This is a genomic window from Methanobrevibacter sp. (assembly GCF_017409525.1).
Taxonomy (GTDB): domain Archaea; phylum Methanobacteriota; class Methanobacteria; order Methanobacteriales; family Methanobacteriaceae; genus Methanocatella.
Window position 1 is genome coordinate 115,343 of the sequence record NZ_JAFQSO010000007.1, and the last position, 45,557, is coordinate 160,899.

The following is a 45,557-nucleotide window of genomic DNA, read 5'->3' on the forward strand; positions in this document are numbered from 1 at the left end:
GACCATTTGGATTTGAAAGAAAGCGTGGTGGCATGGTCAATGAGATATGCAATGGACATGTTTAAAAAGGAGAGGGAATTGATCTGACAAAATCAGATATGGAGATGATGATGCTTCCGCTTTTTTGATGAAAATGACCTTCTTTGAAATGAATCTTTCCCCATGAAATATTCAAAACAAAAAAAAAATGGAAATGGAAAAAATTAATCCATGCTTTTAACTGATTCGACCATGCGACTTTGTGTAAAAGCGCAGAAGTTTAATTGAATGATTACACATAAAATTTTCAAAACGTAATAACTCATAAAAACTAAATCCATTAATTGCACTCACAAAACAAAATAATTATATATTTGCTTTGATAAACGTTCAATTATCTCAGCAAGGGGGATTTTTAATGGGATTATTTAGAAAAAGTCCAGAAGAAAAAGAAGCTAAAAGAAAAAAAAATTTGAAAAAAATTCAATGGCTTTAGAAAATGAGATTGAGAAGTATTTTAAAAGAGATTATCGTCTAGGAAGTGAGGAGTGGTCTGGTTTTTTTACATTTGATAAAGAAACAAAAAGATTTTATCGTATCATGAAAAATAGGTCCGGGACTAAAGACCATTGGTCATATAAAACTGCAGGAATTAACTATACATATATTTCCACCAGATTATTTTATTCTATTGAATTAGCGGCCCATAATGAAGAATACGAATATCTTGAAAAATTAATGGACCAGACTTTATCACAGCTAAATGATGAATGGCTTAGATTTATGGATTTAAGTTTAGATATAGGCAGGTTCGGTTTACTATCTACTTACATGTTATCTAAACTGGGATACATTGTAAACTTATATTTATTTTTATTAATTGTTATGGAAAAATATGATAAGGTTATTGAAGTGATTTTGGATCTAAACATATCTAAAGGTGTTTTTCAAGGGATTCTAATGGGAGATTATGTTGAAATACTTGAAGAGAATAACCTTTGTTTGGTTGATGATGGAGCGGATGCTAATTACGTTGCTCTCCATTTAAGATACTTTTTAGGATTTGCATTATATAAAAAGGGACGTGTTGATGAAAATATATTTTTAAATGATTATAATGGTGATTTCCAACCAAAAGAAACATCAGTTCCTACACGAAACGATAGGTTTACAGATTACTATTTTCCTAAGGGTAAAGTTGAATTGATAAAACTTGAAGAAATGAAATCTGATGATGTGTCCAGCCTAGCGAATATAATATATTCCATTAATAATTCGAATTAATGTTTATTTAAACCAATTATTAGTTTATGATGTGTTAACTCTATCAAACTGCAGTTTGTAGAGTTTATTCAAAATGCCAGTGGTTATATTGCTACTGTTGAAAGTTTTAGTAAATGTTTTTAATGCTATTATTCCGGACATGATAAAACAGTACCCAACAAATTAAAATAAATATAATCCAATTTCAACAATCAAACAACCCTTATTTACAATATCAACAAAATAATTTAGGAATTCATAAATATAAAGCATCACCGATATGAAAAATCAATGATTAATGGAATTTACCTTTTAGTTACTTTCAGTAAATTTAATCGAAACCTTTAAATAGAAACAAAAAGTAAATAAAATATACTTATCAGAAAAATTCATCAAAGGAGTGTGAAAACTATGGTAGACACAGATGAAATCGAAACTAAAATTTCAGAAAAAAAAGAAAAATTTGATGAAAAGAAGGAAATATTTGATGAAATAAAAGATGAAAAGAAAGAAAAATATGAAGACAAATACGAGGAAACCAAGGAAAAAGGTAAAAACATTGCAGACAATGTAATGAGCGATTTGTCAAGAACCATTGATGAGATCAAGGAAAACCTTAAAAACATGCAGAAAAACGCTGATCAAAAATATCAAGATTACAAAAAATCCACTGTACAATCTCTAGACATTGACTTAATCGAAACCAAGGATTATTACCACATAAGAGCTGCAGTGCCTGGTTCCAGCAAAAAAGAAATTTTGATTGAAGCCGGCGACAATGACATTACCATTGAAACTACCTTCAAGCCTTTCATCGAATCCTTCGATGAAGAAGATGAAGCTGAAGTAATCGTTTCAGGCATCAAAGCCGGAAGATGCGTAAAAACCGTCAGGTTTGAAAACAGCATTGACATTGAAAACATTACTGCAAAATTCCAAAAAGGAATCGTTACAATAAAACTTCCAAAACTAATAATTCCTAGACATAAAGTAACAGTAGAATAGGTTTATAATTTAAAAAACTTATTCTTTTCTCTCTTTTTTTAAAAATAGCTTATTTTAATAAATAATTGAAAAGAGTTTAAAAAAACTCTTAATACCTGACTTTTCCTATGTGCCTTGTTGCGCCAGGGTCTTCCCCGTTGAAGTGTGCAAGATAGTAGACGAACCATTCAAGCGGAATCACAAAGATGAATGGGGACAGCAACTTGTCCACATCAGCATAGTCCTCAAGTGAGTAGATGATTGACTTTGCTTCAAGGTTTTCACAAAAATCAATGGCCTTTTGGGTTATCTCATCGGATTCAAGACCAGACCTTATGATTATGACTGGAACGTCCTTTTCTGCCCTTTCAATGAGACCATGCCTGAATTCGGCTGAATATTCAGGGCAGGCATGCTTGATTGCCCCTTCCATAAGCATTGTCATTGCGAGCTTGTATGCAAGGCCGAAGTTCGGACCACTGCCGAGACAGTAGAAAATGTCCTCATCCTTGTATTTCTCGGCCAGCTGCCTGTTCTCGTCTTCTGTTGTAAGCAATAGCTTTTCAAGCATTTCAGGCATCTCATCCAATTGGGCCAGTAAAACTGACTTGTTCTCATAATCGGATGCCTGGAATAGGATCTTATACAAGCAGCCCATTTGGGTAATGTAGGTCTTTGTGCCTAAAATTGCGGTTTCAGTTTCGCATCTTGTTATTATAGGAGTTTTGGCTTCGGCTATCATTGAGCTTTCAGGCTCGTTTGAGATTGAAACTGTGTGAATCCCGAACTCATTGGCTCTTCTAAGTGAAGCCAATGTATCTGCGGTTTCGCCGGATTGGGATGTGAATATAGCTATAGAGTTTTCTTTTTCCACTAATTTCTTGTTATAGTAAAATTCATAACCTGTGTAGACTTCAATATTGATGTTTGTAGAGGACATTCTTATTGCATCACGGACACTGTAGCATGTGGAAATTGAGCTTCCGCAGCCAATCAAGTAAACCTTGTCAGCGTCAAGCACCAATTGTGAAACCTCATCCAACTTTTTAGCTTCACTTTCAAACGTCTTTTGAAGTGATTCCGGCTGTTCCATCATCTCATCATACATTTTATATTTCATGGCTTAAACTCCTTAAAATTAAATAACTAATATTAATATGTTGTAATTCAATATATAAAAATGTTTATTAAAAAAAATGAATAATGATACCTATGCAAATCGATTTATCTTTAATTGGAATGGAAAAAGGCAGGCAATACGAAACAATAATCACCACCCAAAACAGTGAAGGTGTCAAGAATGCTGCGCCTATGGGGGTGTTGTGTTCAGGTGAGGGCATCATTTTAAACAGGATATTCAAGGGAAGCCATACTCTGGACAATATTCTCAGCGAAAAGGAGTTTGTGGTTAACATCACCCATTCTCCGGAGCTTTTTACCTCTTCTCTTCTGGAAAGTCTGGATGAAAGCCTTTTCAATGATGACTTGTCACTTAAAGATTGCGATGCCTATTTCAGATGCGAGGCAATCAGCTTCACCGAAGCGATAAAGAAAAGCGATCCCATCAAAAGCAGCGGCGAGGCCCTCATCATCAAATCGAAAGTGGTCGAGCTTGTCATAAACCGGGAAACTAAAGCATTCAATCGTGGATTCGGCTATGTCATCGAATCCCTGACCAATTTTCAACGCTTTGATTTGGTTGAAGGTGAGCTCAAGGAGTTTTACATAAAACGCTTCAAGGAAGCCTATAGGGTCGTGAATAAAGTCGGGACCAAAGAAGACATAAAAGCCATGCACAAGATAAAAAGAGAACTTAAAGCCAAAGGCCATGACCTTTAGCTTCTGATTACATCAATGAATTCGAAACTGTCTCCGTCGAACAGCCCCTTGTCGGATATCTTCAAGGATGGAATCACTAAAAGCGCCATGAACGCCATTGTCATGAACGGAGATGCGAGCTTGCATCCTAAAGCTTTAGTCATGTTATGCAGAATGCCTAATTTTCGAGCGACATCATACACATCCTCATTGCTCATGAGTCCGGCAATCGGAAGAGGCAATGAATCGCTGAAGTCCTCACTGACAACGGCTATACCTCCATTATCGTCAATGACCTTGTTGACCGCCTGCGCCATCATCTCTGAGCTGTAGCCGACGACTATAATATTATGAGAGTCATGAGCAACGGATGAAGCGATAGCTCCTTTCTTAAGGCCGAAGCCTTTGATGAATGCATTGGAAACCGTGTTGCCTCCATAACGTTCAACGACCGCTATTTTCAATACGTCCTGGAATATGTCCGGCTGGACAATGCCGTCCTTAACCTGCAATCTTGCATGTGTCTTTCTGGTTAACAGGTCACCGTCGAAACACTCTATCACATTGACTTCGCATTCGTCGCCGTCATAATGTATGTCAAAATCGCCGGAGGTCTTTTTGGATGCATTTATTGAATTGTACGATTCTATTTCGGGAACATCAAAGAGGACATTTTCCCCATCGAAAACGCATTCGCCGCCGATGTATGTCTCAAGGACATTGCAATCTGTCAAGCTGTCGACTACTATGAAGTCTGCCTTTGCCCCTTCCACTATGGCTCCGCAATTGAGATTGTAGTGATATGCAGGATTGAATGTTACCATTTCAATGGCTTTGAGAATATCTATTCCCAAATCAGCTGCCTTTTTGATAGACAGGTTCAGATGCCCTTTAATCAAATCGTTCGGATGCTTATCATCGCTTACGATAAAGTCAAACAGCGGAGAGTGTATTCCATGTTCGAAAATTTCCCTGAAAAGAAAAAGCAATGATTCATGATATTTGATTTGGGACTTGCCTTCCTCTATATTGAAAAGGCCTTCCATATCCTTAGCGGATGACCCGTCACGAACCATTATTTTCATGCCTTTAAGCTTTTTTTCAATAGCTTCATGAATATTGCTGCATTCATGGTCAGTGCTTATACCCTGCGCAAGGTATTTATCCAAATCTTCGCCGGAAAGCAGTGGCGCATGACCGTCAATCGGCTTTTGATATTTTCTTGAAAATTCCAGTTTTCTTAAAACTTCCTCATCGCCGTTTATGACACCAGGGAAATTCATCATTTCACCTAATGCAACAACCTCATCTTTTTTAAGCAACTCTTCAATGTCATCTGAATCTATGATGGCACCTGAAGTCTCAAATGGAGTTGCCGGCACGCAGGACGGCGCTGAAAAATAAAAATTAAAAGGGACCTTGCTTGCATTGTCAATCATCAGTTCAATGCCATCCATTCCCAAAACGTTAGCGATTTCATGAGGGTCGCAGACAACGGCAGTGGTACCGTGGCGAACTGCAATCTTGGCGAACTGCGCTGGAGTGACCATGCTGCTTTCAATATGAATATGGGAATCGATGAATCCCGGAAGCAAAAGCCCCTTGACATCAACTGATGTTTTCTCATCGACTGTGATTGGAGTTATCTTTGAAAAGATTCCTTTTTCCACCGAAATTCTTACAGGACGTACAGTGTTTGTTATAACATCATAAATGTAAGCGGTGAAACTCATGCCCTACACCTCTTGTAAAGCATTGTAAAGAAGCGGTAGAAATGTGCCTATATCGGTTACAATGCCTACAACCTGAGCGCTGCCCCTATCGGACAATTTAGTAACGGTAGACGGATTGATGTCTACACAAATACTTTTGACCCTTGAAGGAAGGAGATTTCCTGTTGCAATGGAATGGAGCATTGTGGCTATCATTATAACCATGTCCACCTCTTGAGCGTATTTCCTCATCAGCTTTTGGGACTCGGCAGTGTCTGTTATGACATCAGGAAGAGGCCCGTCGTCACGGATGGAGCCTGCAAGAACGTATGGGACGTCATTTTTTATGCATTCATACATGATCCCGCCAGTCAAAGTTCCGTCCTCAACAGCCTCTCGAATGGAGCCTGAACGGTTTATCTTATTGATGGCTCGCATATGGTGAGTGTGGCCATGGGCAACAATCTTTCCTGTCTCGACTTCAATTCCTAGTGATGTTCCGAAAAGATCGGATTCGATATCGTGAGTTGCAAGCGCATTGCCCGCCATGATGACATCAATGTACCCTTCCCTGATTAATGAAGCCAGGAATTTGCCGGAACCAGTGTGCACAATGGCCGGACCTCCAACTATTCCTATCTTTCCGCCTTTGGCCTTGATTTCCTTCATTTCCTTAGCTATTCCGTTAATCAGGTTCATCAATGGCTTTTCAGAAGACACTTCACTGTTCATGAACTCGAAAACCTGCTGCTCGTCCCTTGACCTGTGAGGCGGAGTCACCCTGACTCCGTCAAGTCCAACGACAATCATGTCTCCTGCCTTAACCTCAGCAATCGGCTTGACGTAAGCCCTTGGAACATCCTCATCAACAACGACCAGACAGTCCATCTCAATCTCTTCGACCAGAATCCAGTTTCCCTTGTAATAAATGTGAGTTGTGTGATTAGATGATGAATAAAAGCCTTCAGGAGCAACCTTGTCTTTGGTTGATGCAACCAGTTTAACTTCCTTAATCTCGTCTATGGAAGCACCAAGAACAGACAGTTCATCTAAAATGGAATTCAATAACTCGGGAGAATCTGCAGAAACTTCAATCTTAGCTCTGCTGACATCTGATTTCTTACGTCCAACATCAATTTCCAGTATATCAAATTCTCCGCCCTTGTCCATGATTATGCCCATTGTTTTTGTCAATGTCAATGAGTCGATAATATGGCCGGAAAGCTCTATATTCCTTTTATTCATAATATTTGCTCCTTTTCGTTAATATTATAAATATGGTTTTAGGTGATATTTAATGGTATTGTTAGGGTTGAAAAAGTTAAAAAAAAAGTGTTAAAAAAAATAAAACTAAAACCAAGCGGCGAACTTGGTGACAACATCCCGAATATATGGTTTCAGAGCGATATTCGAACCATAACCCATAATCGCTCCCAAAATAATCAGGAGCAAAATCTGTCCGCCGAAATACCAGTCATAAAAACCTGCGACAAATGAGCCGTACCAGAATTCAACCAAAGGACTTTCTAGAAATCCCAAAATCACTCCTACAAGTATCCCTGATATGAGGGCATTGGCTTCATTATCAATCACACCTGCAAAAAATCCAACGCTTAAAAGAATAGCTATGATAAATGAATTCCGAGACAATCCTATCAATAATCCGATTGATGACAATACGATAGCAACGATTATTGCTAAAATCGTTGGTTTCATAATTTTATTCAAATTGATTTTATCGGCAAATCCCTTATTTGCAGGTTCGGTTTCGCTAGGAGGTGAAGGATTTGGCTTTCCTTTAATAACATTTGCTCCGCAATTCTGACAAAAAACATCACCGTCATCTATTTTCATGCCGCAATTGCTGCAAGTTTTGATTGGTTTAATCTGATTTACTTTTTCACCACAGGTTGGGCAAAATAAAAGATTTGGAGGGATTTCACCCCCGCAATGCACACATCTGTTTTCATCTTCGATTTCGACCTTGCTTCCGCATCTAGAACAAAATGTTGAATCTGGTTCCAATTCCTCACCGCAATTACTGCAGATAATATTCTCGTTTGATTCTTTGATATCTTCATTAGAACTTACTTCAGAAAAATCGTTTCCGCAATTGGGACATGTTTCAAATGAGTCATCAACATCAACGCCACATTTACTACATTTAACCATACTTGACACCTAGTTGAATAGTAGATCTTTCTTAAGATGGTCAAACTCTTCTTGCGTAATTGCTCCACTATTAAGCAATTCCTGGAATTCCTTTAATTGCTGTGCTTTTGAAGGTTCTTGAGTCTGGTTTTCAATAACAACAGTTTGTGGCCTATTCTTTAATGATTCGAATAAATCTATTAAATTTTGACCGAATTCATAGCTTGGAAGCCTGATTTCATATGAAGTGTTATCTACTAATTTTATTAAAAGCCTATCAAACATGTCCGCACTATCATTATTTGCAACCAAATCCTTGAATCTTGTTGCTTTTAGAGATTGGATATCATTTTGAATAATTCTTTTAATATCATGAGGTGATGTCCAATGCCTTTTTGTAATATCCTCATATCTACTTTCATCACCAAGTCTTTTAGTAACCCTCATAGATACGATTTTGTCGAAATAGAAATTGTTTATTCCAGCATTTACTTTTTGCCAGTCCCTGTTATCGATTTCCATAAAAACAAATTTATCCTCTTTGATTATGAAAAATCCATCAATCATCGTTTCATTTCCAATAAATGAATTTGGATTAAATCCTGTAAGAGCATTTAATGTTTTATGTTTTGATGTTGTTTTTTCTAACATATTGAATCTGCGAACGCTTGTCAAGAAGTAATCTTCATCCTTAATTCCAAACTCTTCTGCAAGTTTATCGTATCTTGCTAAGACTTCATCACGTCTTGCATTCCATTCTTGTTGCTTTCGAGAAACTGAAGCACCATTATCCAATTTATGACCACATGAAACGCAAAAATTTGTATTTTTAGAGTTTTTTGCACCACATTTCGGACAAACATCGGAATCGCTTTCAAATTTCTCTACCTTTTCACCGCAGTTAAAACAAAAATCAGATCCTACAACCTCTGCACCGCATTTACTGCATTTTACCATAAAATCACCTACTGTTGATTAATCGTTTTTCTAATTCTATTTCCCCAATCCTTTTCTTCAATATTGTTAACTGTAGATTGTAGATTATTTGAAACATCAGCAATAGAACTATTAAGTGCACTGATTTTATTTTCCATGATGTCAATTTCCAATTTTATGAACCCTTTTTCAATGTCTGCATAAACTTTTGAAGTTTCCTCTGAGATTATCTCAATGTCCACGCCATCATTTAACATGTCCATCAATCTTAAAAAGACATGTTCTTGGTGCTGTTTTTCATATTCTTTGATATCTGCAACTGAATAAATTTTATCCAATAACATCTTGATTACATTAATGAAATCTTGCCTATCCTTATGCTCATTAATATTGTTTGGAAGAATATCTGTTTTCAATAAGAAAATGGAGTCTATATTATCATTCTGTTTTAAAACTAATGAATATCCTTTTCCATCAATATAAACTAAAGCTATTGATTTAGAATCATAAATATCAACTTCCACTTTAGTAAATTCTTTTGGTATTGACAAAAAGTCCAAATTACGTACTAACATTTTACCACCTATATTGTTTTCCGCAGTTGTCGCAGAATTTAGCGCCGTCTTTTAATCTTGAACCACAATTTCCGCAATAAACATTTTCGCCAAAATTATTTGTTATTTTCGTATTTATTTTATTCTTTATAGGTTTTTTAGCAATTCTTCCAACAAAATAAACTATAATGACCAATGCAACAATTAAAGCTACAAAAAACAATAAATGGAAAATAGCATTCAACATCATAGGAATACTTGGAACAACCACTGTTGATACAAAAAATACTACAAATACTATGGCCAATACCACAATAAGAATAACAAAACCTACTGCGAAACTTTCAATTGTGTCAAAAAGACTTTTTAAATCCAACTAACCACCATAACATATTTTATAATCCATCAAAAGGTTATCCGTCAACATAAATTCATTTCATTATGAACAACACTTCAAGACATGTTAAACATCCTGAAGATGTAAATGAATTTAAAATTTTGTACTGGAGTCACCTTGTTTGTATTAATATTTATTCTAAGCACAACATATAAACATTGCTATTAGCATGCTAATATCGTATAGATATCTACTATATAGCTAAAATTCATATTAAAAATCATGAGCAAAAAAGACGACATGAGCATCATATCTTTACTAGCAAGGTCCAAAAGGAGAATAAACGTCTTAAAATCCCTTGAAAAAGAAGACAAGATACCCTCAAAAATCAGTAAGGATATCAATGACAACAGCAATCATGTCTCAAAATACTTAAAAACTCTAAAGGATGCTGAGCTTGTGGAATGCCTTAACGAAGAGGACAAGCGCTATAGATTCTACAGCATCACCGATAAAGGAAAATATTACCTTGACAAGGTTGAAAAAGAGTATAACGATAAATAGCTTATTTTAAATTCAGATTTTAAAAATCAAAAAAAGAGTTAAAGACTGGCTTTTAACTCTTTGATTTTATCCATGGCCAATCCAGTGATTTCATGGACATACTTTTCATCCTGATTGGTGCGCAAAAGATTACGTGCAAAATCTTCAGTGAGTTCCTCAGTGACCTTTTCTGTGACTCTTTCAGTTACTTTTCTTGCTTCATCCTCGCGTGCTAGTCTCAATTGCCTATCCAATTCGTTTTCGCAATATTTCAACACATTAATCGCCTCCAATAATTTTTCCTGTTCGAATTCATCTTCAATGTAATGCGCGATATTCAAATACATTGCAGGAATTATGACATATCTCTCATCTTCAGGAATGTTCTTGAATTCCTTAATATTCTCACAAATTTCGCGGATATACTCCTCGGGAGAAACATCCAGCTTGAATAGGGGCAGATGAACCAGTATTCCGCAATCCTTGTGATCGAGTTCCACTTGATTGTTAAATTTTTCCCTTAACCTATTTAAATATTTGTTTCCATCTATTTTTTTAAGCTCAACAACTATAGGAAAATAACAGATATTCTGTTCAACCATCGCCTTTTTTAAGTTGACCTCTGCAGAAAAACATGCAATAATCGATATGATTTCCTTAGAGAACCTGCAATAGCTATCCCTATGATAGCCGTAGTATCTCTCCAAGTGATGCCTGCTTAATTTACCGGCATGCCCTTCGATTAGAACGACCTTGCCCGACTGCGTCAATCCCCTGATGTCGGTGAATTTGTTTTCAAGATTCAAATTGATGATTTCAGTCGGAAGTATCCTTTCAATATGCTCATTTATGCCTATGACATCGAGAAACGTGTTACCGTAATTGATTTCGCAAATCTTTACGTACTCATCACGATTTTTAATTTCCTTCAGATTTTTAAAACTTTTGATAATAATCATCCCCAATTCTTTTGCCTGCTAAAGACTATTGAAAACAGATTATTATTTAATCTTATTGTATTTAAAGTTTTTAAGGAAAAAAAGCATTATTGACTTTCATTTAGAAAAATAATGAGTGTGAATAATTTTTTTGCAAAAACAGGTGAATATTGTCAGGACTATTCAATCAAAGTCAAGAAGTCATATATTATTTTTGCCGCAACGACTGCAGTGTTATCGCCCAGCCTGTCGCTTGCAGTTTCGACAACGTCCAATCCGACAATGTTCTTGCGGGATAGCGTTTCGAGGATGTTTTCTATTTCGGATGCAAGCAATCCTCCAGGAGTCGGATTTCCGACATTCGGCGCTATTGCCGGGTCGACCACATCCATGTCTATTGAAATGTAGATTGGCCCATCGATGTTTGTCAGGTAATACTCCAAGGCGTCCATGTGCTTTTGGGCATCCCTGTTTCTGAATGTCTGGATATTGTATGTGGATTTCACGAATTCCTCTTCTTCTTGTGATGATGACCTTATTCCGATTTGAACCAGATTTGCGCCCATCTCATGAGCCCTTCTCATCACAGTTGCATGTGAGCATTTCTCGCCTATGAACTCGAAAGCGAGGTCCCTGTGCGCATCAAGATGTATCACGGTCAGCTTCTCATGCCTTTCTTTTAATGCCTTGATGGCTCCGATGGATGCTGAGTGCTCTCCTCCAATGATGATTGGCTTCAATTTCATGTCAAGAATTTCTGTGACGGTTTCTTCTATAATCTTGCAGGTTTTCCTGCAGTTTCCAGGAACGACGTTGACGTCTCCGAAATCATAGAATGTGGCGGTGAGTTCCTTGTTAAAATTAGAGTTGTACTTTTCAAAACCGAATGATGCTTCCCTTACAACAATCGGGCCCAGGCGTGATCCTGAGTGATATGAAGTGGTGCTGTCAAACGGAACCCCAATTAGGGCAAACGAATTTTCCTTGATGTCATCATTTTCAGCTGAAAATGCGAATTTCCATGGCTCGTATGTATTGAAAAGCATAATTTCCTAAAAAGGAAAATAATAGGGAGAATCTAGTTAGATCCTCTAGTTCTCATTATTTTCATGTTTCCTAAAGCGACAATGTATTCCACTTCAATGCCTTCAACGATTGAGTCTTTTAGCTCTTCCGGCATTGGCAAGTCGATGGTGTCATAGTTTTCCATGTCCATGATTTGAACATTGTCCCCTTGGATTGAGATAACTTGTCCTAATCTTTTATCGATGATAGGAGTGTCTACTTTACTGTCCACTGGTTTAACAAGGCTTCTTTTTTGGCCGTCGAATACGCCGATAGCTTCGATTCTTGCTTTTGCAGCACCGTGTTTACCAGGAGATGAAGTAGAGTAACTGCTAATTTTACATGCTTCATTGTCTAAAACAATGTATTTTCCAACTTTTAATGTTTTAATTTCTACAACTTTTGTTGACATTAATTTTCCTCCAAATATAATAAAAACCGGTTTTTAATCTATATAATAAGGATTATTATTAGATTAATATAAAATATCTTCTCTATTTTATATAAACTATTCGATTATTTGAAAGATTTTTGCGTGAAAATGGAAATTTCAAAAAAAGTTTTTAGACTATGCCCTTATTGACCAGATAAAGCACCATTGAAATGGCCGCAAGAAGCAATATAACCAGTATCCAGACCACGATGAATTTCTTTTTGGTGTCGCTTTCGCCTTTGGTGAGGTATTTTTCACCCTTCCTGTCGCTTGAATGCTTTCTTGTATTTCTGTAATAGCCGTCGTTTCTAAGGTATCTGTAAAATGCCCTTGAAGCGAAATAAAAAGCAACGATCAATATCACGCCGACAAAGGGAAGGTGTCCTCCCGGCAGAAACATCATTATCGCCGATGCAGTAATCAGAAGCAGCAGGACAAACAGGCATGCTGACAATATTAATGATATGGTTTTATTGAAAATCATTAGGTACACCTAAATTTAATATGAAACTCCTATTATATAAATATGTTTAACCAAATATTACTATTAAGTGATATAATGAGAATAGCTATCGTCAGTGGAAAGGATGAAGGACCGACAAAACTGAATGCATTCGACAATGCATTGAGCGATGCGGGAATCGGAGATGTCAACCTGATAAAGGTGTCAAGCATGCTTGCAGAAAAAACCAAGATAACACACCTGCCAGCCCTTAAGGCAGGCTCCATGGTGAACTGCGTTCTCTCAGAGGTCACATCAGACACCCCTGGAGAGCAGATAACCGCAGTGATTGCAGTGGCTATCGGCGATGAGCTGGGCTGCGTGGTGGAGACAAGCGGAAGGGATGAAAACCCTGACGACTTGGTAAATGAAGCCAGATTCATGGTCGAGTACATGATGGAAAAGCGCAGCGTTGAGATAAAGAACCTCATCGTTGAAGAGTCGACCGCAACGGTGGAAAAAACCGCTTCGGTGGTAAGCGCAGTGGTTTACGTAACTGACGACATTTGTGACAATTGATAATTAATAACTCATAGAGGCGAAAAACATGGATGCTCAAGACAAAAAGATTGCAACGGACCTGTGCTATGAAATAATAAAGGAAGTGAGCAGAGCGACCAGACCATACTTCGGAACGCCTGCGGCAGGCGAGAAAGTGAAGATGGGCGCTGACGGCACTCCAACCTCATACATCGATGTCGTTGCAGAGGAAATAGTTATCCGCATTTTAAAAGAGGCGAAAGTTTATTCCTACATCATCAGCGAAGAAATCGGCGAGCTGAGATTAGGCAAGGGAACCAAAAGAAGCATCTCCCTAACCCAGGAGCTTAGGCGTGATGACATTGAAGAGGACGAGAAGCCAAAATTCATCTTTCTGGTGGACCCGATTGACGGAACCAGCAATGCAATCAAGGAGATTCCGGCATTCGGAATTTCAATAGCTGTAGCCAGCGTTCCTGAAGGCAGAATCGCAACATTGAACGACGTTGAACTTGCATTCATAAGCAACTTCGCCAACGGTAACTTCTTTGAAGCCGAAAAGGGAAGAGGATGCTGGCTCAATAACGAGGAGGTTCATCCAAGCGACATCGTCACCATAAGCGACATGACACTAGGAGGATTCACAAAATCCGGAACCTCAGAAGCGTCAAAGCTCGTTGACAACGCAAGAAGAATGAGAGTGCTTGGAAGCGTGGTTCTGGAGCTTTCCTATGTGGCAAGTGGAAGATACGATGCATTCCTTGACCTCAGGGGTTCAAGAATCATCGACATTGCAGGCTCAAAGCTGATTCTCGAAGAGGCCGGAGGAATCATAACCGACAAATACGGCGACAAGCTGAACAACAAGCTAAGCATCCATGAAAGGGCAGTGGTCGTTGCCGCAAACACGAAGATACTCCACAAGCAGATGATCGACATCTTAAACGACAACCAGGCAGACTTCATCGGCAAGATAGGAATCATGAGCAGAATCGACCAGGACAGGACAATACTCTTTTCAGCGAAAATCATCGATTACCTCCTGACAAACGGAAGGGAAGTGATTGTCGAAAAAAGGCTGGCCACCAAGCTCAACGCCCTTAAGGAAAATCCGAAACTGGACAAGGTCATCGAAAAAACCAAGGCCAGCTATCCTGAAATGGCCCACCTTCTTGATGACATCAACCTCAACATTGACTTTGACCAGCTTGCAAGAAACATCTATGACTTTGACTGCGACATGGCAATAATACTTGGAGGAGACGGCACGCTGCTTAGAGCTGCAGCAAAGATGAAACCAGAAATACCGGTTTTCGGAATCAACATGGGAACAGTCGGATTTCTAACCGACACTGAAGTGCAGGACACCTTCACCTCACTTGACGAAGTCCTGAAAGGCGAATACTACAAGGAAAAAAGGGCAAGGCTCGTGGTTTCCCACGAAAACAACCACTATACAGCCATCAATGAAGTGGTCATAATGACAAACAAGCCTGCAAAAATGCTTTTCTTTGAAATAAAGGTTGACGGAGAAATCATCGACCAGGTAAGGGCAGACGGACTGATCATATCAACACCGAGCGGTTCGACTGCATATGCGATGTCTGCAGGAGGCCCTATTGTCGACCCGAAAGTGGGAGGGTTCATCATCATACCGATTTGCCCATACAAGCTTGGGGCAAGGCCATTTGTCGTATCCGACAATAGTGAAATCACCGTCAAATTGCTCAAGAAAGGTAAAAGCGCAGTGTTCGTGATGGACGGTCAGAGAAACGAAGAGGCGGAATATGAAGAGGAAATCAAGTTCAAGAAATCAGACAAGAGCATCTACTTCATCAGAACTTCCACCAAATACTTCTACAAGAAAGTCAAGGACAAGTTGAGAGAAGGCGGAATAAACGAAACCCCTCGGTGCAATAATGAATAATCTCGTAATCGATTTAACACACGGCGGAGTCAAGATTGCCATCAGCCTGGCCAAGGCCGGAAAGAGCGTCCTTGCCTACGACATATACGGTACCCTGGATGACATCGACAGGCGGATGCTTGAAATCTATTCTGTGGAGCTGATTGGCCTGGACCAGCTCAAGGAGTTCAAAGGGAAGATGAAGGTCATATCCCCAATTCACCTGCCATTAAGCCACAGTGAGATTGAAAGCTACAATCCTGATTTGGACTACACGTTCATCACACATCACGAGGCGGTCCTTGAAATCCTTGAAGGATGGGGCGAGGACATACCAAAGGTTGAAATCACTGGAGTCAAGGGAAAGACCAGCTGCGCATTCATGCTTAAGGAAATACTGCTTGGCGAAAATCCGTTGATCCTATCAAGTCTAGGCGCCCTTCTATATGAGGATTCAAGGGAACTAATTTTAAAGAAAAACATTTCAATAACGCCTGCAAACATAAAGGAGACAATTGATCTTGCCTACAAGGTTGCAAATCCAATCTGCAAGATAGCTGAAGGCGAAGTGGAAAGCGAAAACCTGCGCAAGTACTCATCAGCCATCTTCGAATCATCGCTTGGAGTGACCGGAATAGGGGATGTGGGGCTTTTGACAAACATCTCTGAAAACTACCCAATCGCAAAAAATCGGCTCACTGCCGCTGAAGCCAAAAGGCAGGTCTTCAGGTGCGGATGCGTGGCGATAAACAAGGAAAGCCTTGATGAATACTACAAAGATGTGGAACATCCAAAGGTCAACACCTTCTCACTGGATGACTCTAAAGCCAATCTGTATGCTGAAAACGTCAGCTACTCTCTTGACGAAAGCGTGATTGACATTGTTTACAGGGATGTTAAAACTATTGATGATTCCTCTTTAAATGGCAAGATTCGCATTAAGACTTTCGCTCCGGGACCTCACCACTTATCCAACGTTCTTGGAGTGGTCCTGACCAGCTTATCACTGAATATTGATGAGGATAGAATCGTCAGGGGACTTGCCAACTACAAGGGCATCAGCGGAAGGACAAACAAGCGAAGCGAGGATGGAATCTGGATTATAGAGGAGATCAATCCTGGAATAAACACCGATGCGATAAAGCAGTCCATCAACATGATTCCGGATTTGGAAAACTGCTACGTATCACTCGGAGGGGACTATGGAATAACCTGTGAGGAAATCGATGAAGACAAGGTTGTGAAATATTTAAACACACTTGACTGTAAAATTATCCTTACAGGAGAGGTCGGCCGTTCGATTTCGCAAAAAATGAGTGAAAATATAGAATATATTGAAAATCCTTCTGACGTTTACAAAAAAGCAAAGACCGATGAAAAAAATCTTCTGTTCATCTATCGCTCCGATTACAGCAAGATTTCACTCAGATGATTTTAACTATTTTTTTGGCGAAAAATTGAAACATTTAATAATAAATAGCTATAAAAATTAACAATGTAGAACTAGTTATAAGTTAAAACTTATTTCTAGTAAAAATTGATTTTTCTAGAAAGAAAAATTTCGGAGATTTAAATTATGATTGTTGGAACTCGCGGAAGCAAACTGGCCCTCGCACAGACAAATCAGGTCTGTCAGGATTTAACCAGATTAACCGGCGAAGCTATTGATGTGGAAATAATCAAAACCAAAGGAGACAAGATTACCACTTCCCAGCTGTACAATATGGACTCCAAAGGCCTTTTTACCAAGGAACTGGACATAGCCCTTCTGGAAGAGGAAGTCGACTTTACGGTGCACAGCTTCAAGGATCTTCCAAGCGAACTTGATGAAGACTTAGAAATCGTTGCGGTTCCAAAAAGAGAATCTCCAAATGAAGTCCTCATATCCAACAAAAAATGGGATGAGCTGGAGCCTGAATCCAAGCTTGGAACCAGCAGCCTTAGAAGGGAAGCGTTCTGCAATCTCCATGAAAAGGACTTTGACCTGCAGCCGATTCGAGGAAACATCGAAACCAGAATCGACAAGGCCCTCAACAGCGATTTGGATGCTACAATAATGGCTGAAGCGGGACTTAAAAGATTGAATCTGACAGGATACATCAAGGAAGTGTTTCCATTGGATTACATCACACCCCCAGCAGGCCAAGGGGCTCTTGCAATCATTACCCGTAAGGATTGTGATAAAAAGGACAAAATTGCTAAATTGAATGATTATGTATCTATGCAGGAAGTACTTGCAGAGAAAAAGGTGCTTGAGGAACTTGGCGTAGGTTGCCAATGGCCAATCGGTTCGATAGCACAGATGAAAGACACAGAACTTAATGTTTATTCAATATTACTGACTCAAAAAGGAGAAATCCTTAAGGAGCAAACTGAAAAAGGTTCTATTAAAGATGCGCTTGAACTTGGCAGGCGCATTGGAGGAATTTTTGCAGATTATGTTTAAACGGAGGAATTGAAATTGAAAACTGTTAACGTAGGAGTTATTGGAGTAGGAGCGATGGGTGAAAACCATGTCCGTGTATACCACAAGCTAGCAGAAGCAAACCTTCTGGCCGTTTCTGATGTTAGCGAAAGAGCGCTTAAGAAAATAGAGAAAAAATATGGCGCCAAGGGATACACCGACTACGGCGAACTACTCAAGAATCCAGAAATCGAAGCTGTAAGCGTATGCGTGCCGACTACTTTCCACCATTCGGTAGTTATGGAAGCGATAAAGTACGGCAAGCATGTTTTAGTCGAAAAGCCAATCGCATTCACATTAGAGGAAGCCGAAGAGATGATTGCCGCTGCCAAAGAGGCGGGAGTGATTCTTTCAACAGGACATGTCGAACGGTTCAACCCAGCAGTCCAAAAGACAAAGGAACTTGTTGATGACGGAGTCATCGGGGATGTCGTGTCTGCCTTTGCAAAAAGGGTGGGGCCATTGCCTCCTAGAATCAAGGATGTGGGGGTTTCCATAGACCTGGCAATTCACGATTTGGACATCATGAATTACCTCTTTGATGAGGACATCCTTCAGGTCTACGGGTCAATGAGCAGCAGTTTCGACGGCTCAGAATTTGAAGACCACGCAGAAATCATGGTTAACTTTGATAACGAATCCACAGGAATAATCGAGGTGAACTGGCTGACCCCATACAAAAGAAGGGAGCTGGAGCTTACCGGAACAGCCGGAATCATTTCTGTAGACTACATCAAGCAAAGCATTGAAGTTTACGGCAAATTTGCAAAAGACATTCACATCAAGCATGAGGAACCTCTCAAAGGGGAACTGGAATCCTTCCTGAATGCTGTGGCAAATGATGAAGAACCAGAAATCACTGGTGAAGATGGACTTAAAGCTCTCAAGATGGTTATTGCAGCTAACAGGTCATCTAAAGAACACAAACCAATTAGTTTTGAGGAACTCTAAAAACGTGATATCATGAAACAGAAATTAATCGACAAGGCTCAGGAATTAAGGCAGCACGGTTTCACCACCGGTGAAATCGCAGATGAACTTAATGTCAGCATGGACACCGCAAGATGGCTGACCCTTCAGAAGCAATCAGAAGTCAAGGCCGAAGCGCCGGTTGACTTTGCAATCAACTGGAAAAGCATCGGAGGAAACTCCACCCGTTTAAGCTACGTTTCAGGAGCATTGAGCGACATGGCACTAATCCATGGCGAAGCAGATGTCGTTTGCGGAATCGCAGTAAGCGGAGTTCCATTTGCAACAGTCATGGCCGAGTTTCTAGAGGACATGACCGGAATGGATACCTCAATTGCCATTTTCCACCCGAACAAGCACAGGAAAGACAATGATGAAAACGACGGGGAAGGGGCAATCAGTACCAACTTCGGAACTGTCGAAGGCAAGAAGGTCATAATCGTCGATGACGTCATAACCAGCGGAAAAACCGCAAAAGAAGTCATCCACACAGTAAAGGACCTCGGCGGAGAACCAACCTGCGTCACCGTATTGATTGACAAAGCTGGCCTTTCCGAAATTGAAGGCGTGCCTGTCGAATCCTTGATTAAAGTAAGCAGACTGTAATCTGCTTTCATTTTCTTCTTTTTTTACTTATTTTTGAATCGCCATTTCTAGGAAAACTTTAAATATAAGTTAGCACAAAATATACACAAGGTGATAATATGTATATTACAATAATCGCTTTTGAAAACATGCATGGAACCAAACCATTGAAAATTGACGCCACAGTAAAGCTGGTGAAGGAACCAGATAACCATCACGACATGGAATCCATAGCCTGCGAGATGAGATATTTCGGGAAAATCGGCTATGTGGCAAACAGTACCAGAACCGTTGTTAAAGGATGCATGAGCGCAGGAAGACTGTACGATAAGATAAATGACGTGTACTTCGCAAGAATACAATTCATCACCGGCTCAATCGCAATAGCCAAGGTGTTGAGCTCAGACGAATACATAGCGGAAGTCGAAAATCCCGAAAGCGACGTGCACTACCTGTGCGAAAATCCTGCAGAGATTGACATTGACTACATCAAAAAACATTTCTAGAGGTGATTTGATGATAAGCACACTTTCAGATGAAATTGAGCTGTTGGACGCTCAAGTTCACAAGAACATGGCAATAATACCTATAAAAACACCAAAAAACTATAAATTTGACATACTGACCCTCGAGAAGGGCTTCGAGTTGGGCCTTGCAAAGGTAAAGGAATGCGAACACTCAACAGTGAACACATTGATCGTTGAAAACAAATCTGTCGTTCCGCTTCTTTTGGTGGACGGCGAAGAGATTGTCGGAGGAGACCAGAACCGTATAGTGAATGCCACAATCCTGATTGCCCCTCAAAGCGAGATGAAGATACCTGTGAACTGCACCGAACATGGCCGCTGGGGATACAAGCATGAGTTCGTGCATTCCGAATACATTGCGGATTCAAGAACACGAGGCAGGAAAGCCCTTGCAATACATGAAGGCCGGGATGCCCAGCAGGCAGTATGGAACTCCATTGATGATCTTGAAAACGATCACCAGTTCTCATCCAAAACCCAGGCAATGGCCGAAAGCTATGATAACGTTAAGGCGGACTTGAATGAATTCATTGAATCCTTTGAGGTTGCAGATGGTCAGAATGGTGTTTTAATCATTATCGATGGTGAAATAAAAGGCTTTGAAATATTTTTCAGCTCTGAAATCTATAAGGAATACCACGAAAAGATCCTTAAAAGCTATCTGATTAATATGGAAGTCAAAGAAGAAGCGTTCACAATAAATGCAGATGAAGCTAGAGAGCTGATAATGAGTGTAATTGACAGCGACTTCAGCGAAAAGCCAAACATCGGGCTGGAAAAGCCATTTGAGTTCAAAAACGATGAAGGCATAAGTGAAATCTACACCTACAAGGATGAGATGATTCACTTTTCATACTTCACAATCGATGAAGATGATGATTTGAAAAAAGCAAGTAGTCATTTAAGAGGCGGCATTGTCATTTAAAGTCAATGCCCAACTCTCGCATCATCTTTTCTATTTTTAGGGACAGCTCCCTGTTTTCTTGATCCAACCTCTTTTTTTCACAAGCCAGATCCTTCAGATCAATGAACTCGCCCTCAAATGTGTCCACATACCTTGAAATCGACAGGTTGAAATCATTTGCCTTGATTTCAGAAATTCCAACGACATTTGAAAACTTATCGATTGTCTTTCTTGACCTGTAAACGTCCAAGACCTTTCTGATTGTATCCTCATCCAGGACGAGATTTCTCCTGAAGAGTCCTGGAACTGAATACGGTGCTTTTTTTGTCTTGAAATCTGTTGACATGTCTATGAATACGATGCGGTCTGTTCTTCTGTTTTTCCTGAACACCATGATGATTTCAGATATTGAATGCCTTGAAAGCTCGCCGGGAACGCTCATTATGGCATCTATGCAGTTCATCTCATAAGTCAGGTACTTTCTTAAAAGCCCCAGGGAATTCTTAAACAAGAAGCTTTGAGACATTGACACGACCATCAGCCCATCATCCTTTAGATTATCTATCATGTTGATTAGGAATAGATATTCGCTGTCCTTGAGCGGTGCGTACTCGCCTGAAAGGCGGACACCTCCAGTGTCCAGATCCATCTTGCTTACGATATTGTCAATTGCATCGTTAATCTCACCGTCGCTTTTAAATGACTCCTCATCCATGTTCAGATTGGCTGTGAGGAAATCCTCAATCTGCTTTCTTTTGTTCTGCCTTATGGCTTCGGGATTTTTGGCCACGTTGAAGCGGCGCATATTTCTGGTGGTGATTTGAGGAATTGCCGATATCACAACATCGAACTTGGCCCTTGAATCATCAAACGGCTCGAACGGACTTCCAAGTTCCAGGAAAACCCTGTCCAAGTCAAAGTGATTAATCAATAGCTTGACCAGGCTGCATGAGTATGCTAGCTCATCCTGGCTTTTTGCAAAGGAATTCTCAAACGGAATGCTGTAGTCATTTGCAAGGTCAACCAGAAGGGATGCGTCGTTTAGAAACGGGCTGTAGACGTCCCTTGGATATTTCACATTAGATGACACGATTGAAGAGATTAGATGGTTGATGTAATCGTTGCCATAGCCTATCCTGATCAGCCTTGACTGGCAGACCTTATCGAAGACCCTGGCAAAGGGGAAATCCTCCTCAAAGACATCGAGCTGTGAAATCGAGTATATTATGTCCTTTACGACCAGATGGGTTTCGCCAACAAACTCGAACTTGTTGAAATTGACCTCCTGGCTTAGCTTGTCGAAAATGAAATTGAAGTAAAGCCCGTAGTTTGAATCGTCTGCAAACTCAACTTTCTTGCTGAAAATGTCAAAGAATGCATATACGAAAAACCTCTCTGAATAGTGGCTGGCAATCACCTCATCGATGTAATATTCAGGGCTGTCAAGGTAGAATCCGAACATGTCCAACGCTTCGCTTCTGAAGGTTTCCCTCATGTCGTCATCCTTATAGGCCTCATCGAATGTCATGGCCTTATCCTCTATGAGGCTTTTGAAGTAGTTTTTCAAAAGGTCGCTGCAGTACTTGTATAGGAATGAATAGATGACCATGTACTGGACGTCCGGTGTGTCTTCGGCCTGCCTTATTTTAGATAAGAGGGTGTTTAAGACCTTCCTGTTTCCGGATTTCCTAACGCTCATCGGCCTCACCCCACAATTTGTTCAGTATCCCTTCCTTGAGGTTTCTGTCATAGTCAACCACCTTCAGGTCCTCGGCCACCTTCCGGTTAATCAAATCTAGAAGTTCTCCGTATCTTTTCTGAGTTTCATAGTCGGGAACTGCGAGTTCGAGCTCCCTGATCTGTCTTATTGAAGCGTGAGGAATTCTTTCTGTGCTTGAAAGCTCATAGAGCTGCTTTTTGACATGGGCATTGGTCAGCAGATGCGCTATAAATGACGGGTCAAAGCCTTCCTTAAGGCGTATAATGGCTATCCTGTCGCTTATCACCAATCCTTCACGGCTGACGCAAGCGACATCATACGGGTAAGGCATCTTCATCAGGACATCGTTTTTCCGGGTAAAATGGTGCGGCTTGATGCTTCCTGACATCATCCTTAATCTCTCGAAGTCATCCAGAATCCCGTCCTTTTTTATTGACCTCTGGACAACTACCTCAAACTCTTCGCCGTCATCTGCCAGGTATCTCCTGTATGACAGGCCCGAGAGCACTTCTGCAATCTTATACAATCTTACTTTCCTCATTTTTAGCCTCAAGTTATTTTTTTAATAAAAAATTGGGCCTTGGGTGATTTTAATGGTGAATTGGGGTTGAAATGAGCATGCTTTTTGGCGTGGTGTTCGTGTTTTCAAGCATGTTCATCTTTAATGGTGATTTATGGCCTAATTTCTTATGTGCGTGTTTGTCTTTCAATATTGCCCTCCTTTATTGGTACAGGCCGCCGACATCATCCAGAAGAGGTGCTTCATTGACCTCTGAAGCGTCCACTTTTTCTGCAGACACGCCTCCGATGACGCCTACGCTTTGGATGTTTGACTTGAGCACGGCTGTTGAGGTGATTCCAGGCCCTTGAGGGGAGAGGACAAACAGATCAAGGAAGGTGTCGTCCTCGCCGACGATGAATGCCGGTTCGATTGGCTCAGATGATTTGGTCTGCACCTTGATGAGGATATGCTTTGCCTCGCTTTCGCCTTCCATTCCTATCTCTTCCCTTATGGTGTTGTCAAGGCTTTTCACCTTTTCGCTCCAGTTGATTGAATTATGGTCATGGTTCATTATATCACATCCTTTTTTTATTCTAATCCGCATTTTCTGCGGTGGTGTTCGACTGGCGATAGAAAGAAACTTTCTATTTCAATTGCATTTTTTTAAAGAAGATGCAAGTTGTAACAATAAGTTGTACACAATAGTATATAAAACTTTTTATTTTTTCTTAATTTTCCAAAAAAATACAACTTATTACAACTACAAATAAAGTATATGGCTCAGGTTATATATAAAGTTTTTGCATTTTTTAAAAAAATGCAGAAAAGTGAAAGTGTGAAATTGCACCATGAAACATGTTTCAATGCAAATAAAAAAAATAGAAAAGGCAAGCCGAAGATTCATTCGTCTTCAGCTTCTTGTTTTTTGTCCTTTTTAACGATTTTCATCTTCTGGTTTTCCTCATCGACTTCCATGACAATCGGGTCTTCCTCAACGGCGCCCGGATCCTTTTCAACGCATTCCTGAATCTTCGCATTGATTGCTCCGGTATCCTCAGTGTCAATCAGGTCGATGATTTCAAGCTGGTTCTGGAACCTTTCAATGCCGTCCATCGGAATGTTTTCAACGAATGGAATCGCTCCGGTCGCTCCGGTGATTTTCTTCTTGTCAGGGTCCGCTCCGTTCTCGTACAATGCCTTTATGCTTTGGCCGGTGATGTGTCCCTGCACTTCAGCGCCTGTAACGATCAGAAAGCGGATGTTCGGATTTGATATAATGTTAGCAACTACCTTTTCAATGCCTAGATTCTCTGTCTTGCATGGTCCTGCTATAGCCGCACCGGACAGTTCCGCCTCGATGTGGGAAGCCAATGTGGTCACTGCAACCGGACTTTCAGGGTCGCCAACGATATAATCCCCACTGATTACAGGCCAGCCATCTGCAGGAGCTTTTTTGTCTGCCATGTCAAAACCTCCTAATATATGGATAGATTAAAATATATTTTAAAAATATTTAAGTATTTTGTAATTTAATTTCGGCGAATGGTGGAAAAATGGATTTATCCAACATGCAAAAATATTCCTGAATAATTCAAAAGCAATTCATCAGCAAATCATGATTGTCCGATTTAAAAAAAAAGAAAAAATAAATACTGCTTTTGAGCAGTATTTTAAAGTTGTTTATGCCTTGCCTGCAGCGTACATTCCGCTTACATAGGATACTGTTGGTTTAACTTTTAGGAACTTGTAGTTTGAAGTGAAGGAATTCGCTCCTAAAGTAACTTTCAATTGGTAGATTTTACCAACTTTGCATTTGGTAAATGCTGATTTTTTAACATCCACTTTTGCAATTCCCTTATTGTTGATTTTAGCGGTGTAAGTTTTTTGGTTGAACTTAAAAGTAACTTTTGTTCCGGTTAAGAATTTGCCGTTAACCTTATTGGTTTTTATCTGGAACGTTACGGTTTTTGCATTTGTCTTTTTGAAGGATGTGATTTCCTTCATGACTGTTTTGAAGTACAATCTATTATGGACACTTAATGTCTTATAGGTTGTTGTCAAGTCCAAATCATCGGAATACAAGTCGCTTCCAAGTATTTTTACTTTTGCATAACCGTCTTTATCTGTTTTAGCGGTTTTGTATTTGGATAAATCAATGAAAACTGTTACTTTCTCTCCGGCCATAGGTTTTCCATTGGAATCCAAAAGGCGAACCTTATAGTATTTGCTTTCAATATCATACATGGTAATTGATTTGGCTTGAAGCTTAGGTTTTGAAAGTACCTTAAGGTTGAAGCTTCCTTTTGCCACAAGGCTTTCCTCTGGGTTTTCATAGAAGTAATTGACTCTATAAGTTCCGGTTTTCGCTACATTGATTTCGACTTCACCTTCACCAAAAGCGTAATAATATCCCCAGAAACTTTCATTTCCTATTTCCAAAAGCAGTGAACAATGTTCATGAACTATAGGGCCTGTGAATGTGATTAGGGTAGGATTGTTATTGAATACTGTAGGGACATTTGGAGTTAAACTAATTTCTTTAGATACATGTAACGTATCTGATATTTCCACATCGGCATACTTTGTATCATTTGTTAGCTTGAGCAGAAATGGATGGTCTCCTTCAGCCAAATCTTTGAATGCAATGTTTTGTTTTCCATCAGCCAAACTGATGGATGAGCTTTCCCCATCAAATTCCCAATACAGGTTGCCAGTAATGTCGTTGGCACCTGAAATTGTTATGTTTCCTTCATCGCCGGTTGCGATATATTGTGGATAATCCACACTAAGCCCACTATACTCTTCGCCATCACCGACTACATCATCCTGGACGACCTGGCTAACTTCAGCCGTATCATCCAAGGCAAGCTCATCGCCTGCAACATCCTCACTGGCAGACAATGGACTTAATGATATTACTGCCAGCAGAAATATGCAAACTAAAATGAATTTGTTGACTTTCATGTTTTAACCTCACTTTTTTATAATTAAATATCTAAATGACATGTATTTTATACTTTTTGAATTTAACTTCACCATAACATACACATCAAATACGCATCATTAAATCATGCTTGGGCATCCGCCGAAATCATATGCTGTTTAGAGGCTTAATTTCATTCCATTTTCGAGTTCCATGAATTCTGACAATTTTATATAGGGCATTTAAATCATTTAATTCTTGAATCGAAGTATGTGAAATTATTAAAGTTGGTTTTAATGGACAAATATTGCTCATTTAGATTTTTGAAATGGATATGGCTAAAAAATATAACTTAAAAGCAATATTTCTAAAAAAAAATATTTAAGTAATCACGACTAAAAATAATAGCGATGAGCTTGAACATTGACATATTTTATTTTATCAATCATGACCTGCAAAATCCGCTATTCGATACCGTAATGCCTGGGCTGAGCAATATCGGCGGTTTTGTAAGCCTTCTTGCATTATGCATACTGGCCATCCTCATTGCAAGGCATCTTGAAAAGGACAAATGCCTTAAAATAGCCAAGCTATGCCTTTATGCACTTGTTTTATCAGGCATCATTGCAGCATGCCTCAAGCTTTTAATCCACAGCCCACGCCCCTTTGATGTCATGAGCAATGTCCACCAGTTGACCGTTCCATCAGAGCCCAACTCCTTTCCGTCAGGACATGCCTCATCAACGCTGTCAGTGACAACAGTTTTGGTGTGGAAACTGCGCCGAAACAAGCCGTTGGTTTGCTTATTAGTTCTTTTTGCATTTCTGATTTGCTTTTCAAGGATTTACATTGGCGTGCACTTTCCATTTGACGTTGTTACCGGTGCGGTCGTCGGCATAATAAGCGGTGCGATTGTCTTGAGATTGAAAAAGTGAAGCCATCCAAAAATTTTGAAACCATCAAGCCAAATTGCTTTCAGTTACAAGAAAAAATATTTATCAAATTAAAGTGAATATTAAAATAATGCTTGAAAATTGTTAGATTATTAAAAAATTGATTTAAATTACTTATATTTACATTATAAAAATAAAAAACTATTTATATTCTCAAAAACCATATTAAATCTATCAAATTAAATATTTGGTGGTGAAAATAATGAAAAACGAAAATGAATTGATAAGGTTTCAACGCTCAATGGAGCCTTCAAAAGAAATTTTTACACAAGAAATTAGAAAATTTGCAAAAAAATTCGATTTTCTAGGTGAAATGACAATAATTGAAGAGCCGGATATATCGACAATGGACTACATATACTCCTTTAAGACATTGAATGGAACTAGCAGAGACAAACTGGATTCCACACTTCTTGAAATCTATAACCATATGGAAAAATTTTCAAAAGAAAATGGAATCGATGAATTCTGCAGCAATACGATAATATGGATTTAATTTCGGTGATTAGATGGATTTAACCAAATATCCCCAATACCAATTATACCTCCTAACATTGAAGTTAATGAATTTAAAAAATCATTTAATACCTGAAAACTGTGATGAGAGATGCATTAACTCAACAATTATAAATAGAGCATACTTTAGCTCATACCTATTGTCCAAATTATGGTTAGAAGATATAAAAAAATTTAAAACAATCCCTCCATGGAACTTCGGTGATGACAAGCCAATAAGTGAACATAAACAAATAAGACAAGCATTATACAACTTTGGCGAAAAGAAAATGAAAACTGAATTGAGCAGATTATCATCACTAAGAAAAAAAGCCGATTATAATCCTTTCACTGAAATTACCCATGAAGAACTATCAGCAGCAATATTCCATATGGAAAATATCTTCAACAACCTGAAATTTGATTGAAAAATATTTTTTTTTAAAACATAAAAAAATTATTCTTCCACACCAATATTACCTTAAATCATTAGATTTTTGAATCTTCACATCAAAAAGCAATTTTTAGAAGTATAGATCTGACGGCTTTCCTATGTATTCGAAGTCATCCTTGTTTTCTAAATATTTGACCCCGATCACCTTGCCGTCGGGAAAGACTGTCACGACACTCATGCCGTCATCGACATCTATGACAATGACTTTTCTCTTCTCACCGCTTTGAGCTTCAATTTTTATAATCTCATCATTTTCGATTAATGTTGGCTCCTCAAATTCGGCACCGACGTCTGTGGAAAACCAGTGTTGAGGCAACTTGACCCTAATTCCTAAATCGTCCAATACATCTTTCACATGCATAGCTAAAATCTCCTTAAATTTAATCCTGTTAATCTACATGTTCCTTTATATTTTAGAGATTATTTAAAGATTTTGTCACTTCCCAAGGGTTTGAAGTGGTAAAGGCATTTCTATACGAGAAAGTGAACCTTGGACTTGTCCAGGTCATCGGGAGTGTGGGGCTCAGGCTGGCTTTCTAGATGGCCCAATGCAAGGATTCCGACTATTCTGTAGTGAAGGTCCACTCCAACGATGTCTCTCACAATTTCCTCGGCATCTGTGCCGTCCCTTTCTCTCAGGTGAATCTGAACCCAGCAGCTTCCAAGTCCCAGGTCAGTTGCCATCAGGTGCATATAGGTAAGTGCAATTGATGAGTCCTCACACCAGGTGTCTGATTCAAACTCGCTTGCCAGAACGACGATTGCCTTATCTGCATCCTTCAGGAATTGGGCCCCATGGTCCTTGGCCCTTGAAAGTTCGTCTAGTATTTCTTTTCTTTCAACGACGAGGAAATTGCATGGCTTTCTGTTCCTGCTTGTAGGTGCAAGAAGCGCTGATTTTAAAATCATGTCCAGTTCCGCTTTTGTGATAGGCTCGTCGGTGAATTTCCTTGAGCTTCTTCTCTTAAACATTGCATCTATAAGTTCCATGATTTAACTTAGAATTTTGAAATATAAAAAAATTAGTAATAGGCATCCAGGTCGAGGATTTCCTCATAGACCCTTTTTGAGTTGTTCCGGTCATGGTATTTGAAAAATCCGTCAACTCTTTTTGCGTATTTTTCATCCATCCTGCAGTCATTGTCAATCATCTCCAGGATGATTTCGCTGATTTGGGCATGGTTTTTTGCAACCGGGCCGAATCCGTCGTCCTCATACTTGAAATACGCATCATCCACATCAAAGTGATAGTCCTTGTCGAACTGGTAGTATATCACAGGCTTTTTCATGTATGCGAAATCAAAAGACACTGAGGAGTAGTCTGAAATGAGAAGGGATGCAGTGTTGAAGGTTTCGGTGTAGTTTGTAAGGTCTAGGTCAAACTTGACATCCGGATGGGTCGTGAATGCGCCTGCAAACTTATGCAGGTTCCTATGGGGCTTGAATATCATCCTGTATCCTTTTTCTGTTAATTTTTCAATCAGCTCATCGTCTGATATGAGCTCGTTTAAGATTCTGCAGAAGTTTGTTGCTGCAAACTCATCCTGTGTGAACTCATTGAACTGCTTTCTCCATGAAGGCATCACCAGAATATCCTTTTTAGGGTCGTTTTCAAGCCTGTCGAATCTAGGAAGGCCCAATGTCTTGATGACGCTTTCATCATAGCCGTAGTCATATTCCATCAGGGATTCAGCTTCCCTTTCAGATGATGTCAGAAACATCGCCAGAGGCTTGTCATACTCGTTTGCCCATGATGAGATGTCGTTTTTGATGACTCCGTGCTGCAGGAAGACAGTCTTTGAGCGGGCAAGGCCTGCAACATAGGGGTAATTTCCCCAGAACGGATAAATGATTGTGTTGTCAGGGTGTGATGTGATGATGAACTCGGCAAACAATGTGTAGACCCTATGCTTGAGTGACCTTGCAGGGATAATCTTTCCAATGCCTTTGATTTGCCTGTACTGCTTGCTTTCAGGAATTCTGCCGAACATTCTCCTGAACTTGATTGCCTTGGAACCTGTCAGGTATTCGGCATCGTCAATCGGAGACTTGTCGAGGACAAAATAATGGTTAATCTTGTCATGTTGAGTGGAAACGTACTTGAAAAGCTCCAGGCCGTTGTCTCCTGCAACCTGAGGCAGGTCCATGTAAATCCAGATGCGCCTCCTTATCAAGAAAGGATATGTCAAGACATAAAACATCCTGATTAGCACTCCTGTTCTCCAGCCTTCCTGACGGTTCTTTAACATTCCCCTTAACGTTGAGATTTCCAGTTTGAGAAGTCTTAAAAATGATTTCTTGCGGATTGTAATCTGGTTATCCTCAAAGACCGCAATGTGTTTTTTTGATGCCATGTACCTGCCGACCTTGGAAAGCCTTGAGGTTTGGCTGAAATTGATTGCCAAATCCTTTTCGCCTGACTTAAATGCAATCGTTGAGTTTTCCTTGAACTCTAAATTGACCTTGAAGTTGTGGTTTTCTGCGTACTTGAAGCCCAGCGATTTGAAATCCCTTTGGGGATAGCTGACCTCTTGAGTTTCGATTGTTTCGCCGTCAAGAACAGCCCGGATTGAAGTGTCTTTTGTGAAGTTCACAAGGATTCCTGAAATGTAGAGCTCCTGGTCGCTTTTGAATTGGATGTTGTCAACGAAGAGAGTCGTTAGCTTGAAGTTGTCATTGATTTCGGCTTTGTGGTTGAAGTAGTCCCAACAGTGCCTCTTGATTAGGATTGCATGAGCTCTCAGGTGTGCAGGAATTGAAGGCTGGGCAAGGATGACGTCTTCATCGATGAATGATAGGATTTCTATAAGTTTATCATATAGAGTTTTAATCTCGTCCTCGCTTAAGAGGTGCCCGACATCCTCAATTTCTAAAATCCACTGCAGATCATACATGAGCACGTACTGTATGAACTTGGGAATCTTTCCGTCCCTTTCGGCATAATGGATTAATTTGATGAAGTACTCGTCAACCCTTGATGTGAAATAGGTTCTCGTATTGGCCGACGATGTTATGAGGGAGTTCTGGGAACCGTCCTTTCTGTAGTTGTACCTGTCGCCGGCCAGAAATCCGATATGCGGATTTTCCAGAAGCATCTGGTTTAAGAGAAGTGCATCCTCTGAAACCTTCAGATTGTCGTTGAAGCTGTAATCCTTAAGCCTTTTGGCCCTTATGAACGATGAAGGCCCTGAAAGCTGGATGTATTGCGGGTTTTCTGCGAGATTTATCACCTGATCCTTTTCAAACTTGAAGTTTAGGTTGTGAGGGCCTCTTTTTACTCCGAAAAAATAGATTGGAATTGATGCGATATCGACTTCGAGATTGTCGTTTAGGAAATTCATGGCATGCATGAACGCATCTTTTGATATGGTATCATCTGAGTCCAGAAAGTTGATGAACTCTCCTTTGACATGCTTGAGTCCCTGGTTTCTTGAATATGAAGGCCCCATATTCCTGTCGTTAGTGATTAGAAGGATGTTGTCGGGATATCTCCTTTGGTACTTTTCCAAGACATTCAATGTGCCGTCTGTGCTCTTGTCATTGACAATCACGATTTGAATGTTGTCCTTGAAATCCAGGGACTGGTTGATGATTGATTCGATGGCCTCGGCTATATAATCCTGCTTGTTGTAGACAGCCATCACCACCGAAAATGTGAAATCCAAAATCAATTCCTCCTTATACTATATAAGATGTGTATATTATTTAAAAGATATGCAATCAGTTGAATCATCCAACTTGAATTTCAGGATTGATTTAAAAAACAGAAATTTAAAAAGAAGATTTTAATTATTTAAAAAAAGTGAAAAAAAGGGATGATTTAGTCATCCGCCAAATTGTCGAAGTATCCTTGTATGAACACGACTGGAGTTCCCTTGTCTCCGGAACCGCTTGTCAAGTCGCAAAGGGAACCGATCAGATCGGTCAGTTTCCTTGGAGTTGTACCTTCGGTAATCATCTGTCCGGTCAAGTCGGCATCCTTTTCCTTGATTTCCTGCTTGATTGCCTCCTTGAGCTCGTCGCCTTTAAGATGAGGGAACTTGTGGTCTGAAACGTACTTGAGCTTGATTTCATTTGGAGTTCCGATAAGACCTGCTGTGTGTGCCGGTGATACGACAGGGTCTGCCAGCTCCCAGATTTTTCCGACAGGGTCCTTGAATGCCCCGTCACCGTAGACCATCACTTCAATCTGCTTGCCTGTGAGCTCGATTAATCTTTCCTGAACCTCGCTTACAAGCTCTATGCCGGTTTTCGGGAACAATTTTAATTTCTCTTCGGTTGCCTTGTTTGATCCTAAAAGCCCGTAATCAGGGTTGCAGCCTGAATCGCCTACAGGTTCAGTTAAAATTTGATACAGTCCATAAACGTTGGCTCCGTTTTCCTTTAAAAGCTTTACGGTCTTTTCCCTTGTGTGAATGTCACAGCTTAAAACATCATTGGTGTAGTCAAGGATTTTTTTCACGTCGTTTGAGAATACGAATTCCACTTCGCAGTCTTCCTCTTCAATAACTTCCCTGTAAAAGTCGATCATGTTGATTCCGGTGAACGGATGTATCCATGAGCCGAAAGTCTTCTTGTATTCTTCTTCTGAGATGACGCTTCCAAGGTGGTATTCGCTTTCCTCCAAAAGCTCCTCATCGAGAATGCCGTTTCCGACCTCATCTGACGGGAATGATGTTAAAAGAGTGATCTTGTCCATTCCTCTTGCGATTCCCTTGAGGATGATTGAAAACCTGTTCCTGCTTAGAATCGGATTTGTCACTCCGATGTTTTTTGATGGGAACTTTTCCTGAACGTCGGCTGCAACATCATCTACAGTGACGTAGTTTCCTTCTGAAATTCCTACAACTGCTTCAGTGATTGCAACAATGTCCTTGTCCCTAAATTCGAATCCTTCACTTTCCTTTGCCGCCATCAAGGAATCGACAACAATGGTTGCCAAATCATCGTTTTCCTTAATGATCGGTGTCCTTATGCCTCGCACTACAGTACCAATGCATCTCATATATGATTACTCCTAATTGCCATAAATAGTGGTTGGAATATATTTTCCACAACCCATTAATTTTATATTCATTAAAATATTTAAAAGTTAAGATTGGGTTTAAAAAAAAAGAGAAAAAGTTGAAACTTCATAGAAGTTTCTCAATTTAGTTTTTAATGTATTTTTTCAAATCATCAGCCTTGTCGGTTTTCTCCCATGGAAGGCCTTCAATGCCGAAGTGGCCGTATTTTGCGGTCTGCTTGTATTGGGTGTGCCTTAAATCCAAAGTCTCGATGATTCCGTCAGGAGTAAGCTTGAAGTTTTCCCTTACGATTTCATCAATAGGCTTTGTGGTTTCGACACCGGTTCCCTTGGTGTCCACCAGAATGGAAGTAGGCTCCGCAACTCCTATTGCATATGACAATTGGATTTCGCATTTTTCCGCCAGACCTGCAGCAACGATGTTTTTGGCAATGTATCTTGCCATGTAGCATGCACTTCTGTCCACCTTGGTGCAGTCTTTACCTGAAAACGCACCTCCGCCGTGTCTTGCATAACCTCCGTAGGTGTCCACGATAATCTTTCTTCCTGTAAGACCAGCGTCCCCGTGAGGACCTCCGATTTCGAATTTTCCTGTAGGGTTGATGTGCTCCTTGGTGTCTTCAGTCATGAGTTCCTGAGGGATGACTGCCTTGAAGAGCTTTTCACGGATGTCATCTTTAAGCTTATCTTGGTCATCTGAGACAGTCTCGTCATGCTGGGTTGAAAGGACCACAGCATCTAGAGAGATGACGTTGCCGTCCTCATCATAGTTTACTGAGACTTGAGCCTTGCCGTCAGGCCTTAGGTATGGGATTTCACCGGATTCTCTAAGTTCTGTAAGCTTGTTTGTGAGTTTTCTTGCAAGATCAATTGGAAAAGGCATCAGTGAGTCAGTTTCATTGGTTGCAAAACCGAACATCATTCCCTGATCGCCTGCACCGGTTTCCTCATCTCCCCTGTCGACACCCTGGTCGATGTCCTGGGACTGGGCATGAAGCCTGTTGACGACTTCACAGGAATGGCCGTCGAATTCCAAATCAGGATTGTCATAACCGATTTCAATGATAGTGTCTCTTATAATCTTTATGATGTCATCTTCAGTAATGTCGGCATCTGATTTAATTTCACCAAATACCATACAAAAGTCAGTGGTAACACAGGTTTCGCATGCAACGTGGGACTCTGGGTCCTGAGCCATGTACGCATCCAGAATTGCATCGGATATGATGTCTGCAACCTTGTCCGGATGGCCTTGAGTTACTGATTCTGATGTAAATGTTCTGTATACTTCACTCATTTTATTCACCGAAATTATATTCTAGGAATAATTATGTTTTTCATTACTTAAAAGAATTATTGAAAAAGGGAGTGATATTTGAAAATAATGAAAACAAAAATAAAATATTGATTAAATAGACAGATGTTTGTGATGATTGCTTCACCAAAGATTTAAAAAAAAACATTGAAAAAGGACATGTCATCAATAATCATTAATATCCGAAAGGAGAAAAACAGTATCAAAAACATTTTTTGGATGTGTTTTAGTCATGTGCGGTGAAAAATACCTTGCGATAGATGTGGGCGGAACCTCGATAAAATACGCCGTAAGCGATGAGAGTGCAGAAATAAGCAGGGTCAGTGAAATCAAAACCCGAAGAGGAGAGGGAGAACTCTTTGACCTGTTGGATGAAATAATTGCGCCTCGAGTGAATGGCATAAACGGCATAACGCTATCTTTTCCAGGAAAGATTGACAGCGAAAAGGGCATAGTCCACACTGCAGGAGCATTCAAGTGGATTAAGGATTTGGCCCTGAAATCAATCCTCGAGGAGAAATACACCAAACCAGCATGGGTTGAAAATGACGGAAAATGCGGAGCCCTAGCGGAATTCTGGAAGGGAAACCTGTCTGATGTAAAAAACGGAGTGTTTATCGGACTCGGCACCGAAATAGCCGGAGGAATAATACTTGATGGAAAGCTGTATCGGGGGTCTTTTGGATCTGCAGGCGAGTTTTCAAGCATGCTTGGCCAGCTTAAAAATCCCGACAATGAAGAGCGCTTCGGCAAAATTGGAGGCCATAAAAACCTCACTGTGGATTTTAGAGACAGTTATGAATTCTTTGAAAAGTATCGAAACGGTGATGACGCCGCTAGAAGTGCCTTGAAGGACTATTCAGAAACTATTGCTGCGGGAATCGTCACAATCCAATCTGTACTGGACGTTGAGAAGTTCTGCATCGGCGGAGGAATATCGGCCGAGGACACACTAATAGATGAGATACGAAAAAACCTCAAGCAATTCTTTACAGTCAAATCTGGAGAGGCAATAAACGAACCTGCAATCGAAAGATGCCGTTTTGGAAATGCAGCGGGAAGTGTCGGCGCATTATACAACTTTCTAGTGATGGAAAAAATCATTTGAGTATTTCAAATCTGCATTTTCACCGACAAATCCCTAAATAGGATTTGCGCTGGAAGCAGGCATAATGTGTTTTAGAGTCATGTAATAAATATTGCTGAGTTGGAATTTTTTGAATCGTAAATGGATAAATTTGATTTAACTCCTGATAAATTATTTTATATTCCATCCAAGGTATTATCTGCAAATGGGATAAAATTCAAAGAAAACAGGGAAATTCAAAAATAATTTCTCGCCTCCACAAAAATGAAAATAAATAAATTGCCCTCTCTTAAGACAAAATATATACAATACATTTTAATGCATTAAAAACTATATTTGTTAATAGAAAAAAATAATTGGTTTAAACAATGAATAAAAATGAAATATTTACATTATGGATACCATTAGATAATAAGAAAGAACTTCCCACCTTAGCCCACTTATCTTTAAAATCTATGGTTTTATGTGGGCATGATGTAATTCTCTATACATATAGTCATTTAGAAAATGTTCCTGAGGGAGTTAAAGTTTTAGATGGAAATGAAATCCTTGATAGTTCAAGAATTTTCCGTTCAACTACTGGATTTAAATCATACAGTGGTTTTGCAGATATATTCAGATTACATAGATTGTATAAATACGGTGGGACTTGGTTAGATTTAGATGTCCTTTTAATTAGGAACATTAATGAAAAATTTAACGATAATATATTACTTTGTTCAGAACCTTCAAAAAAATTCTATTTTCTTATAAATAATGGAGCAATGCGATTTCCTAAAAATGATCCATTTATCAAATATATGCTAGATTATGCAGAAAAGATAGGCTCCAATACATATCATGGACAAATTGGACCCCAATTAGTTTCAAACACCCTCAAAAAATTTCCAGAATACAACAATTATATAAAACATTTTAATATATACTGTATGCTCGAATATAGATGCATTGGGGATTATACAAAAACACCAGAAAAATTATTAAATAAAATTAATATGGATGAGGTGATGGGTTTTCATATAAATAATGCTGTTTTTGAAAGATATATAACTAATAATAATCCTGATGGGCTGTATGAAATTTTAAAAAAGATTATTCTTAATTCCAACTCTTATGAAGAGTATTATGCTAATTTAAAAGAATATCATATATTAGATTCCAATAAATATGATATTATTAAAGAGTGGGATTTGAAATATTTGGATATAAATGATGATAATTTTAATAATTCTTTTGAATATACCATATTAATTAATTCAAAAAACCTTAAAAAAGTCGAAATATACAATTTAATTCATTCAATAGGTTTTGGATGTGAAGAGGAAATAGTTGATGATATTCAGATAATTATTTTTGGGAAAACAAATATGGGCGAAGATAAAGTTAAATTTAAAGATAATATCATGCTTTTAGCATCAGATTTTGAAAATATTTATCCATACATCAGCGAATACATATATGGCGATTATATCATACCAATAAATCAACCAATAATATTCTGCCCCAAATTCTTTAAAGATAAAATTATGAAAACTGATAATAAAAATTACATAATTGAGGAAGGCATAAATATTTTAAATAAAAAAGATTTTTGGTATTTATTATACCTTTATGGGTGTGAAAATATTTTTAATTTAACTAAGAAAATGCTTACGGATTTCAATACTGCAATGATTGATGAAAAATCACACATTAATTATGGAGCTAGATCTGATAAAGTATTAAAGCTAATTCAAATAATTGATGGATTGAATAAAAACTATTCCAATGATATAACATCATTATTCCTAAAATCAAAATTTGAGCTAAAAGAACTTGAATTCAACAATTTAATTGATGAAGTAAGCTATCATTACTATTCATCATATACAAATATAATTCAATCAAGTAGTTTCCATGAATTTAAATTAAAAGAACTGAATACTCGATTAAATTGTTTAAATGGATTTTACTTAAATAAATTTAACAATAAATATTTACTTTAAATTAACTGGAAACATATTCTAACAATACACTTGCATTATACTAGTTATGCCTTGAATATTTTTTAACCAACCCCTGAAAAAACTTTATATACTTATTAACTACATTTGTTTTACAAATGTTTCATTATCTAAAATTCGTTCAACCACATCAATATGATTAAGGTTCTTAAAATAAACATGACTCCCCCCTGACTCTAGCAGAACTCCAACAAAATCACACAAGTTTTTGAAAGAGTCCGAATATGATTAATATAAAAACATTTATATAATTTGCAGATAAATTTAATATTACAGTTCAATAACAGAATTGGGGGATTAAGTTTATTTAATCCCTTACATGCCTCTTTTTATATTCCTGATTTTTAATAATTTGAGATTGATTTTAAAATTTAAAACTCATAGTTTTATAAAATCTATTTTTAAAATATTTAATCCAATACTCATCAACAACACAGTGCATGTATCCTTCCAAAACACATGAATAATTTAACCACTTATAACCCATCAATAAATATAATTTACCACAATCCAATTTATAACAATCCATTCATAAAAATGATAAAAAATATAGTGAAGATTTGCAGTATCTTCCAGACAAACTCCCCTGATGCCCAATGAAAAAGTATATATTAAAAAAAATAAATAGTTAAAGCAGAGGGTTGTTTGTTTTCATACATTTTCAAGCAATCCTCAAAATAATTATTTTCATAAAACAAGCCAAATCACCACTGAACTCCACATCGACATCGAAATTGATGATATTGACATCTCAAGCCCTTTAAATGTTGAAAACATTTTCTCCAAAATAGGACCCCTCATAAAAACCCCCATGTTTTGAAAAAAATAATATTTGGACAACATATCTATAAAATTTATTTTACATTTAGAACATAAATGACTGATAATTTATATGCTTATTGAATTAACGACAATATTTAGTAAGCTTTTAATTTAATGACAAAATCAAAACACCACAATCCAACGACCATATACTAAAAATTTATTAAAAGCAAAATCAAAAAATATAAATTGCAAATCATAGATTTGCTTAAAATCTACAAGTCATGCCAAATTTGGCAAAATTGACATGGGGGTTGATTTACAATCCCCATATCAAATTAATTGAATTAAAAAAAAAGTTTAAATGCATTATTTCAATTTATCCTGCATCGATAACCATTGCAAAATTCGATGAAGATAATAAACTGTTTTTTATGCATTTAAAGCCTTACACAAACAATATGATTATAAAAATCTTTTCATGTAATCAATCAAATCATCACAGAACTCCTCATCGCTCATCGCAAAATCAATTGAGGACTTTATCCACTCAAGCCTGTTTTCAATGTTGAAAACCTTGCCGTCAAACTTGACGCCGTAAACTCCATCCAATTTTGACAAGGCATCGGTAAGCTGTATTTCGCCATTGAATCCAGGTTCTGTCTGATTGATCTTATCAAAAATGTCCGGAGTTAAGATATACCTGCCAACAATTGCAAGATTTGATGAAATCTGATTGATTTTAGGCTTTTCGATGAGAGAATTGATTTTATAAACATTACCCTCAACCTTATCCGCCTCAACGATTCCATAACTGCATATTTTATCACATGGGACTTCCCTTATGGAAATGGCAGATTTTCCATATTTGTTGAAAACATCGATTAATTGCTTTGTGCATAGCTGAGGGCTTTTGGTGATAGAATCTCCAAGCAAGACTGCAAACGGTTCGTCACCAATGTGTCTTTCAGCACATAAAATAGCATCACCAAGACCCTTCAAGTCCTTTTGTCTGACATAACAGATATCCGCTAGATTTGTAACATTTCTAACTTGCTTTAAGACCCTGTCTTTTCCTGCCTTTTGTAGCGTGTATTCAAGTTCATATGATTTGTCAAAGTGATCTTCAATAGATCTTTTATTTCTACCCGTTACTATTAATATATCATCAATGCCTGAAGCCAGAGCTTCCTCAATGACATACTGGATTGCAGGTTTGTCATAAACCGGCAACATTTCTTTTGGTTGGGATTTTGTTGCAGGCAGAAATCTAGTTCCTAGACCTGCTGCTGGAATAACCGCCTTCATAATTATCTCCATATATTTTACATTAATATTAAATAAAAATTTTTACATCACAAAGAAATCATTATTACATTAATTTAAACATATTAACAACTATTAAAAAAATAAATAATAACAAAAATCAAATATTAAATATTATTCAATATTTCAAAAATCTTTTTTATATCATTTTTAGAATCAATATGATGATTTCCAATAAATAATCCTTGATTATGCAATATATCTGAATTTTTTAAAATGCCACAAATCTCATAATCAAAATAATCGATTACTTTATTACGTGTAAAATTTCCCGCAACTATGGGCCTACATTCAATATTTTCTTTTTCGAATAATTTGATAACCTCTTCTCTTTTAGATTTACTTTCAAATATTAATGGAAATCCAAAATAAGATGAATCATCTTGATTTTTCTGAATTTTAACATTATCCAATTGTGAAAATAAATTCGTGAAATATTCTCCATTATCTTTTCTATTTTCCAAGAATTTATCCAATTTTTTTAGTTGTTCACGTCCAATAGCGGCCTCCATCTCAATTGGTCGAACATTATACCCTGGAAAAATAAAATTGAATAGATTATAAAATTCATCTTTTTCTGAAATAAATTTACTATTTTTACTTAAATTACGAGTCCATCCATGAGACCTTATTGATTTCATTATATCATTCAATTCATCATCATCGGTCAAAACCATTCCCCCTTCCATAGTTGCCATATGATGTGAATAAAATGTAGAAAAAGTACCGAGAATACCAAAAGTGCCTGTATACTTACCTTTAAATTTAGCACCCATTGATTCACAGTTATCTTCAATTAAAATTAAATCATTGTTTTCACAGATATCTAATAATTTATCAAAATTATTAGGATTTCCAAGAAGATTAACAGCAAAAATTGCCCTAGTATTTTCAGTAATGGCTTTTTCAACCTCATTCAAATCTAAATTAAATGTATCTAAATCAATATCTACAAATTTAAGCTTTATACCATGTTGATATAATACACTATAAGTCGTTGCCCAAGATACAGCTGGAACTATCACTTCATCCCCAGGATTCAGATTATATTTATCAGATAGAATTAATGAAGCAATTGCAATTAAGTTAGCAGAAGACCCGGAATTGACCATTATCGCATGCTTGCTTCCAAAATATTCTGCAAATTCTTTTTCAAAAGATTCTACTTCCGGCCCCATTGTGAACCTATTACTTTCAATAACCCTCATAATTGCATCAAATTCTTCTTGTTCCCAAGTATCCTTTGCTAATACATAATTAATCATCATAATCAGCCCCATAATTTTTTAAAAACCAATTATAAGTTAATTTAATTCCTTCTTCTAATGAATATTTTGCTTTCCAACCTAATTTTTCAAATTGATTTACATCTAAAACTTTTCTAAACATGCCATCAGGTTTTGAAGTATCAAAATAAAGCTCCCCTTCATAATTAACAACATGTTTTATAGTTTCAGCTAATTCCCTAATAGTATAATCTTTTCCAACACCAATATTAATAAAAGAATCCCCATCATAATTTTCAAATGCAAACAAAGTAGCATCAGCCATATCATCAACAAACATTAGTTCACGATATTGGTTTCCAGTTCCCCAAATATCCACTTGAGGCTTGTTAAATATTTTAGCTTCATGCATCTTCCTAATAAGAGACGCCACAACATGTGCATTCTCTAAATCAAAATTATCATTAATACCATAAATATTAGGAGGCATCACACTAATATAATTAGTTCCATATTGTTTATTATAAAATTCACAAGCTTTTAACCCAACAATTTTTGCTAAAGCATAACCCTCATTAGTTGGTTCTAAGGGTCCAGACATCAAATATTCCTCTTTCAATGGTTGTTTAGCTTTTGTAGGATAAATACAAGAACTGCCCAAAAATACAAGCTTTTCAACATCATTTTCAAAAGCAGATTTAATAATGTTATATTGTATAATAATATTCTCCATTAAAAAATCAACTGGATTATTCATATTTGCATTTATACCCCCAACTTTAGCGGCTGCAAGGAAAAGAGAATCCGGTTTTTCTTGTTTGAAAAAATTTTCAACATCAGCTTGACGAGTTAAATCTAATTCAGAGTGTGATTTTAAAATTAAGTTATTATATCCTCTTTTTTTAAGAGCTCTGACAATTGCTGAACCAACCATTCCATTATGTCCTGCAACATATATTCTATCTGAAAAATCCATCATAACACCTTTAAGATGTATTTTTTACCAAATCTAAATCCGATTTAACCATTTCTTTTACTAAAGTTTCAAAAGAAGTTTGAGTTGGATTCCAACCCAATATCTCCATTGCTTTTGTAGGATCCCCTAATAATTGATCCACTTCCGCTGGTCTAAAATATTTTGGGTCAACTTCAACTAAAACATTTCCAGTTTCTACATCTATACCTTTTTCATCGATTCCTTCTCCTTCCCAACGAATATTAATTCCCACTTCTTTAAATGCAAGCTCACAAAATTCACGAACAGTATGCATTTCTCCGGTTGCTATAACAAAATCATCAGGATTATCATTTTGCAATATTAACCACATGCATTCAACATAATCTTTAGCATGACCCCAATCTCTTTTAGCATTAAGATTTCCGAGATAAAGTTTCTTTTGTTTTCCCAATTTAATTCTGGCCACAGCAAGTGTGATTTTGCGAGTTACAAAAGTTTCGCCTCTCCTTGGTGATTCATGATTAAATAAAATTCCATTTGATGCAAAAATATCATATGCTTCACGATAATTCTTTGTAATCCAAAAACCATACAATTTAGCCACGCCATAAGGACTTCTTGGATAAAACGGAGTATTTTCATTCTGAGGAATTTCTTGAACTAAACCATAAAGCTCAGATGTGGAAGCTTGATAAATTTTTGTTTTGTTTTCTAAACTTAACAAGCGAACAGCTTCCAATATACGTAAAGTTCCAACAGCATCAACTTGAGCAGTGTATTCTGGAGTTTCAAAAGAAACTTTTACATGAGATTGAGCTGCTAAGTTATAAATTTCATCTGGACGTATTTCTTGAATTAATGAAATGACATTTGTAGAATCAGTAATATCACCATAATGCAAATGGAAATTTCTTGCTTTATGCATATCCTCCACTAAATCTTCCATATACAAATGTTCTATTCTGCCTGTATTAAATGAAGAACTTCTTCTTAATATACCATGAACTTCATAATTTTTATTTAATAAAAATTCGGCAAGATATGAGCCATCTTGCCCAGTTATTCCAGTAATTAAAGCTTTTTTCATATTGACAACCCCCATATCTATAAAAATAATATATAATAATATATATTTTAATTAATATTTAAAAATATATAATCAATACTTAGTTTTAATCTTCAAAATATTATTAAGTTAAATAACTTGAGAACACTAATTATTCCAACTATTGAATAATGACAAAAATTATGTATATAACACATAAGTAATCATCATGCCATTTAAGTTTAATTCATCCCTTGGGAATATCATTTTTTCTCCGTTGAAGACTAGATTGACCAATGCATTTTCTCTTTTCTCAAATTCCAGCACAGTAATGTCCTCATCGATTTGAGTCATCTTTCTTTCAAATGAGGTCATGATATCCTCTGGAGCGGCAATGTTCAGCATGCCTTCAGTAAATGCCTTTTCAATTGCATCAACTGTGTTTTCTGCCGCTTTTCCATCACCATATGGGTTTTCTGCATTTTTCATTTTTTCTGCGAATTCACTGTCGGTCAGGATTCTGTTTGCATTTTCCAGTATCGCATCCTTATTTGAACCGACTAGAATGTTTCCTCCGGCAGCCACTGTTTCCGGCCTTTCAGTATTGTACCTCAGGGTTAACGCAGGCACGTCCAGCGTAATCGCTTCTTCCTGAAGGCCTCCGGAGTCTGTCAATATTAATGTTGAGCTTGATGTCAGAAGTAAAAAGTCCAGATATCCTATCGGTTTTACGATATGGACGTGTTCCAAGTCGTTGAGTTCATCAAACAGGCCGAAGTTTTGCAGCGTGTTCTTGGTTCTTGGATGGATTGGGAAGATGATGTTCATTTGATTTAGCTCTTTTAAAGCATCGATGATGTTTACTACCCTTTCTTTTACATCAACGTTTTCTGCCCGGTGCATTGTCAATGTTAAAATGTTATCCATGTTTTCAATGTCCAGATCGGCTAGGGACTCCTCTCCAAATCCTCTTTTTTTAGCTATTTCCAAGTGCCTGAAGCAAGCGTCGACAACCGTGTTTCCTGTTATAAATAGATTTTTTCTTGACAGTCCTTCAGCCAAAAGGTTTATTGCGGATTCTTCAGTTGGAATGAAATACATTGTTGAGCAAACGTCAGCAACCCTTCTGTTTATCTCTTCAGGCATTGTCGTATCAAATGACCTGAGGCCCGCTTCAACGTGACCAACGGCAATGTGCAGTTTAGCACAAACGAGTGCACCTGCAAGGACAGCGTTGGTATCGCCCTGAACCAAAACAATGTCCGGCTTTTCATCCAAAAGAATCCCTTCAATGCCTTTCATCATCAAACCAGTCTGTCTGGCATGAGATCCTGAGCCCACATGAATATTGTAATCTGGAGCTGGAATCTCCAAATCCCTAAAGAAATTATCAGACATTTCCTTATCATAATGTTGGCCAGTGTGCAAAACAACCTGATCAATGCCCCTCTTGTCAATTTCAGCGATGATAGGGGCCATCTTAATAATCTCCGGCCTTGTGCCTAAAATAGTTGCAATTTTCATAATATCATTTCCACCCTAACAAATTAGAATTATATAGTTAATACCTTAAAAACAAATACCTCTTACATCAATGGAATATTTGGCCAAAAATTATAATATTCCTGTTTAACATATGCAAAACTATATGTAAATGATTCAATATCCCATTTAATCTCACAGAAACCTAAATTATTCAACTTATCTTTGAAATCCTCATCAGAAAACATATGTCCTTCACCTAAAATCACGTCCATTTTATTTATTAAACCAGATTCTATTAAATCATTTATAATTTTATACTCTGCTCCTTCAGTATCAATTTTTAAAACTATATTAGAATCAATATTATCTGATTTGATAATTTTTGAAATTACATCAGTAGTATTTTTGACTTCAACAGATTTTACTTTTAGATTATCTTTAAATACCCTTAAGGAAGGTTGGATATTAGTAAATTCTGAAATCATTGTATTTAATCCATCGTACCCATCTAAATAATATAAATCAACAAATTCATCTTTATCTGAAAGTCCAAAATTATAAGGTTTAATTTTACTAGCTAATGAGGGGTTAAAATTGATATTATCTACAGCACGCTCATAAGTAAACTCATCAATTTCAAATCCATAAACATGCGAACAATTATCAAAATTAGCAAATTTTAAAGAAGCATAAGCTCTATTCATACCAATATCAAACACGACAAAATCTTCAAACTGATACAATTGTGGGATAACATACTCATTCAAACCATTTATTTCCATAATGGTCCAAATATGATTATTTGTGCTTAAAATAATGCCTTCTTCCGTTTCAAGCAACATCCTATTTTCTTCAGGAGAATATGATAAAAATTTAATATTATTGTAATAACATAAATTAAATAAGAAATCTGTATTCATAAACTGTTTTAATGTAGATTCATATCCATTAAAAAAATATTTTCTAATTTCATTATAATGTTCCTTATATGCATTGACTAATATTGATAAATTTGAATCTATATTAGAACTGTTTTTTAATAAACTATCATTGACAATAGCAATTTGATTACTGATAACATTATTTTTCGAATTAATCAAATCAACAATCCTAGAAACACCCTCATCATACTTAGAACCAACATCAGCACCATTACTATTAATCAAATCAACAATCCTAGAAACACCCTCATCATACTTAGAACCAACATCAGCACCATTACTATTA

General features: G+C 37.7%; 44 protein-coding genes and 1 pseudogene (1 of these 45 cut by a window edge). 18 read left to right on the forward strand and 27 right to left on the reverse strand.

The features are described 5' to 3' along the window. The 3 genes from IJE64_RS03390 to IJE64_RS03400 form a co-directional block, all read left to right on the forward strand. Positions 1-87, forward strand: partial view of an FUSC family protein gene (locus tag IJE64_RS03390; protein ID WP_292782019.1) — the end only. Its footprint begins 1,680 nt before the window's first position; 87 of the gene's 1,767 nt are visible here — the last part of the coding sequence; the start codon falls outside the window, past its left edge; it ends in the stop codon at positions 85-87. Positions 88-465: 378 nt separating this feature from the next. After that, positions 466-1,263: a hypothetical protein gene (locus IJE64_RS03395; protein ID WP_292782021.1), complete on the forward strand. Its 798-nt coding sequence runs from the start codon at positions 466-468 to the stop codon at positions 1,261-1,263. 390 nt (positions 1,264-1,653) lie between these two features. Further along, complete coding sequence (locus IJE64_RS03400) at positions 1,654-2,247, forward strand: Hsp20/alpha crystallin family protein (protein ID WP_292782023.1); 594 nt, start codon at positions 1,654-1,656, stop codon at positions 2,245-2,247. Between the two features lie 88 nt (positions 2,248-2,335). On the opposite strand, the gene IJE64_RS03405 is transcribed toward IJE64_RS03400, so the two are convergent. Next, positions 2,336-3,346, reverse strand: coding sequence for an SIS domain-containing protein (locus IJE64_RS03405; protein ID WP_292782026.1), 1,011 nt, complete (start codon positions 3,344-3,346; stop codon positions 2,336-2,338). A gap of 92 nt (positions 3,347-3,438) precedes the next feature. Between IJE64_RS03405 and IJE64_RS03410 the strand changes: the two genes are divergently transcribed. Beyond that, positions 3,439-4,065, forward strand: coding sequence for a DUF447 domain-containing protein (locus tag IJE64_RS03410; RefSeq protein ID WP_292782029.1), 627 nt, complete (start codon positions 3,439-3,441; stop codon positions 4,063-4,065). Here IJE64_RS03410 and ade read toward each other — a convergent pair. The 6 genes from ade to IJE64_RS03440 form a co-directional block, all read right to left on the reverse strand. Next, the gene (ade, locus tag IJE64_RS03415; protein WP_292782032.1) at positions 4,062-5,777 is read right to left on the reverse strand and encodes an adenine deaminase; all 1,716 of its coding nucleotides are present in this window, start codon (positions 5,775-5,777) and stop codon (positions 4,062-4,064) included. The two genes, IJE64_RS03410 and ade, sit on opposite strands and share 4 nt — an antisense overlap. Positions 5,778-5,780: 3 nt before the next feature. Beyond that, entirely contained in the window at positions 5,781-7,001 is a 1,221-nt protein-coding gene (locus tag IJE64_RS03420) for a TIGR00300 family protein (protein ID WP_292782035.1), read from the reverse strand. A 105-nt stretch (positions 7,002-7,106) separates the two neighbouring features. Beyond that, a complete protein-coding gene (locus IJE64_RS03425; RefSeq protein WP_292782038.1) occupies positions 7,107-7,928 on the reverse strand; it encodes a zinc-ribbon domain-containing protein in 822 nt (273 codons plus the stop codon). 9 nt (positions 7,929-7,937) lie between these two features. Continuing rightward, positions 7,938-8,864 carry a zinc-ribbon domain-containing protein gene (locus tag IJE64_RS03430; protein WP_292782041.1) on the reverse strand — a complete coding sequence of 309 codons (927 nt, stop codon included), beginning with the start codon at positions 8,862-8,864 and terminating at the stop codon, positions 7,938-7,940. An 8-nt stretch (positions 8,865-8,872) separates the two neighbouring features. Further along, a complete protein-coding gene (locus tag IJE64_RS03435) occupies positions 8,873-9,418 on the reverse strand; it encodes a hypothetical protein (RefSeq protein ID WP_292782043.1) in 546 nt (181 codons plus the stop codon). A gap of 1 nt (position 9,419) precedes the next feature. Further along, entirely contained in the window at positions 9,420-9,773 is a 354-nt protein-coding gene (locus IJE64_RS03440; RefSeq protein ID WP_292782046.1) for a zinc ribbon domain-containing protein, read from the reverse strand. Positions 9,774-10,016: 243 nt separating this feature from the next. Between IJE64_RS03440 and IJE64_RS03445 the strand changes: the two genes are divergently transcribed. After that, positions 10,017-10,298: a winged helix-turn-helix domain-containing protein gene (locus tag IJE64_RS03445; protein ID WP_292782050.1), complete on the forward strand. Its 282-nt coding sequence runs from the start codon at positions 10,017-10,019 to the stop codon at positions 10,296-10,298. 38 nt (positions 10,299-10,336) lie between these two features. Here the strand turns inward: IJE64_RS03445 and IJE64_RS03450 are convergent, their stop codons facing one another. From IJE64_RS03450 to IJE64_RS03465, 4 genes are all read right to left on the reverse strand, one after another. Next, positions 10,337-11,236 carry a hypothetical protein gene (locus IJE64_RS03450; RefSeq protein ID WP_292782052.1) on the reverse strand — a complete coding sequence of 300 codons (900 nt, stop codon included), beginning with the start codon at positions 11,234-11,236 and terminating at the stop codon, positions 10,337-10,339. 158 nt (positions 11,237-11,394) lie between these two features. Beyond that, the gene (gene speB, locus IJE64_RS03455) at positions 11,395-12,261 is read right to left on the reverse strand and encodes an agmatinase (RefSeq protein ID WP_292782055.1); all 867 of its coding nucleotides are present in this window, start codon (positions 12,259-12,261) and stop codon (positions 11,395-11,397) included. 32 nt (positions 12,262-12,293) lie between these two features. Next, on the reverse strand, positions 12,294-12,692 hold the full coding sequence (locus tag IJE64_RS03460; protein WP_292782058.1) for a translation initiation factor IF-5A: 399 nt from the start codon (positions 12,690-12,692) through the stop codon (positions 12,294-12,296). A 151-nt stretch (positions 12,693-12,843) separates the two neighbouring features. Next, positions 12,844-13,197 (reverse strand): hypothetical protein, encoded by a 354-nt coding sequence (locus IJE64_RS03465; protein WP_292782061.1) that lies wholly within the window; start codon positions 13,195-13,197, stop codon positions 12,844-12,846. A gap of 75 nt (positions 13,198-13,272) precedes the next feature. Between IJE64_RS03465 and IJE64_RS03470 the strand changes: the two genes are divergently transcribed. The 8 genes from IJE64_RS03470 (at position 13,273) to IJE64_RS03505 (ending at position 21,071) form a co-directional block, all read left to right on the forward strand. Beyond that, positions 13,273-13,734 carry a pyruvoyl-dependent arginine decarboxylase gene (locus tag IJE64_RS03470; RefSeq protein ID WP_292782063.1) on the forward strand — a complete coding sequence of 154 codons (462 nt, stop codon included), beginning with the start codon at positions 13,273-13,275 and terminating at the stop codon, positions 13,732-13,734. A 28-nt stretch (positions 13,735-13,762) separates the two neighbouring features. Then, complete coding sequence (locus IJE64_RS03475) at positions 13,763-15,622, forward strand: bifunctional NADP phosphatase/NAD kinase (RefSeq protein ID WP_292782066.1); 1,860 nt, start codon at positions 13,763-13,765, stop codon at positions 15,620-15,622. Further along, positions 15,615-17,033: a coenzyme F430 synthase gene (gene cfbE, locus IJE64_RS03480; protein WP_292782068.1), complete on the forward strand. Its 1,419-nt coding sequence runs from the start codon at positions 15,615-15,617 to the stop codon at positions 17,031-17,033. Before IJE64_RS03475 ends, cfbE begins: the two co-directional genes overlap by 8 nt. Positions 17,034-17,177: 144 nt before the next feature. Further along, positions 17,178-18,047: a hydroxymethylbilane synthase gene (gene hemC / locus IJE64_RS03485; RefSeq protein ID WP_292782071.1), complete on the forward strand. Its 870-nt coding sequence runs from the start codon at positions 17,178-17,180 to the stop codon at positions 18,045-18,047. A 15-nt stretch (positions 18,048-18,062) separates the two neighbouring features. Continuing rightward, positions 18,063-19,016: a Gfo/Idh/MocA family protein gene (locus tag IJE64_RS03490; RefSeq protein WP_292782074.1), complete on the forward strand. Its 954-nt coding sequence runs from the start codon at positions 18,063-18,065 to the stop codon at positions 19,014-19,016. A gap of 12 nt (positions 19,017-19,028) precedes the next feature. Further along, positions 19,029-19,640 (forward strand): orotate phosphoribosyltransferase-like protein, encoded by a 612-nt coding sequence (locus IJE64_RS03495; protein ID WP_292782077.1) that lies wholly within the window; start codon positions 19,029-19,031, stop codon positions 19,638-19,640. Positions 19,641-19,861: 221 nt separating this feature from the next. Next, positions 19,862-20,125, forward strand: a complete 264-nt coding sequence (locus tag IJE64_RS03500; RefSeq protein ID WP_292782080.1) for a hypothetical protein — start codon at positions 19,862-19,864, stop codon at positions 20,123-20,125. 10 nt (positions 20,126-20,135) lie between these two features. Continuing rightward, positions 20,136-21,071, forward strand: coding sequence for an ARPP-1 family domain-containing protein (locus IJE64_RS03505; RefSeq protein WP_292782083.1), 936 nt, complete (start codon positions 20,136-20,138; stop codon positions 21,069-21,071). On the opposite strand, the gene IJE64_RS03510 is transcribed toward IJE64_RS03505, so the two are convergent. From IJE64_RS03510 to IJE64_RS03530, 5 genes and pseudogenes are all read right to left on the reverse strand, one after another. After that, positions 21,064-22,749, reverse strand: coding sequence for an N-6 DNA methylase (locus IJE64_RS03510; RefSeq protein ID WP_292782088.1), 1,686 nt, complete (start codon positions 22,747-22,749; stop codon positions 21,064-21,066). The genes IJE64_RS03505 and IJE64_RS03510 overlap by 8 nt on opposite strands. Beyond that, the gene (locus tag IJE64_RS03515) at positions 22,739-23,296 is read right to left on the reverse strand and encodes a hypothetical protein (protein WP_292782091.1); all 558 of its coding nucleotides are present in this window, start codon (positions 23,294-23,296) and stop codon (positions 22,739-22,741) included. Before IJE64_RS03515 ends, IJE64_RS03510 begins: the two co-directional genes overlap by 11 nt. A 196-nt stretch (positions 23,297-23,492) precedes the next feature. Next, the gene (locus IJE64_RS03520) at positions 23,493-23,876 is read right to left on the reverse strand and encodes a hypothetical protein (RefSeq protein WP_292782093.1); all 384 of its coding nucleotides are present in this window, start codon (positions 23,874-23,876) and stop codon (positions 23,493-23,495) included. A gap of 344 nt (positions 23,877-24,220) precedes the next feature. Continuing rightward, positions 24,221-24,736, reverse strand: a pseudogene (gene mtrA, locus IJE64_RS03525) (tetrahydromethanopterin S-methyltransferase subunit A); the annotation flags it as partial. A 216-nt stretch (positions 24,737-24,952) separates the two neighbouring features. Beyond that, positions 24,953-26,236 carry a hypothetical protein gene (locus IJE64_RS03530; RefSeq protein WP_292782098.1) on the reverse strand — a complete coding sequence of 428 codons (1,284 nt, stop codon included), beginning with the start codon at positions 26,234-26,236 and terminating at the stop codon, positions 24,953-24,955. A 369-nt stretch (positions 26,237-26,605) separates the two neighbouring features. On the opposite strand from IJE64_RS03530, the gene IJE64_RS03535 reads away from it, so the two are divergent. From IJE64_RS03535 to IJE64_RS03545, 3 genes are all read left to right on the forward strand, one after another. Further along, the gene (locus IJE64_RS03535; RefSeq protein WP_292782100.1) at positions 26,606-27,130 is read left to right on the forward strand and encodes a phosphatase PAP2 family protein; all 525 of its coding nucleotides are present in this window, start codon (positions 26,606-26,608) and stop codon (positions 27,128-27,130) included. 220 nt (positions 27,131-27,350) lie between these two features. After that, positions 27,351-27,644, forward strand: coding sequence for a hypothetical protein (locus IJE64_RS03540; RefSeq protein ID WP_292782103.1), 294 nt, complete (start codon positions 27,351-27,353; stop codon positions 27,642-27,644). A gap of 13 nt (positions 27,645-27,657) precedes the next feature. Then, on the forward strand, positions 27,658-28,071 hold the full coding sequence (locus IJE64_RS03545; RefSeq protein ID WP_292782106.1) for a hypothetical protein: 414 nt from the start codon (positions 27,658-27,660) through the stop codon (positions 28,069-28,071). 96 nt (positions 28,072-28,167) lie between these two features. Here the strand turns inward: IJE64_RS03545 and IJE64_RS03550 are convergent, their stop codons facing one another. From IJE64_RS03550 to metK, 5 genes are all read right to left on the reverse strand, one after another. Next, positions 28,168-28,458: a hypothetical protein gene (locus tag IJE64_RS03550; RefSeq protein ID WP_292782110.1), complete on the reverse strand. Its 291-nt coding sequence runs from the start codon at positions 28,456-28,458 to the stop codon at positions 28,168-28,170. A 110-nt stretch (positions 28,459-28,568) separates the two neighbouring features. Beyond that, the gene (locus IJE64_RS03555) at positions 28,569-29,087 is read right to left on the reverse strand and encodes a nitroreductase family protein (protein WP_292782113.1); all 519 of its coding nucleotides are present in this window, start codon (positions 29,085-29,087) and stop codon (positions 28,569-28,571) included. Between the two features lie 32 nt (positions 29,088-29,119). Beyond that, the gene (locus IJE64_RS03560) at positions 29,120-31,762 is read right to left on the reverse strand and encodes a CDP-glycerol:glycerophosphate glycerophosphotransferase (RefSeq protein WP_292782115.1); all 2,643 of its coding nucleotides are present in this window, start codon (positions 31,760-31,762) and stop codon (positions 29,120-29,122) included. A gap of 155 nt (positions 31,763-31,917) precedes the next feature. Beyond that, the gene (locus IJE64_RS03565) at positions 31,918-33,102 is read right to left on the reverse strand and encodes a coenzyme F420-0:L-glutamate ligase (protein WP_292782117.1); all 1,185 of its coding nucleotides are present in this window, start codon (positions 33,100-33,102) and stop codon (positions 31,918-31,920) included. A gap of 145 nt (positions 33,103-33,247) precedes the next feature. After that, complete coding sequence (gene metK / locus IJE64_RS03570; protein WP_292782120.1) at positions 33,248-34,420, reverse strand: methionine adenosyltransferase; 1,173 nt, start codon at positions 34,418-34,420, stop codon at positions 33,248-33,250. A 250-nt stretch (positions 34,421-34,670) separates the two neighbouring features. On the opposite strand from metK, the gene IJE64_RS03575 reads away from it, so the two are divergent. Both IJE64_RS03575 and IJE64_RS03580 read left to right on the forward strand, forming a co-directional pair. After that, positions 34,671-35,546, forward strand: a complete 876-nt coding sequence (locus IJE64_RS03575) for an ROK family protein (protein WP_292782123.1) — start codon at positions 34,671-34,673, stop codon at positions 35,544-35,546. A gap of 347 nt (positions 35,547-35,893) precedes the next feature. After that, entirely contained in the window at positions 35,894-37,510 is a 1,617-nt protein-coding gene (locus IJE64_RS03580; protein WP_292782125.1) for a glycosyltransferase, read from the forward strand. A gap of 1,245 nt (positions 37,511-38,755) precedes the next feature. Here IJE64_RS03580 and galU read toward each other — a convergent pair. The 6 genes from galU to IJE64_RS03610 all read right to left on the reverse strand — a co-directional run. Then, a complete protein-coding gene (gene galU / locus IJE64_RS03585) occupies positions 38,756-39,598 on the reverse strand; it encodes a UTP--glucose-1-phosphate uridylyltransferase GalU (protein ID WP_292782128.1) in 843 nt (280 codons plus the stop codon). Positions 39,599-39,723: 125 nt separating this feature from the next. Beyond that, entirely contained in the window at positions 39,724-40,884 is a 1,161-nt protein-coding gene (locus tag IJE64_RS03590) for a DegT/DnrJ/EryC1/StrS aminotransferase family protein (protein WP_292782131.1), read from the reverse strand. Then, the gene (locus tag IJE64_RS03595; RefSeq protein WP_292782134.1) at positions 40,874-41,818 is read right to left on the reverse strand and encodes a GDP-L-fucose synthase; all 945 of its coding nucleotides are present in this window, start codon (positions 41,816-41,818) and stop codon (positions 40,874-40,876) included. Before IJE64_RS03595 ends, IJE64_RS03590 begins: the two co-directional genes overlap by 11 nt. A gap of 10 nt (positions 41,819-41,828) precedes the next feature. Next, positions 41,829-42,887 carry a GDP-mannose 4,6-dehydratase gene (gene gmd, locus IJE64_RS03600; protein WP_292782137.1) on the reverse strand — a complete coding sequence of 353 codons (1,059 nt, stop codon included), beginning with the start codon at positions 42,885-42,887 and terminating at the stop codon, positions 41,829-41,831. 159 nt (positions 42,888-43,046) lie between these two features. Further along, on the reverse strand, positions 43,047-44,369 hold the full coding sequence (wecB, locus tag IJE64_RS03605; RefSeq protein WP_292782140.1) for a non-hydrolyzing UDP-N-acetylglucosamine 2-epimerase: 1,323 nt from the start codon (positions 44,367-44,369) through the stop codon (positions 43,047-43,049). 62 nt (positions 44,370-44,431) lie between these two features. Continuing rightward, on the reverse strand, positions 44,432-45,557 hold a 1,126-nt coding region (locus tag IJE64_RS03610; RefSeq protein ID WP_292782142.1), incomplete at its 5' end, for an FkbM family methyltransferase.

Coding starts and splice junctions, on each gene's coding strand:
- IJE64_RS03435 (WP_292782043.1), bottom strand. CDS start 9,418: ATGTTAGTACGTAATTTGGACTTTTTGTCAATACCAAAAGAATTTACT.
- IJE64_RS03580 (WP_292782125.1), top strand. CDS start 35,894: ATGAATAAAAATGAAATATTTACATTATGGATACCATTAGATAATAAG.
- IJE64_RS03460 (WP_292782058.1), bottom strand. CDS start 12,692: ATGTCAACAAAAGTTGTAGAAATTAAAACATTAAAAGTTGGAAAATAC.
- IJE64_RS03545 (WP_292782106.1), top strand. CDS start 27,658: ATGGATTTAACCAAATATCCCCAATACCAATTATACCTCCTAACATTG.
- hemC (WP_292782071.1), top strand. CDS start 17,178: ATGATTGTTGGAACTCGCGGAAGCAAACTGGCCCTCGCACAGACAAAT.
- IJE64_RS03395 (WP_292782021.1), top strand. CDS start 466: ATGGCTTTAGAAAATGAGATTGAGAAGTATTTTAAAAGAGATTATCGT.
- metK (WP_292782120.1), bottom strand. CDS start 34,420: ATGAGTGAAGTATACAGAACATTTACATCAGAATCAGTAACTCAAGGC.
- IJE64_RS03495 (WP_292782077.1), top strand. CDS start 19,029: ATGAAACAGAAATTAATCGACAAGGCTCAGGAATTAAGGCAGCACGGT.
- ade (WP_292782032.1), bottom strand. CDS start 5,777: ATGAGTTTCACCGCTTACATTTATGATGTTATAACAAACACTGTACGT.
- IJE64_RS03555 (WP_292782113.1), bottom strand. CDS start 29,087: ATGGAACTTATAGATGCAATGTTTAAGAGAAGAAGCTCAAGGAAATTC.
- IJE64_RS03550 (WP_292782110.1), bottom strand. CDS start 28,458: ATGCATGTGAAAGATGTATTGGACGATTTAGGAATTAGGGTCAAGTTG.
- IJE64_RS03465 (WP_292782061.1), bottom strand. CDS start 13,197: ATGATTTTCAATAAAACCATATCATTAATATTGTCAGCATGCCTGTTT.
- IJE64_RS03420 (WP_292782035.1), bottom strand. CDS start 7,001: ATGAATAAAAGGAATATAGAGCTTTCCGGCCATATTATCGACTCATTG.
- wecB (WP_292782140.1), bottom strand. CDS start 44,369: ATGAAAATTGCAACTATTTTAGGCACAAGGCCGGAGATTATTAAGATG.
- galU (WP_292782128.1), bottom strand. CDS start 39,598: ATGAAGGCGGTTATTCCAGCAGCAGGTCTAGGAACTAGATTTCTGCCT.
- cfbE (WP_292782068.1), top strand. CDS start 15,615: ATGAATAATCTCGTAATCGATTTAACACACGGCGGAGTCAAGATTGCC.
- IJE64_RS03500 (WP_292782080.1), top strand. CDS start 19,862: ATGAGATATTTCGGGAAAATCGGCTATGTGGCAAACAGTACCAGAACC.
- IJE64_RS03535 (WP_292782100.1), top strand. CDS start 26,606: ATGAGCTTGAACATTGACATATTTTATTTTATCAATCATGACCTGCAA.
- IJE64_RS03405 (WP_292782026.1), bottom strand. CDS start 3,346: ATGAAATATAAAATGTATGATGAGATGATGGAACAGCCGGAATCACTT.
- IJE64_RS03510 (WP_292782088.1), bottom strand. CDS start 22,749: ATGAGCGTTAGGAAATCCGGAAACAGGAAGGTCTTAAACACCCTCTTA.
- IJE64_RS03475 (WP_292782066.1), top strand. CDS start 13,763: ATGGATGCTCAAGACAAAAAGATTGCAACGGACCTGTGCTATGAAATA.
- IJE64_RS03400 (WP_292782023.1), top strand. CDS start 1,654: ATGGTAGACACAGATGAAATCGAAACTAAAATTTCAGAAAAAAAAGAA.
- IJE64_RS03520 (WP_292782093.1), bottom strand. CDS start 23,876: ATGCGGATTAGAATAAAAAAAGGATGTGATATAATGAACCATGACCAT.
- IJE64_RS03590 (WP_292782131.1), bottom strand. CDS start 40,884: ATGATGATTAATTATGTATTAGCAAAGGATACTTGGGAACAAGAAGAA.
- IJE64_RS03505 (WP_292782083.1), top strand. CDS start 20,136: ATGATAAGCACACTTTCAGATGAAATTGAGCTGTTGGACGCTCAAGTT.
- IJE64_RS03425 (WP_292782038.1), bottom strand. CDS start 7,928: ATGGTTAAATGTAGTAAATGTGGCGTTGATGTTGATGACTCATTTGAA.
- speB (WP_292782055.1), bottom strand. CDS start 12,261: ATGCTTTTCAATACATACGAGCCATGGAAATTCGCATTTTCAGCTGAA.
- IJE64_RS03450 (WP_292782052.1), bottom strand. CDS start 11,236: ATGATTATTATCAAAAGTTTTAAAAATCTGAAGGAAATTAAAAATCGT.
- IJE64_RS03565 (WP_292782117.1), bottom strand. CDS start 33,102: ATGAGATGCATTGGTACTGTAGTGCGAGGCATAAGGACACCGATCATT.
- IJE64_RS03445 (WP_292782050.1), top strand. CDS start 10,017: ATGAGCAAAAAAGACGACATGAGCATCATATCTTTACTAGCAAGGTCC.
- IJE64_RS03595 (WP_292782134.1), bottom strand. CDS start 41,818: ATGGATTTTTCAGATAGAATATATGTTGCAGGACATAATGGAATGGTT.
- IJE64_RS03430 (WP_292782041.1), bottom strand. CDS start 8,864: ATGGTAAAATGCAGTAAATGCGGTGCAGAGGTTGTAGGATCTGATTTT.
- IJE64_RS03540 (WP_292782103.1), top strand. CDS start 27,351: ATGAAAAACGAAAATGAATTGATAAGGTTTCAACGCTCAATGGAGCCT.
- IJE64_RS03530 (WP_292782098.1), bottom strand. CDS start 26,236: ATGAAAGTCAACAAATTCATTTTAGTTTGCATATTTCTGCTGGCAGTA.
- IJE64_RS03575 (WP_292782123.1), top strand. CDS start 34,671: ATGTGCGGTGAAAAATACCTTGCGATAGATGTGGGCGGAACCTCGATA.
- gmd (WP_292782137.1), bottom strand. CDS start 42,887: ATGAAAAAAGCTTTAATTACTGGAATAACTGGGCAAGATGGCTCATAT.
- IJE64_RS03410 (WP_292782029.1), top strand. CDS start 3,439: ATGCAAATCGATTTATCTTTAATTGGAATGGAAAAAGGCAGGCAATAC.
- IJE64_RS03470 (WP_292782063.1), top strand. CDS start 13,273: ATGAGAATAGCTATCGTCAGTGGAAAGGATGAAGGACCGACAAAACTG.